Annotated in this window: 49 protein-coding genes and 5 pseudogenes (1 of these 54 only partly in view); 40 read left to right on the forward strand and 14 right to left on the reverse strand. The window is 55.8% G+C overall.

Annotation, left to right across the window (positions count from 1 at the left end; all coding sequences use genetic code 11):
- Positions 1-867: 867 nt before the first annotated feature.
- A complete protein-coding gene (locus O9X91_RS20255) occupies positions 868-1,506 on the forward strand; it encodes a Shedu anti-phage system protein SduA domain-containing protein (RefSeq protein WP_077768120.1) in 639 nt (212 codons plus the stop codon).
- Positions 1,507-1,704: 198 nt separating this feature from the next.
- On the opposite strand, the pseudogene O9X91_RS20260 reads toward O9X91_RS20255, so the two are convergent.
- Positions 1,705-2,691, reverse strand: a pseudogene (locus O9X91_RS20260) (tyrosine-type recombinase/integrase).
- A gap of 101 nt (positions 2,692-2,792) precedes the next feature.
- Positions 2,793-3,944, reverse strand: coding sequence for a site-specific integrase (locus tag O9X91_RS20265; protein WP_012476015.1), 1,152 nt, complete (start codon positions 3,942-3,944; stop codon positions 2,793-2,795).
- Between the two features lie 125 nt (positions 3,945-4,069).
- Between O9X91_RS20265 and O9X91_RS20270 the strand changes: the two genes are divergently transcribed.
- Both O9X91_RS20270 and scpB read left to right on the forward strand, forming a co-directional pair.
- A complete protein-coding gene (locus O9X91_RS20270) occupies positions 4,070-5,023 on the forward strand; it encodes a DUF1403 family protein (protein WP_012476016.1) in 954 nt (317 codons plus the stop codon).
- Positions 5,024-5,025: 2 nt separating this feature from the next.
- Positions 5,026-5,721 carry an SMC-Scp complex subunit ScpB gene (scpB, locus tag O9X91_RS20275; protein WP_077768119.1) on the forward strand — a complete coding sequence of 232 codons (696 nt, stop codon included), beginning with the start codon at positions 5,026-5,028 and terminating at the stop codon, positions 5,719-5,721.
- 118 nt (positions 5,722-5,839) lie between these two features.
- Here scpB and O9X91_RS20280 read toward each other — a convergent pair whose 3' ends face one another.
- From O9X91_RS20280 to O9X91_RS20290, 3 genes are read right to left on the reverse strand one after another with little or no spacing between them, the layout of a single operon-like run.
- The gene (locus tag O9X91_RS20280; RefSeq protein WP_077768118.1) at positions 5,840-6,097 is read right to left on the reverse strand and encodes a hypothetical protein; all 258 of its coding nucleotides are present in this window, start codon (positions 6,095-6,097) and stop codon (positions 5,840-5,842) included.
- Between the two features lie 17 nt (positions 6,098-6,114).
- Positions 6,115-6,375: a hypothetical protein gene (locus O9X91_RS20285; protein ID WP_162854303.1), complete on the reverse strand. Its 261-nt coding sequence runs from the start codon at positions 6,373-6,375 to the stop codon at positions 6,115-6,117.
- Positions 6,376-6,426: 51 nt separating this feature from the next.
- Positions 6,427-6,651: a DUF2188 domain-containing protein gene (locus tag O9X91_RS20290; protein WP_077768116.1), complete on the reverse strand. Its 225-nt coding sequence runs from the start codon at positions 6,649-6,651 to the stop codon at positions 6,427-6,429.
- A gap of 116 nt (positions 6,652-6,767) precedes the next feature.
- Between O9X91_RS20290 and O9X91_RS20295 the strand changes: the two genes are divergently transcribed.
- The 10 genes from O9X91_RS20295 (at position 6,768) to O9X91_RS20340 (ending at position 16,635) form a co-directional block, all read left to right on the forward strand.
- On the forward strand, positions 6,768-7,892 hold the full coding sequence (locus O9X91_RS20295) for an AAA family ATPase (protein WP_010900329.1): 1,125 nt from the start codon (positions 6,768-6,770) through the stop codon (positions 7,890-7,892).
- Between the two features lies 1 nt (position 7,893).
- Complete coding sequence (locus O9X91_RS20300; protein WP_202048396.1) at positions 7,894-10,152, forward strand: S8 family peptidase; 2,259 nt, start codon at positions 7,894-7,896, stop codon at positions 10,150-10,152.
- A 53-nt stretch (positions 10,153-10,205) separates the two neighbouring features.
- Positions 10,206-11,438, forward strand: a complete 1,233-nt coding sequence (locus tag O9X91_RS20305; protein WP_077768115.1) for a hypothetical protein — start codon at positions 10,206-10,208, stop codon at positions 11,436-11,438.
- A 42-nt stretch (positions 11,439-11,480) separates the two neighbouring features.
- Positions 11,481-11,855 carry a hypothetical protein gene (locus tag O9X91_RS20310; protein ID WP_142843416.1) on the forward strand — a complete coding sequence of 125 codons (375 nt, stop codon included), beginning with the start codon at positions 11,481-11,483 and terminating at the stop codon, positions 11,853-11,855.
- Between the two features lie 144 nt (positions 11,856-11,999).
- Positions 12,000-12,461 (forward strand): hypothetical protein, encoded by a 462-nt coding sequence (locus O9X91_RS20315; RefSeq protein ID WP_142843417.1) that lies wholly within the window; start codon positions 12,000-12,002, stop codon positions 12,459-12,461.
- A 136-nt stretch (positions 12,462-12,597) separates the two neighbouring features.
- Positions 12,598-12,987 carry a hypothetical protein gene (locus tag O9X91_RS20320; RefSeq protein WP_010900332.1) on the forward strand — a complete coding sequence of 130 codons (390 nt, stop codon included), beginning with the start codon at positions 12,598-12,600 and terminating at the stop codon, positions 12,985-12,987.
- Positions 12,984-13,511 (forward strand): RES family NAD+ phosphorylase, encoded by a 528-nt coding sequence (locus O9X91_RS20325; protein ID WP_077768113.1) that lies wholly within the window; start codon positions 12,984-12,986, stop codon positions 13,509-13,511. The genes O9X91_RS20320 and O9X91_RS20325 overlap by 4 nt, the downstream gene beginning before the upstream one ends.
- A 35-nt stretch (positions 13,512-13,546) precedes the next feature.
- The gene (locus O9X91_RS20330) at positions 13,547-14,815 is read left to right on the forward strand and encodes a YiiX/YebB-like N1pC/P60 family cysteine hydrolase (protein WP_012476023.1); all 1,269 of its coding nucleotides are present in this window, start codon (positions 13,547-13,549) and stop codon (positions 14,813-14,815) included.
- Positions 14,816-14,871: 56 nt separating this feature from the next.
- Entirely contained in the window at positions 14,872-15,171 is a 300-nt protein-coding gene (locus tag O9X91_RS20335) for a hypothetical protein (RefSeq protein WP_077768112.1), read from the forward strand.
- A gap of 522 nt (positions 15,172-15,693) precedes the next feature.
- A complete protein-coding gene (locus O9X91_RS20340; protein WP_077768177.1) occupies positions 15,694-16,635 on the forward strand; it encodes a hypothetical protein in 942 nt (313 codons plus the stop codon).
- 207 nt (positions 16,636-16,842) lie between these two features.
- Here the strand turns inward: O9X91_RS20340 and O9X91_RS20345 are convergent, their stop codons facing one another.
- From O9X91_RS20345 to O9X91_RS20355, 3 genes are all read right to left on the reverse strand, one after another.
- Positions 16,843-17,652 (reverse strand): hypothetical protein, encoded by an 810-nt coding sequence (locus O9X91_RS20345; RefSeq protein WP_010900336.1) that lies wholly within the window; start codon positions 17,650-17,652, stop codon positions 16,843-16,845.
- Positions 17,653-18,271: 619 nt separating this feature from the next.
- Positions 18,272-18,514 carry a hypothetical protein gene (locus tag O9X91_RS20350; RefSeq protein WP_142843418.1) on the reverse strand — a complete coding sequence of 81 codons (243 nt, stop codon included), beginning with the start codon at positions 18,512-18,514 and terminating at the stop codon, positions 18,272-18,274.
- Between the two features lie 230 nt (positions 18,515-18,744).
- Entirely contained in the window at positions 18,745-20,643 is a 1,899-nt protein-coding gene (locus tag O9X91_RS20355) for a potassium transporter Kup (RefSeq protein ID WP_012476026.1), read from the reverse strand.
- Between the two features lie 468 nt (positions 20,644-21,111).
- Between O9X91_RS20355 and O9X91_RS20360 the strand changes: the two are divergent.
- The 3 genes and pseudogenes from O9X91_RS20360 (at position 21,112) to O9X91_RS20370 (ending at position 26,353) form a co-directional block, all read left to right on the forward strand.
- Positions 21,112-22,312: pseudogene (locus O9X91_RS20360) on the forward strand (pyridoxal phosphate-dependent aminotransferase).
- A 25-nt stretch (positions 22,313-22,337) separates the two neighbouring features.
- On the forward strand, positions 22,338-23,594 hold the full coding sequence (locus tag O9X91_RS20365) for a cytochrome P450 (protein ID WP_234886495.1): 1,257 nt from the start codon (positions 22,338-22,340) through the stop codon (positions 23,592-23,594).
- A gap of 203 nt (positions 23,595-23,797) precedes the next feature.
- Positions 23,798-26,353 carry a two-component system VirA-like sensor kinase gene (locus tag O9X91_RS20370; RefSeq protein WP_010900341.1) on the forward strand — a complete coding sequence of 852 codons (2,556 nt, stop codon included), beginning with the start codon at positions 23,798-23,800 and terminating at the stop codon, positions 26,351-26,353.
- Positions 26,354-26,425: 72 nt separating this feature from the next.
- Here the strand turns inward: O9X91_RS20370 and O9X91_RS20375 are convergent, their stop codons facing one another.
- Positions 26,426-26,668 carry a hypothetical protein gene (locus O9X91_RS20375; protein WP_077768110.1) on the reverse strand — a complete coding sequence of 81 codons (243 nt, stop codon included), beginning with the start codon at positions 26,666-26,668 and terminating at the stop codon, positions 26,426-26,428.
- A gap of 456 nt (positions 26,669-27,124) precedes the next feature.
- Here O9X91_RS20375 and O9X91_RS20380 point away from each other — a divergent pair, with 456 nt between their 5' ends.
- The 12 genes from O9X91_RS20380 to virG all read left to right on the forward strand — a co-directional run bounded on the left by O9X91_RS20380 (position 27,125) and on the right by virG (position 37,472).
- Complete coding sequence (locus O9X91_RS20380; RefSeq protein WP_010900342.1) at positions 27,125-27,847, forward strand: type IV secretion system lytic transglycosylase VirB1; 723 nt, start codon at positions 27,125-27,127, stop codon at positions 27,845-27,847.
- Positions 27,847-28,212, forward strand: a complete 366-nt coding sequence (gene virB2, locus O9X91_RS20385) for a pilin major subunit VirB2 (RefSeq protein WP_010900343.1) — start codon at positions 27,847-27,849, stop codon at positions 28,210-28,212. The genes O9X91_RS20380 and virB2 overlap by 1 nt, the downstream gene beginning before the upstream one ends.
- On the forward strand, positions 28,209-28,535 hold the full coding sequence (locus tag O9X91_RS20390; protein ID WP_010900344.1) for a type IV secretion system protein VirB3: 327 nt from the start codon (positions 28,209-28,211) through the stop codon (positions 28,533-28,535). Before virB2 ends, O9X91_RS20390 begins: the two co-directional genes overlap by 4 nt.
- Positions 28,535-30,904: a type IV secretion/conjugal transfer ATPase VirB4 gene (virB4, locus tag O9X91_RS20395; protein ID WP_077768109.1), complete on the forward strand. Its 2,370-nt coding sequence runs from the start codon at positions 28,535-28,537 to the stop codon at positions 30,902-30,904. The genes O9X91_RS20390 and virB4 overlap by 1 nt, the downstream gene beginning before the upstream one ends.
- 16 nt (positions 30,905-30,920) lie before the next feature.
- Entirely contained in the window at positions 30,921-31,589 is a 669-nt protein-coding gene (gene virB5 / locus O9X91_RS20400) for a pilin minor subunit VirB5 (protein WP_012476031.1), read from the forward strand.
- 66 nt (positions 31,590-31,655) lie between these two features.
- Positions 31,656-32,543, forward strand: coding sequence for a type IV secretion system protein (locus O9X91_RS20405; protein ID WP_010900347.1), 888 nt, complete (start codon positions 31,656-31,658; stop codon positions 32,541-32,543).
- A gap of 87 nt (positions 32,544-32,630) precedes the next feature.
- On the forward strand, positions 32,631-32,738 hold the full coding sequence (locus O9X91_RS23910) for a type IV secretion system lipoprotein VirB7 (protein ID WP_371338341.1): 108 nt from the start codon (positions 32,631-32,633) through the stop codon (positions 32,736-32,738).
- Complete coding sequence (locus O9X91_RS20415; protein ID WP_012476032.1) at positions 32,725-33,438, forward strand: type IV secretion system protein VirB8; 714 nt, start codon at positions 32,725-32,727, stop codon at positions 33,436-33,438. Before O9X91_RS23910 ends, O9X91_RS20415 begins: the two co-directional genes overlap by 14 nt.
- A complete protein-coding gene (virB9, locus tag O9X91_RS20420) occupies positions 33,435-34,313 on the forward strand; it encodes a P-type conjugative transfer protein VirB9 (RefSeq protein WP_012476033.1) in 879 nt (292 codons plus the stop codon). The genes O9X91_RS20415 and virB9 overlap by 4 nt, the downstream gene beginning before the upstream one ends.
- The gene (gene virB10, locus O9X91_RS20425; protein WP_012476034.1) at positions 34,313-35,443 is read left to right on the forward strand and encodes a type IV secretion system protein VirB10; all 1,131 of its coding nucleotides are present in this window, start codon (positions 34,313-34,315) and stop codon (positions 35,441-35,443) included. The genes virB9 and virB10 overlap by 1 nt, the downstream gene beginning before the upstream one ends.
- 33 nt (positions 35,444-35,476) lie before the next feature.
- The gene (gene virB11 / locus O9X91_RS20430) at positions 35,477-36,511 is read left to right on the forward strand and encodes a P-type DNA transfer ATPase VirB11 (protein WP_012476035.1); all 1,035 of its coding nucleotides are present in this window, start codon (positions 35,477-35,479) and stop codon (positions 36,509-36,511) included.
- A 235-nt stretch (positions 36,512-36,746) separates the two neighbouring features.
- Positions 36,747-37,472: a two-component system response regulator VirG gene (virG, locus tag O9X91_RS20435; RefSeq protein ID WP_012476036.1), complete on the forward strand. Its 726-nt coding sequence runs from the start codon at positions 36,747-36,749 to the stop codon at positions 37,470-37,472.
- Between the two features lie 33 nt (positions 37,473-37,505).
- On the opposite strand, the pseudogene O9X91_RS20440 reads toward virG, so the two are convergent.
- The 3 genes and pseudogenes from O9X91_RS20440 to O9X91_RS20450 form a co-directional block, all read right to left on the reverse strand.
- A pseudogene (locus tag O9X91_RS20440) lies at positions 37,506-38,276 on the reverse strand (IS5 family transposase).
- A 163-nt stretch (positions 38,277-38,439) separates the two neighbouring features.
- Positions 38,440-39,045, reverse strand: coding sequence for a conjugal transfer protein VirC2 (locus tag O9X91_RS20445; RefSeq protein ID WP_010900354.1), 606 nt, complete (start codon positions 39,043-39,045; stop codon positions 38,440-38,442).
- A 2-nt stretch (positions 39,046-39,047) separates the two neighbouring features.
- A complete protein-coding gene (locus O9X91_RS20450) occupies positions 39,048-39,743 on the reverse strand; it encodes a conjugal transfer ATPase VirC1 (protein ID WP_012476039.1) in 696 nt (231 codons plus the stop codon).
- Between the two features lie 254 nt (positions 39,744-39,997).
- Between O9X91_RS20450 and virD1 the strand changes: the two genes are divergently transcribed.
- The 8 genes from virD1 (at position 39,998) to O9X91_RS20490 (ending at position 52,526) form a co-directional block, all read left to right on the forward strand.
- Positions 39,998-40,444 (forward strand): T-DNA border endonuclease subunit VirD1, encoded by a 447-nt coding sequence (virD1, locus tag O9X91_RS20455; RefSeq protein WP_012476040.1) that lies wholly within the window; start codon positions 39,998-40,000, stop codon positions 40,442-40,444.
- Positions 40,445-40,469: 25 nt separating this feature from the next.
- A complete protein-coding gene (locus tag O9X91_RS20460; protein ID WP_012476041.1) occupies positions 40,470-41,816 on the forward strand; it encodes a T-DNA border endonuclease VirD2 in 1,347 nt (448 codons plus the stop codon).
- Positions 41,817-42,174: 358 nt separating this feature from the next.
- Positions 42,175-44,670 carry a virA/G regulated protein gene (locus O9X91_RS20465; RefSeq protein WP_269834368.1) on the forward strand — a complete coding sequence of 832 codons (2,496 nt, stop codon included), beginning with the start codon at positions 42,175-42,177 and terminating at the stop codon, positions 44,668-44,670.
- A gap of 59 nt (positions 44,671-44,729) precedes the next feature.
- On the forward strand, positions 44,730-46,712 hold the full coding sequence (gene virD4, locus O9X91_RS20470; RefSeq protein WP_012476043.1) for a type IV secretion system ATPase VirD4: 1,983 nt from the start codon (positions 44,730-44,732) through the stop codon (positions 46,710-46,712).
- Positions 46,713-46,957: 245 nt separating this feature from the next.
- A complete protein-coding gene (locus O9X91_RS20475; protein WP_236771576.1) occupies positions 46,958-49,327 on the forward strand; it encodes a virA/G regulated protein in 2,370 nt (789 codons plus the stop codon).
- A 231-nt stretch (positions 49,328-49,558) separates the two neighbouring features.
- Positions 49,559-50,509, forward strand: a complete 951-nt coding sequence (locus O9X91_RS20480) for a hypothetical protein (protein WP_077768107.1) — start codon at positions 49,559-49,561, stop codon at positions 50,507-50,509.
- A gap of 103 nt (positions 50,510-50,612) precedes the next feature.
- Entirely contained in the window at positions 50,613-51,968 is a 1,356-nt protein-coding gene (locus tag O9X91_RS20485) for a hypothetical protein (RefSeq protein WP_012476046.1), read from the forward strand.
- A gap of 102 nt (positions 51,969-52,070) precedes the next feature.
- The gene (locus O9X91_RS20490; protein ID WP_012476047.1) at positions 52,071-52,526 is read left to right on the forward strand and encodes a cupin domain-containing protein; all 456 of its coding nucleotides are present in this window, start codon (positions 52,071-52,073) and stop codon (positions 52,524-52,526) included.
- A gap of 79 nt (positions 52,527-52,605) precedes the next feature.
- Here O9X91_RS20490 and O9X91_RS20495 read toward each other — a convergent pair.
- Positions 52,606-52,746: pseudogene (locus tag O9X91_RS20495) on the reverse strand (transposase domain-containing protein); the annotation flags it as partial.
- A gap of 124 nt (positions 52,747-52,870) precedes the next feature.
- Between O9X91_RS20495 and O9X91_RS20500 the strand changes: the two are divergent.
- The 3 genes from O9X91_RS20500 to O9X91_RS20510 are packed head-to-tail and all read left to right on the forward strand — an operon-like array spanning position 52,871 to position 56,030.
- Positions 52,871-54,112 (forward strand): site-specific integrase, encoded by a 1,242-nt coding sequence (locus O9X91_RS20500; protein ID WP_012476048.1) that lies wholly within the window; start codon positions 52,871-52,873, stop codon positions 54,110-54,112.
- Positions 54,109-55,032: a tyrosine-type recombinase/integrase gene (locus tag O9X91_RS20505; RefSeq protein ID WP_077768106.1), complete on the forward strand. Its 924-nt coding sequence runs from the start codon at positions 54,109-54,111 to the stop codon at positions 55,030-55,032. The genes O9X91_RS20500 and O9X91_RS20505 overlap by 4 nt, the downstream gene beginning before the upstream one ends.
- Positions 55,029-56,030, forward strand: coding sequence for a tyrosine-type recombinase/integrase (locus tag O9X91_RS20510; protein ID WP_077768105.1), 1,002 nt, complete (start codon positions 55,029-55,031; stop codon positions 56,028-56,030). Before O9X91_RS20505 ends, O9X91_RS20510 begins: the two co-directional genes overlap by 4 nt.
- A gap of 140 nt (positions 56,031-56,170) precedes the next feature.
- Here O9X91_RS20510 and O9X91_RS20515 read toward each other — a convergent pair.
- Positions 56,171-56,707: pseudogene (locus tag O9X91_RS20515) on the reverse strand (IS66 family transposase); the annotation flags it as partial.
- 144 nt (positions 56,708-56,851) lie between these two features.
- On the opposite strand from O9X91_RS20515, the gene O9X91_RS20520 reads away from it, so the two are divergent.
- Positions 56,852-57,671: the 5' portion of a tyrosine-type recombinase/integrase gene (locus tag O9X91_RS20520; protein WP_077768104.1), read on the forward strand. 362 nt of this gene lie beyond the right edge of the window; the window shows 820 of its 1,182 coding nt (coding positions 1-820); its start codon is at positions 56,852-56,854; its stop codon lies beyond the right edge, outside the window.

A 57,671-nucleotide genomic window follows, 5' to 3' on the forward strand; every position in this document is an offset into this window, starting at 1 on the left:
GGTGGTGGCATTTAATTTGAGATTTTCGGTGCGATTTTCGGCGTCTGGCACCTTCCGATTTGGCAATAACCGTTTGTGACGGTTTAGCATTTTCTGAGGACGATTGGCCGACGGCATTCATCTTTTCCATGGCGACGAATCTCACCTTAAGTGCCAATCGAAGCCTGAATCTCAAAATTAACTGCTCAATCTCAATTTAAGTGCCACGCTATCTTGTTGAAATTATCGCATGCGGAGTCTTGCGATTAAATGCAAAACGACACAAGACTCCCATTATGTTGTCGTCCATTCGGGCGCCTCCCCGGCCATCTTTCCTACGCTGCGACCGCTCTGTCGACACGATCGCCTTGACTTGGTCTTGGCCACTGTGCTCGTAAGCAATGACGACGTGGCGAGCCCTGGACACGACTTAGCCGTTGTAACGCTCGATGAGGTCCCCGGTGGACGGCCCGAACATTCTATCGAATGTCCTGCTGCTGTCGATAGGCCATTCACTGCAGCCAAGGTCGGAACACGTTGAAAGGTGGGGGGGATCGTACTACTATATAGTTGGAACGAAAGGCGATCAGCTTCGATGCAGATAGTGTGGACATTTACAGCGCGGTCATACCTCGACCAACTCGCATCGGAAGAGAAAGCAAAGGTGGTCAACGCTGTTGAACGTCTGTCGCGCGGCGGACGATCCTCAGCTCTGGAGCAAACAAAGCTATTGCTCGGGACGAAAGATCTCTTTTCCCTTAGGGTGGGAGCCGAGTTGCGAGTCCTCGTTCGCTTCGAGGGCGAAAATCTAAAAATTGAGGACGTCGTTAGGCGTAGCCAGCTCGATGGATTGCGGAGAGTTGAGAGGTTGGCACAGGCCCACTCTGTATGAAATCCTTTGTTTCCTTAAATCTTGATACTTCGATCTTACGACAAAACCTGGACGAACTTGACGAGCTCCTTAAATCCGAGAGCCATCTCAAGGAACGGGATCAGATAGCGCCATTTTTTAAAGAGCGCCCGCATCTCTGCGCTGCTATTGGCTACGGAAACAATGCTGTCGAACTACCCAACTGCTGGGCAAGCGAACTCGACTTGTTTGGCGATTTCGTGTGCGACGCGGCTTCTGGCGATACTGAGGCGAATGCATTCACATTGATCGAGGTCGAGGACGCGCGAGAATACAGCATCTTTACAAAGCTCGAAGCCGGAAAATCAATGAAACACTGGTCCAACCGATTTGAGCACGGCTCGTCGCAGTTGGTTGATTGGGCGTGGCGGCTGTCGGAAGAAAAAAACTCTTCCGCATTCAGACGGATTTTCGGTACGAATAGCCCGACAATTCACCTGCTTCTGATTGTAGGGCGTGATGCGGATCTCGTGCCAGATGATCTTGATCGACTTCGCTGGCGTGCTAACAATGTTGCCTTTGGTGGTTATCGGATGTCGTGCTTCACCTTTGACGGAATACTAGCCTCAATCCGTCGTCGTCTTCTTCTGGCAAGCCAGCCGTCAGAGGTAACCTGAAACGTTTGCGAGATCCGGCTGAAGGCGCCAAGCCCGCGATCTTACAACGGCCCCGGCGTAACAATGAAAACGGTCATCATCTAAATTACAGAAGTGCTCACAAGCCCGAGCTAAGTTAGGCTGCTTCTCCTGAGTAGTGCCGTTTGAGATAGACTTCCATCCCCAACTGAATTTGCGCGAACCAAGGTCCTGACAGACTCATAACAAGCGCGCCGCGCGTCCACACCGTCTGGTGGCATTGCTGGATGCCTGTTGAATCGAGCGATGACGTGACTGCTCCATCGCCTCGGGTAGGGGAATGCCTCGGTTCGCCGCCTCGGCCAGATACCTGACCGCAACCCATGGGCCGAAAACTCCCCGCTCTCCAACCCGGCCATCTCCACCCTCTGCTTGATAACGGCGTTGACCGACTGCGGATCGAGCGCCCGCCGCGAAATTGTCCCCCAGCGCCCGCCCCCCCCCCCGAAACACGCTGCCCTTGTCGATCTTCCCCCGCCGCCAGCCAGGCATTCAACGCCTCGACAGGCCGGCCGGTGAGATAGACGACTCGTCCTCCTCGCCTGACGTCGTTTTGGTACGGCCAAGATGAATGGCGAGAGAGGGGAGGGGAGTGCCGCCTTCGGTCTCGATCGGAGCTTCCACGGTCAGTTGTTCCAGGCGAAGGCCTGCGATCTCGCTGCGCCGGCGGCCGCCGGAGGCAAAGGCGACCATCAGGATCGCCCGGTCGCGGAGATCACGCGGGCTTTCGGTCGCGCACGTCACCAACAGCTTGGCCAGCACGTCGCCGGTGACCGCCTTTGCGCTTTTGCGGCGGCGTTGCCGCAGGACGGCGCGCACATCCAGACGAACGGCGGATTCGAGGGCAGGGGAGCCGAAGGCGTCGGTAAGCCCGCGCCATCTGGTCAGTGTCGACCAGTTCGCCAGCCGACGGAGCACGGTCGCCGGCGCATGTGGGCCGGCGGACTTGAGGAATCCCTGGTGCCGGAGGTTTTCGGCCACGTCTGCCGGGATGCCGTGATCTGAATCGGCAGTACGTTTCTCCGGATCCCACAGGTGATGGGTGACGAATTTCAGGAGCAGCGCTTCGGGCGCCGGCCAGGGTAGAGATTTTCCGGAGGCCGCCAGACCCCAGGCTTCGAAATAGGCGAGATCGGAGGTCAGCGCCCGGAGCGTATTGTCGCCCATGCGCTGTGTGGCTTTTAGCTAACAATTTCAATTGAAGCGGAAAGCTAAAAATCCGACACGCAATTTGCCCCAACGAGTTCATAGTGAGCAGGGGAGGGGCCTCAAAGCCCTGTGGCTTTGGTGAGATTGACGCGAAAGCGGTCACGCCGGCGCTGGTATTTCCGCGTCATTTCCGCACTGGCATGGCCGAGCTGCTTCTGGACATAGCGCTCGTCGACCTCCGCGGAGGAGGCCAGACCGGCGCGCAGCGAGTGACCGGAGAATTTTGCCGCGCGTTCGGCCTCGTTGAGGTCGCCCCTGACGCCGGCGGCCAGTGCCGCCTTTTTGACGAGACGGGCGACCTCGCGATCGTTCAGCCGGTCCGGTCCGACATCCTTGCCCTGGCCGCGGACGCGGCGGAACAGCGGACCCTTGGCAATCCGGGCGAACTTGATCCAGGTTTCGATAGCGAGAACCGGACAGGTCGCATCGGACGAGCCGCGGCCGACTTCCACCTCCCGCCATCCGGTCTTGCCGCGCAGGGTGACGAGCAGGCCCTTCTCGAGGATCTCGATCCAGCCGCGCGCGTCCTCGCTCTGGTCGCGGCCGATATCGAGCCCAACGATCTCGGAACGGCGCAGACCGCCGGCAAAGCCGATCAGCAGCATGGCGCGATCGCGCAGGCCGCGCAGGGTTCCCCTGTCGAGCGTTTCCAGCATGCCGATCAGGTCTTCGGGCAGGAGGGCTTCCTTCTGCCGCGGCGGGGCGGCGTGCGTGTTGCAAATGCCAGCCATTACGGTGGCGATATGACGGTCCTTGCGGTCGAGCGGCGTGCCGCGCTGGGCGTAGCTCCAGGTCAGCGCCGAAAGGCGGCGCTCGATCGTCGTGACGGAGCTGGGCTTGCGATCGGCCGCAGCAGTGCCGGACGCGAGCGCCGTAATGTACAGGCCGACGGTGTGCGGATCGGGCGGTAGGGGCGCGAGACCCTGGCGGCGGCACCAAGCGGAAAAGTGCTTCCAGTCGGAGGCGTAGGCCTTGCGGGTGTTGGCGGCGCTCGCCGCCTCGACATAGGTACGGGCGCGTTCGGCGAGCTGCTCGAGGTGCGCCGGCAAGGTCCGCGCCTCCGGAAGAGGGGAGGGGAGGCCAGCGCTGGCCGTCGAGATGCCGACCGCCATCTGCGGCGCGGCAATAGCGTCGCGAGCGGTCGTGCTCTCAGACGGAGAGGAGGTCTCTGTGGCGTGATTTTCGTCGTTTTGCTCGATGATATGGGCCATTCTTTATATAAAGAGCAAAACGTCCGATAATGCAAGATTATCGGACGTTATATATCCGCGACAAGCGGTGCGGTTTAGGCGGATAATGCTGGACTAAACCGCTCACCTAATCTACACTCCGTCGCATGGATTCGTTCGACCCCTCCGCTCCAACCGCCCCCGCCTGGTCGCCCCGCATGCCGGGATGGGCACTGCCGCGTGGTCGCGACATCACTGAATCCGACGCCGCCTTCGCCGCCGGTATCGCCCTGAAATCGCTCGATGATCTGATCCGCGCCGATCCGCCGTGGCTCGGCTGCTGGCGCGATCGCCTTGCTCTCAAATCAGCTGCCGTCGCCGCCAGAATGCTTGGCCGCAATGAAGAGGAAACCGCCATTCGCGACGCGATTTTGCTCACCGCGCCCGGCAACGATCCCGGGCCGGCCGGAAAGCTGTTTCTTGCCATACGAATGCTGACGCGCCAATCCGGGACGATTGCCACGCCATTCGTTAAGGAGCTCTGCGCGCTGCTGGGGATTGGCTGGGAGGATGCTCTTGTCTCCGTCCCGGATTTTGTCGATACGGCGATCCAGTCCGGGCGCGCGGCACCCCTCGCAGTTGCCGAGCTTGTATCGGCGATTACGACCATTCGCCCGGACACCGAGGTGCTGTCGCTTGGGCTCGCCGAGATCGTTCTGGCGCTAATGCTGAACTGGCCGAAACCCGTACCGCTGCTAATCCCCGAGCGGTTTGGCGAGGCGTTCCGCACCATCGGCGGCCGTGGTCGCGTCCGGTCTGGCGAAGCGGCTTATCCGAGGGCGATCTGCCTGGCTTTGATGGATGGTGTGGCGGCGGCGCTGCGATCTGCCGTGGAGATCGATCGAAGGGCAGCGCGGTTGCTGGCTGTGGCACCAAAGCTCCGTACCAGGGGCGCCGAGCCGGTGATCCGGCGTTTGCTGTCCGACGACGCTATTCTGGCGTCGGTCCCAGGAAGCGAGCTGTCGCGCTGGGCAGCGAACCGGCTGTTCGATCGGCTCGAGAGTTTTGAAGCGGTGCGCGAGCTGTCCGGCCGCTCCTCCTTCCGCATCTTTGGATTATGATGATGAGGGGAGCGAGCGCGACAAAAACCACACTGCGTCGGGCAAAAGACCGACAGCAAGATGTCCTGTATGATCGCGAGCTCGAGGACTTACCGCAAGAACTTCGTTGGCGGGAATGGATGCTGCGGATTGAGGCGGTGATCTTTGCCTCGGCTGAGCCGGTCAGCCGCGAGACGCTGGCGCGTGTGGTGGGAAAGGATTGTAGCATTGATCTGTTGATCGACGATCTCGTCGAGGAGTTGCGGGATCGGCCTTACGAGCTGGTGTCGGTCGCCGGCGGCTGGCAGCATCGCACCCGGCCGCGGTTTGCCGAGACGATTCGCGCGTCTTCGGCCCCGACAAGGGGAGGGGCGGCGGCACTCTCCGAGTTCGAGGCGATGGTGCTGATGGCGGTGGGATATTTACAGCCGATTACCCGCGGCGAGCTGTCAAAGATCTTTGGGAAGGAGGTCAGCCGTGACGTCGTTGGTAATCTGCGCGGGGCGGGTTTTATCGGCTCCGGGCCACGCAGTCCGACGCCAGGCGCGCCCTATACTTACATAACGACCTCACACTTTCTTTCGGTCTTTGGTATGGAGACGTTGCGTGACCTTCCCAATATCGAAGCGCTCGAGGACGCCGGCTTGCTGAGCAGACGTGCCGTTCAAGATGATGTCGCCTTCGATCCAACTGAAGGGGAGGCAATGTTCATTGAATGAATGAGGGCAGCGTACTTCTGCATTTGCGACCCGGACGAAGGCGCTGTGACGGGAGCAAACTGCAGAATTTCGTCTTGGACAACCGTGCTGTCTTCCAATGGTCCGTCCGAGAGACCTTCTAAGGCGAAGTCCGAATGGGAAACAGGTCCCCGCCGTAGTGGTGAAGCCTGGTGTGATGGCGACGGCATAGCCATCGGACGTTCAATGGCTCGTCGTATTGATCGTGATGAGCATCGACGTCTTCATCACCACAGACCTCACACGTGTTCTTTCTCAGCTCGCCCGCCTTCACGGCACGCTGCACCAAGAGGTGAGCCTCATATTTTGCAGGATTAGCACGCCGCCAATTCGCTTGGCGGGTATCTGTCTTTAGCATCTATCTAGTCTTCCCGATCAGTTCAGGGTGTAGCGCTTCCAGGGTATCGCCTGCATTGGCACCCGCGACAGAAAATTAACAAGATCACGTCGGCCACGATATGTCGGTACGCCCCTGCTGTTTTGTGCCATGAGAACAATCGGCACGCCCGGGAATGCTGGCTGGAAGCTATATGCAACGTCGTCGGCCTGATGGCCGCTGTTCAAAACGTGCGGCTTGACGATGACTATGGCGAAGGTGACGCCCTGCTCGCGAACTAATGCGCCTTCAAACTGCATTTCTTCTCTCCTTTGATGAAGAGGCCGCCTCACTCCAGGCGGCCTCAGGTTTTAGCCACGCGGCGGGAACGGGTCGCGACCGTAGGAATCCTTGTCCCGGATTTGTCCGTTGGGACGGTGGATGACGACTTCGCTCTGCTGGTTGATCGCAATTTTGCGAGCAGCGGCAGCCGCGTCGGCCTGCGTTCCATGGGTGGAGGTCACTCGCTGATTTCCAGCGCCCCGCACGGCCCATTCGCCGTTATGGGGAACCACATGCTGATTCTTCCTTGTCATTGCATCAGAATCTTTTTTCTTGAGTGCCGTAAGAGTTTACATTAAGGAAAATTTAATTGTCAATATGGCTATTGTGGTTTACGAATGGATGACGAATTTTTACGCATGGAGTGATCATGACCATTGAGATGAAAAATGTGCTGGAGTTGGCCGACGCGGCACTTTCCGCTGACTACACGCGCGTACGCAGAGCTGCGAATGCGCTTGCGCGAGATCTCGACAAGAATGGTGAGACTTCCATTGCCAAGGAGCTGAAGGCCCTGGTGCGCAAGAGGGGGGTGCCTTTGAAGGCGTCTGGCTACGTGGAATCGCTGCCCGTGGACTCGAAATCCCGCTTGCCGCTTGTCGAGGAGCAGACCTGGCCCGATACGCCTATTTTTCTCAACGAAGGCGGGTGGCATGTGTTCAGCGATTTCATCGCGGATGCTCGGCGCATTGATGACTTGAGCGCCAAAGGATTGGCCTCACGTCTTGGGCTTCTGCTCTCTGGCCCGCCAGGAACAGGCAAGTCTCTCCTTGCCGGCCATATCGCTGCGCAACTGTCTCGTCCGCTATATGTCGTCCGGCTCGACTCGGTCATCTCCTCTTTGCTCGGGGACACCGCCAAAAATATCCGCTCGGTGTTTGATTTCGTGCCGGCGCGAAACGCCGTTCTTTTTCTCGATGAGATGGATGCAGTCGCAAAGCTGCGTGACGATCGTCACGAGTTGGGCGAGCTCAAACGCGTTGTCAATACCGTCATTCAAGCGTTGGACGGGCTAGACCCGAGCTCGATCGTGGTTGCTGCAACCAATCATGCGCATCTTCTTGATCCTGCAATATGGAGGCGGTTTCCTTATAAAATTGAACTCGGTCTTCCGGATGAAAGCGTTCGCGCTGACCTTTGGCGCCATTTTCTCTTCGAGGACAAAGATGAGGAGAGGCGCGCCGAGCTATTCGCCGTCGTGTCCGAAGGGTTGTCGGGGGCCGATATCGAAACGATGAGTCTGTCGGCGCGGCGTCATGCCGTTCATGAGTCGCGTGATATTGATTTTGGAGCCGTCGTTGTGGCTCTGCTGGAGCCGCGGTCAGGCCGTACTGTCCCTGTACAGCGGCAGCCATTGGATGCGGAGCAGAAACGCCAGGTTGCAATAGCCCTCAAGGAGAAGTACGCCATTGGGGGCGCGGATACCGCCCGCATTCTCGGAGTGTCGCGGCAAGCCATTTACGCTTACCTGAAGCAACAGGAAGGGGAGGTGTAGTATGGTGGAGCCTAGAGACCAACCTCTTCTCTATCCCGTTCTGAGCCTTCAGATGGATCCGGCGCTGCGGAGTCCGACGGGGCGTGGCAAAGGCATCGACAGCATCGTCAAGGAGCGGCTCGGCCGGCAGCAGGACGTGCTCGCGAGCGAAACACGCGACATTTATGAACACCGTACAGAGTTGCCCACATACTCGGGTTTGACGCACCTAGTCGTTCGGATGTTCAGTGAGGATTCCCTTGCTCCAACGCACACCCCCGATGACTTGTTCTCGCAGCGTCATGGATGCAGGCTAGTTGCTCCTCTTCCTGGCGGCTATTTGATCGAGGCTGAAGTCAAAGAATTGCCTCGCCTCCTTCGCGCAATCGAACATCCAATCGGCTATGCGGTGCAAGCCGACATATCCCGTGTTTCGTCTCTCGGACAATTTGATGCGAAAAGTCGTCTGCGCGGTCGATCGTTCAATGAGCTCTGGAATTCCGCACCGGAAGATGATGACGGACGCTTGTTCGTTGTTTGGCTTGCGCCGTTCCGCGATCGAGATGCCAAGGCCGAAGTCCTCGAGCGTATCCAGCGCTTTGCCAATGAGAGGCTGGTCATGCCGACATTTACCAGCGTGCGGCTCACGCTCGGAACATCTGAGGAATCGGAAGAACCGCGTTCTCTCACGACACCACGACAATCCAGCATTGCAAGGGCAATGCGAGATTATCGAAACACCGGCGTCGGACGCGCTGCAGTTCGAATTCCGAATAAAGAAGGGTTGAGACAGCTCATTGCGTCAGGCGCTTCTTATCGCATTGATCCTGTGCGGCCGATCAGAGTGGCAGCACCTGGCGAAGGAGCGGAGCCTCCTGCACCAGTAATCGATGAGAATGCTCCAATCGTTGCCGTCGTCGATGGCGGTCTGCATGCGCGAAGCTACACCGCAGCTGAAGCTTTCAGGGCGACACCTTTCGTCACGAACGCCCAAGCCGACAAGCCTCACGGAAATAGCGTTAGCTCCCTCGTTATCCATGGGCACGCCTGGAACAAAAATCGCTCGCTGCCTCAACTAAACTGCCGTATCGGAACTGTTCAGGCCGTCCCCCATCGGAACGCCAATCGGCGCTTTGATGAGCGGGAGTTGGTCGACTATCTGGCGGAGGTTGCGCGTCTTTATCCAGAAGCGCGCGTCTGGAACATCTCTGCCAATCAGGACGGCGCCGGTTTGGATCCCACCGAGGTCAGCGTTCTCGGCCATGAAATCAGCCTTCTCGCGAGATCGGCGGGCTTCCTCCCCGTCATCTCTGTCGGAAATGTCACCCCAGATAACAATTCAAGACCTAATCCCCCAGCAGATTGCGAGGCGGCGATTGTCGTGGGGGGCCGTCAGGCGCTTGCTGACGGTACGCCGGGTGACAGTTGCCCCGCATGCCTGCCAGGTCCCGGTCCTGACGGGATGATGAAACCGGACCTGTCGTGGTTTTCGAATCTCAGGATGCTGGGTGGGGTCGTGGATACGGGAAGCAGTTACGCAACGCCGTTGGTATCGTCTTTGGCAGCCCACACCTTCGATAGCTTACGGGAACCAACGCCGGATCTGGTTAAGGCTCTCCTCATCAATTCAGCCGAGCGAAGTGAGCACGATCCCAACCTCGGTTGGGGAACCCCGTATCAAGGGCACCTCCCTTGGACCTGCGCGCCCGGCAGTGTCACGCTTGCGTGGCGGGCACAACTCGAGCCAGGAACCGCATACTACTGGAACGATATTCCCATCCCTCCCGAGCTGGTGCGTGACGGAAAATTGTTCGGACGCGCCAGCTTGACCGCTGTTTTGCGGCCTCTCGTGTCGCCGTTTGGCGGCGCTAACTACTTCGCTTCCCGCTTGGAGACATCTCTGGCGTATCAGTCGGGAGCGGATAGGTGGCCGTCGCTACTTGGCTCAATGAAAGAGTCGACGCTTCCGGAAAACGACGCTCGCGATGAACTTCGCAAATGGCAGCCTATCAGACGGCACTGCAGAGACTTTTCAAAAGGGAGCGGACTTGGCTTTTCCGGACCATACCTGCGGCTTTACGCCCGCGTGTTCATGCGTGACCTCTACCAATTTGGGTGGACGCATCACAGCCAAGCGGGCGCGCAAGAAGTTGCGTTCGTGCTCACCCTTTCAAGCGCGGACGGAGAGAAGTCGATTTATGATTCAACAGCTCGTGCGCTCGGAAACTTCGTTGAAAGCGCCGTCTTGAACCAAGACATCGAGGTCTCGAATGAGATCTAGCTGGTCGGTGTCCTCCGGATTTGCGATTGGGCCCTTGCAAGCGAGGCAGATGCGTGAGGCGTAGCCGCATTTCCATCGGTTTTTCCGAGAAGGAATTTGCCGAAGCGTTGGCACCCAGGGTCGCTACCGTGGGCACGAGGCCGGTGGATGCCGTTGAACAACTGCTCACACAAATTCTCGTCGAAAATCTTCGGCAGCAAACAGCTTTGGCGCTCCGGAAGATCCCCTCGGTGAAGCTTCACTCGATGTATTTCAAGGAGCGCTGTGCATCCTTAGCGCGGCTTGCGGACATCGGGTACGACACCTGGTATGCCGAACTGGCCTTTTCCACAACCAGAGAGAACATGGTTGACGGCGTTGAGATTGACACACAGGGTTTGCACCTAAGTCCCATAAATTGTGGCCCTGCAGGGCTGATCACACACCGACTTTGGTCGAAGCAGCTAAAAACGCAAACCAATCACATCCTGCGTTTGAACCACGTGACGATTCCGCCCAGCACGTTTCTTGAAACCAAGAAAATGATGGAGGCGATTTGCCTTGAGCAGCCGCTGGTCGCGAACCCTCGACCTGGTCCGCGTACGCAAGGCTATGAGTTTGGGATCGAGGGCTTTGAGTTTGTTGCATTCGATCATTTAGTTACCGGGAAGCGTTGTTTCTGTTCATGCGCTCGCCTAGCTCATGAAAAGATGATGTCAGAGGCTATAAGGATTGCATCTCATTCAGGCGCATGGACCCATCAGGTTGTTCGATTGTTGTCGGATGCGACCTACATCGACGAAATATGCCACCTGTGTATCGCCCGTCGCTCGGGACCGGAGGCTGCTGCCAGCTTCTACGGTGATGATATTGGGGAATTTATCACGCCGTATATCGATCAGCTGATGTTGATGTCTGGAATGGACAAGTCCACTGCGCGTTCCGAAGTCCAGTACACTCTTGGTGTTCGCCGATGGATGAGGGAGGCAGAAATGTACAGTCTGGTGAAAAAGCTATTTCCCGACCAAGTTATCCTGAGGGAGGCGTCGCCCCCATGGCTGGGGCGCCAACGATTTGACGTGTATCTGCCCGCCATCGGCCTTGCTCTGGAACACCATGGTGAGCAGCACTACAGAGCCATTACTGCATTTGGAGGAGAAGTGGCGCTAAAACGTAACATGGAACGCGACGCCTTAAAGAGAAGTCTCTGTGAACAAAATGCCGTCCAACTTGTCGAGATTCGATTTGATGAGCAAATGACACTACCGCTTCTTCGCCGAAAGCTGCGGCGTTTCATTATGGCCTAAATGTATCAATGACGGCCGCCTTCACGGCGATAATGTGAGATATTGATTTCAGTCGCAGCCTGGGGTGTAAAATGTTCTACGAACGCGGATGTAACAGAATATCTCGATTATCATCTTGCTTCGGAACTGGAGACCGATTTCGCGATTATGTTGATCGGCCCTTGGGGAGCTGTAACGATGCCAGTCACGAGAGTTGAGCGAATTGTCGGCGGCCTGGTCATCGGACGTGTCGAACGCGGCTCCGACGGCTACTACGCCTGTCATCATTTCGGATCAAACGTGGATCCCTTACCCCTTAATACCTTGGACGATGTTGCGGACTTCCTTCGAGCTCATCCTCGCGGCGGCGTGCGAATGTATCCAGGTCGGAAGAAGATTTCTCGCAACATCTATATCGATGGAATTTTCCTTCGGTGACAGGTGCGCGACCGCCGTTGTCCTGATAGTTTTGGAGGTCGCTACTCCCGATGCTGACGCATTGAATGTATCAGGCTTTCATGCATTACGGATCTCCTAGGAACGGTGGGCATTATGCGAAGAGACGAGGTTGGGGAGGACCTAGTGTCTCTCGCCTTTGACTTTCTCTATTTTTTTGCGCGTTTCGAATATGCGCTCAAGGCCAACGGTTACCTAAAGAAAACAGAGCCAGGTCAGCCCGCGGAGGCTGGGTGGAGACAATTTCGAGAGCGCTGGGAAGGAGATTATAAAAGCAGCGAAGCCGCTGTGGCGTTGATCGCGGCTAACCCGAAAAAGCAGATCATTGGCGACGATGGAATGCTGGCGTTTAGAGCTGTGGGTTTTCCCGCCAGTACTTGTGAGCTTGGGCAGGTTATCGGCTATTGCCAGACCGTCCGTAACAACCTCTTTCATGGTGGGAAGAGCAGTACCGACGGCTTCGATAGCCCGGAGCGTACGAAATGCTGCTTTCCATCGTTCTCGTCGTGCTCGAGGAACTGGCCAGCGCTTTCGATCTTGGTGCTGACTATACCGGCTACTACTAAAACGCTCATCGATGAAGAGTAGACGCAGGCGCTTGATAGGCAGAGGCGTGAACGTGGAATGTCGTTCAAGAACGCAGCAGGCGTGATTTTTTACTAGCCAACCTTGATGTGCATCAAAATGTGCATATATTGTGCATAAGATTGAGCGGAGATTAGGCATGGCGCAGGCTCAGACAGTACATTCATACACAGTTGTTTCCGGCTTTGTTGATAGCCTTCAGGAACCGCGGACGCCCTATATTTCGCCGTCTCGCTTGTCAAAGGCGCTCGGCGTCAAAGTCGCAAACCTTGCAGAATTGACCGGTGTCCATCGCAATACCCTGCGCAATCCCTCCTCCGAACGCTTGCAGGGCAGGATGCGGGAAATGATCAAGGCGATCTCTGCGGCCGCCGAGCTGACTGGTGATCTTGCGAAGGCAATCTACTGGTATCGAAATGAACCGATTGCCGATTATGGCCATCGCACGGCCGCGGAGCTTGTTGCCGATGGTGAGATAGAGGCTGTTCTTGCCTATATTCGGGACCTGGAGAATGGAGCGCGCGGGTGAAGATTACCCGCATCGGCCCGAACGCAGTCTTTCATCGGTATCTAACACCTAAATGGGCGTTTCTTCCAACCAGCGGCGCCGGGGCCGCTATTGACGGCGGTCGCTTCAATCGACCCGGCGTCGAGGCTCTCTATCTTTCCGAGGCCCCCCAAACCGCGCTCGAAGAATATCGACAGGGCGCGAGCATCACACCGCCGGCGACGCTTGCAGCGTACAAGATCACGCTCAGCGAAGTAGCCGATCTGTCGCAAGGTTTCGATCCGCTTCTTTGGGATGCAGCTTGGTCTCAATGGGATTGTGCATGGCGAAAAATCGCTCGCATCGACAAAAAGGTCCCTCCCTCCTGGAAGTTGGCAGACAAAGTCATTTCATCCGGCCTTCGGGGGCTGCTCTTTCCGTCACTAAGGCACGCTGGCGGAACTAATCTTGTAATTTTTTCTGCCAATCTCATCCCAGATGATGACGTGCATGTTCACGATCCAGACAATCGTTTGCCGCGCGATCAATTGTCCTGGCCGCACTAGCAGCAATAGATGCCGGCCGGCTTCGGGGGAGGGGAATGAAGCGCATTAGTATCAAAAGTGTTCAGCCTGGAGATATTCTCCTCACAGCTCGACCGGGAAAGATAAGCAAATCGATCCGCTTCAGCACGGGGGGCATCGTTTCACACGCGATGATCTGCGTGCAGCATGGTTCGTTTATCGATTCCACCGCGGACGGGGTACAGGCGCGCAACCTGCAGCGGGAGTTGTTCGAGGATGACGAGCAGGTTTTCCATTTCCGCCTGAAGGAAGCTCTCCCCCGCGAGGTACTTTCAAATGTAATCGATTTCGCGCGGGCCGAGATCGGTGCGCGTTATTCTGTGCCGGAGGCCATGCGGTCGGTCGCTGCTGTCCGAAAGCCGAGATCGAAGCGGCAATATTGCTCTCGTTTAGTGGCCCGCGTCTACAGAAACGCGGGCATCAATCTTGTGCCGGACGCAGACTATTGCTCGCCGGAGGATTTACGACGTAGTCGCTTGCTGGTGGAAATCCCGATAGAGACCGAAGCCGTGTCCGAGGAAGAATGGCGTTGGCTCGAAACCAATCGTAACCCGATCCGAGATACACATCAGGCCCACAAAGCCATTCTTGACGTCGCTCGTACGTTCGTTCCGGACTTGGAGAGCCTAAACGAACTCCATGCTTTACTCGTGGTTCGCCCTGAGGCTGATCCGGAGATTGCAGAGGTTCTGCGCGAGAGCGGCTACCTTGATCTGTGGCGCGGTGAAATAGCGGCTCACCCTTGGCGCTACGACCAGAGCCTAATCGCAACGATGTCCGCGCCCGAGCAGATGGCCGACATACGTGAATACTGCATAGGTACAGTGAGCGAGGCTTACAGCGGAGGCGTGCGGTTTTCCATTAACCTCATACAGTTGCAGATGCTAGAGACCCAGCACGGCGGTCAATCCCTCCGGCTGTTGGTGGACCTGTACGAAACTCTTGTGCTTAACGATCAGATCCGCAGGGAGGTCGCGTGTGCGTGGCTGTTGAAGCACTATCCTGACGACCTGAAGAAACAGTTGGAGCAGATCGAGCCGCACAGCGCCTATTGGTATTCGGTCGTTGATCGCGTCGAACCGAAGCTGGCCGCGTTGTCGCGCATGGTCGTCACGGCGGAAGGAAGTTCGGAAGTCTGCTCGTCATGCGGCGACCGGCCAGCCATGTCCTACCGTCTTGCGAATGGCGCTCAGACGATGCCGGGCGTACCCTCCCTGCGCCTGTGCAGCGACTGCATCGAGATACGGCGCGGTATGGGCAACATCCTGATGCCGTTCCTGCATTGACTTGGAAAGAGAATGGGACCGCAAACGAAGGCTGTGATAAAAGAGGATGCGCTGCTTTGGGTGAGTTAGGCCGTTCAGGAAACAGTGTTCTGGACCCAGCGCAACTGCGTCGGATCGAAGCCGTGCATCGCGGCTACTTATTCCAGCACCTCTATGCAGTTCAATGTTTGTTGTCAGCCGCAACCATCGCTGCGCGGGAGATCGCTGTCGAAAGCGACGAAGATGTAGAAATCCAACTCGATGGCATCCGTATCTATGTGCAGGTGAAACATCGGAAAGATGCCCTTGCGTGGGATGATATCGAGGGCGCGATGTCACGTTTTGCGGACCTTGCCGCTGATTCGACGTTAGCCTAAGACCTATCGACCGGCTATAGCCGAAGAAAAATAGCGGGATATATGCGCCGACTCGCCGGCTGTGTTGATGAAGGCTAGCTCGCGCGATCGTGGCCGTACATGCGGAGCCTTTTAACTAGCATCGTTGAGAAGGTGGCGCGTTTGTGATCCTTAATCCCGCCTGCCGTGTTCATGAGCAGATCCGTCAACAGCGCATTCGTTTTTCTGCAATGCACTTGAAGAAGCCGATTGCCGTGATATGGCGCCGTGTCCAGTAAGATTGCCAATCTCTGCGCCGGCGGGAGGGGCCTATTCCCTCGACCATCAGCGACATTTAGATCGCGACAAGTAGCGTCACCTCGCAAAGTTGGAGAAAAAGAGGGTGGCTGTATTTGATCCGCTGGGCTGGCAGGGGCGCTAGCGTTGGCGCTCGTTCATGCAGCCAACCTGCATTTCAAGTGTTGCAAAAGTAATAGATTAGCAGTGGAGACGCCCTTTTCATCTGAGTAAGGTTAGCGTGATTGAAGAAAAATGGAGCTTCTCATGCCGTCCAGCAGCCAACGAACACCTCCCCGAGAATCTGAGTCTGCTCGGGTGAAGAGTGATCCTGCGTCACCAAACCGAAACCTACCTTCCGATGTACTTGCAAAAGTTGCTACCTACGTTCCAACCCAGGATGTGGTCGAAACCGCACGAGATCTCGGAAATCTAGAGCGAACTGGCTCCGCAGGTCGCGAAGCTTTACGTCGAGGCCCTATCGGAATTTATCACGCTCGCGTGAAAAGGATTGGTACATCGGCAAAAGCAGTCTTCGATACAATCATCCCTGGGGAGCAATTGCCTGATTGGCAGGTGAACCGGCCATCTGAAACGGCAAGAACGCGGGCGGTAGGACCACTTCTGAAGTTTCAATCTGAGGCTGGAAAAGCACGATTCACAACCAACATCCTGAACCTCCCTCAGCCTGATCAGTGCGACGCAATTCTGAGCGTGATAAAGCATCTGGACGATCTTGGGGAAGTCAATAAGACGCGCTTAATCGAACGTTCGATCGAAATCTTGCAGCTTGATCCCCCTCTTACTTGGAACCAGGGTCAGAAATGCCCCGCCGCAGACGTATTGGTCCAGGGCGAGAAGCACTTAAACGACGACCAAAAAACTCGGGTACAACACGAGAGGAACAATCGCCCGGAGCTGCTGCGCCTGTTCCGCCGGGCTGTCGCAGACTTTGAGATTGAAAAAAACATGGCGGCGCATCCCCGCAGGTATCAAGACGCGAAAGAACCGGAGGTGAAACCTATCGACGAGGTGATTGACATAATCGAAAGATATAGTCGATCGGTCGTGACGAGAGGGCCAAATGCTATCGGCCTTCTGACGGCACACGAGAGTTTCGTCAAGAACGTCGGTGATGCCTACACCCGTACGCGCGCCGAATTCGATTCATCCTCCCGCGATCGGGACAGATCGGCATTGTCACGGTAACTCTCGGCAGCCGTTCCGTGTTGGCGTGAGTGGAGGGATTACAAGGTGACTTGTCCCCGCTGTGCTCCAGGTTTCATTCGTGTTTGGTGCAGTCAATCGGCATCGGCCTCGTTGCAAGCTGTGCTGGTCCGAGGAATGAGGATTGATTGGCACCCGGAACGGCTTTTCCAAGGGGAAAACGCCAGCCGCAATCCGCAGTAGGGGCTTTCATCGTGAGATTGACATAGGACAAGGCTCGACCGGAGATGTAGAACAGGAGCGCGTGGGCGTGCTGCCCGACGCTCGGGTCGTGCGTCCCAATAGCCAGCCTTGGATTGCTATCGGAGCCGGAAAATCCAACACTTTGTTTGTGTACTTTTCTACCACAGCACTGAATGGTGTGCCGTCCTGCAGCTTCAACACGGCACGATGTTCGAGAAGAAACGGTGGCAGGACCAGTGGTCCTCTCCGGTTCGCAGTTAATTCATTTCCCATGTCCCAGCCTTCTGGTAGAGGAGACCAAAGCAGATTGGAAGATAGGTTGGTGCGGGTGAAGTTAAGAGACTGAACGGCCCTGCCGAACGCTATATCACTGGTGCTCAACGCGTTATTCATTTCCATTGTCAGTCTCGCCGGAACATACCAGTTGTCGGCTTCTGATAGTACGCGATTTCCGCAAACCAGGCGAACGCGGCGATAAGCGATAGGCTCCTCTGATCCCACGGCAAGAAGTTCTCGGATACTGCTATCGGCGGGCGTGTCTTGTACGCGCACGCGCTGGGCAACGATCTTGGAGTCTTCCGGGGCGAGTTTGTGCGCGGCACACCAGCGATCGAGCGTCAAGGTGGCGCTAGGATTTCCCAGGAGATTTGCATTCAAGGTCTGGAGAACTGCGAGCGCCTCGATCCGAGCGGTTGGTGTGTCCGGCCATGGAGAGGCGGTGGAAGATTCTTGTGCCAAGGTATTCGCGGCCAGCACGAGCGCTATAGTCGATGCGATTGCTGTTACCTGCACAGACTTTAAGCAAAAATTCGACATACTGAATTACTCCCTGGATGTGCGTGGGCGAGTTGAATGTTGATCTTGGGGAGGACTGGAAGCATCGCTGTTCGCGGAGTGGCCAGCGGGGCAGTTTGTTCCGGCTTTCGTGTCTGCTCATGCATCTTCCGCCGGCCGCCCAATCGTTCTGATTGTCCACCGTTGAGTTCAGCTCGTTTGGTGTACTGGAACTTCTAGCGTTCCTTCGAGGTTGGTTAAATGTCAATCGTGTTACAAATGTAAAGCATTGCCTTCGGACGCGTTGCCGTTGGATGTCATACCGAAAAAACTACGTTGGCTTCTCATTACTTCAGGAAATTCGAGTGCACTTTGTTTCGGATTAAGACGTAGATGTATGTACCAAACGGCTTTCCCCCGGTCAGTCGCCCACTCCCACCGCATTGACATGGCAATTTCTGCAGTCGGTTATTGTATCACGACAAGCCATACCGCTTTGAGGCGCCAAGGCGTCGTTGGAAGTCGTCATCTCTCGACATTGGCAATGGGGTGCGGGTAGCTTTGGAACATTTGATCTGAATCCGCGTCAGGCGCGGCGCATTCGTAAACGAGAACCGATTCAAGCGTCGCCGCCTTGAACTCCTTCGGCGAGTGGCCGCCATCAGTTCTCATCATCGTCTTTTGCTTTCGAAGTGAAAGCTTCATATTGCTGTAGTGGATAAAAAAATTCACATCCGTAGGCAAAGTCCAAGAGCAACTGTTGAAAAAATGATCTTTGTAGCGCAACGGTTGGTCCCTCGATCTCTGAAGCGGTTGGCAATCTTGTCGATTGCGTGCCGTCGACACCAGCCGGCTCCAGATCCGAGCGGCTGTTTGCAGTACCTGGTTTTTCGTTCAGGCTCATGGTTCAGTCTCCTTGTACAGCTTTCACCCCCTATGCAATCTGAATGTGCTAAAATGATTTGCCGTGGGAGAAGGTCAGTTTCAGCTGTAATCCAACGGGGCTGGATGAATGCGGCTCGCTCTGCATTAGAGGCAGATATTGGTCCGAACCTGCTCGCAAAGTCGGGACAATCCCTTGTTTGCCAAACACTGTCGAGAGTGGTCCTCGCCGGTCGCCGTCAGGGGCCGCGTCTAAACGATAATCTGCGATCCCAGTTCAACAACCCGGTTGGCAGGAAGGTGAAAATAGTCTGATGGGAGTGAGGCCGCATTCGCAAGGAGGATGTAGAACCGGTCCTGCCAGTAGGGCATGCCTGAATTGGCGTCCGGCACCAGCTTGCGCCGGCCGAGATAGAATGAGGTCGACATGATGTCGAACTTCAGTCCGGCCTTGCGCAGCGTCGCGAGCGCCTGTGAGACGTTCTGCGATTCCATGAAGCCGAACAGCAGTTCGACGCGCGAGAAACGCTCGGAAATCTGCTCGACCTTGTAACGGTCCTGACTCGGCACACGCGGCTTGTTGACCGTGCGGATCGTCAGGATGACGTTGCGGTCGTGCAGCACGTGATTGTGCTTGAGATTGTGCAGCAGGGCGGCGGGTGCGGATTCCGGATCGCTGGTCAGGAAGATCGCCGTGCCGGGAACCTGGGCCGGCGAATGTTCGCTCTTGCGCTCGATCGAGCTGACGAAGGAGGCGAGCGGAATATCGGTGTGGCGGGTCTTTTCCATCAGGATCGCAGTGCCGCGGCGCCAGGTCCACATGATGACGGTAAAGGCCGTGGCGATCAGGATCGGGATATAGCCGCCGTCGTGGATCTTCAAAAGATTGGCGCCGAGGAAGATCAATTCGAGTATGACCAGCGGCGCCAGCGCGATCACCGCAACCGGCAGCGACCAGTTCCAACGGGCGCGAACGAATTCGAAGGCCATGATCGAGGTGACGACCATGGCGCCGGTGACGGAGATGCCATAGGCGGTCGCCAGCGCGTCCGAGGTTTTGAAACTCAGGACCAGGAAGATGACGCCGATGAACAGCACGGCATTGACCGAGGGCACGAAAATCTGCCCGGTATTGGTTTCCGAGGTGAAGAGGATTTCCCTGCGCGGCAGGAAGCCAAGGTTGATGCCCTGGCGCACCATCGAGAAAGCGCCTGTTATAACAGCCTGGCTGGCGATGATCGTCGCCGCGGTCGCCAGGATGACAACCGGCAGCAGCGCCCATTGCGGATACATCAGGTAGAAGGGATCCGACATCGTCTCCGGCTTGCCGAGCACGAGTGCGCCCTGCCCGAGATAGTTCAGCGTCAGCGACGGGAAGACCAGCAGGAACCAGGCCCACTGGATCGGGCGACGGCCGAAATGGCCGAGATCGGCATAAAGCGCCTCCGCACCCGTCACCGTCAGGAAGACGGCGCCGAGCACGACGACGCCGTAGAAGCCCTCATGCAGCAGGAAGCTGACGGCATAGTAAGGATTGAAGGCGGCAAGAATGCCGAAATCGTCCGAGATATGCGAAATGCCGGCGGCGGCCATGACGAGGAACCAGACGGCGGTGATCGGGCCGAAGAATTTGGCGACGGCGCCGGTGCCGCGCGATTGCACGACGAAGAGCAGCGCCAGGATCACCACCGAGATCGGCACGATATATTCCGAGAGCCTGGGCGTGACGAGCTTCAGGCCTTCGACCGCCGACAGCACCGACAGCGCCGGCGTGATCATCGCGTCGCCGAGGAAAAGCGCAGCCCCCAAGAGGCCGAGCAGCATCAGGATGGCGGTATGGCCGTTGGCGGTCTTCATCAAAAGAGCAAGCAGCGACAGCGTGCCGCCCTCGCCTTCGTTGTCGGCGCGCAGCAGGAAGAGCACATATTTGATGGTGACGATGATCGTCAGCGCCCAGATCATCAGCGAGATCAGGCTGATGACCTCGAAACGGGTGAGCCCGTCATGGGCCACCGGCTTCAACGCCTCGCGAAAGGCGTAGAGCGGGCTGGTCCCGATATCGCCGTAAACGACGCCGATGGAACCCAGCGTCAGATAGAACAGCTTTTTCGGCGTCATCTGGGATTCGGTCGGATGGCTTTCTGCGGACATGATTTCAACAGGCTCTTCGGAGCCCCAGCCTCCTTTTCCCGCATCGTTTAAAACGCAACAAAGGCTTTCGCAACGGCGTTGGAAAATTGACCGGTCGAAGAATTCTTTGATGATGCAGGCGTTTCTTTGAGGCCTTATCTCATGATCTCAACAGAGCTGAAACGTCGGATCGAGCTTCATCTGTAACGCTCACAAAGTTGCAAATCCGTTCGGCAAACTGATGCGCTGATCGAGGACCACTCGGGCTCTTAAAGCGACGAGTTTCGCAGGGGCGGCTTTCAGAATTGCCGATCGCAGACGCGGCGGCATACCAAGCCGCTTTGAACGACTTCAAATCGCGCGCTTCGCTGAGGACGTCAAATTTGATTTCATTTGTAACAGGGGACCACGCGTCGATTGAAATCCGAAGCGCGTTCAACATAAAAACATCGGGAAGACTTCCTTTTGAAACGTTTGGGTCAGCCTGTCATGTTCGTGCGTTCCGATGCTCTCTCCCGTATAAAGCCTTCTGCCACTATCGTTGTCTCGCAGAAGTTTCGCGAGCTTAAAGCTGAGGGCAGGGACGTGGTCCGCCTCAATATAGGAGAGCCGGATTTCGATACGCCCGACAATATCAAGACGGCCGCCATCGACGCGATCAACCGCGGCGAAACGAAGTACACGCCGGTGTCCGGTATCCCCGAGCTGCGCAAGGCGATCGCCTCCAAGTTCAAGCGCGAAAACGGTCTGGAATATTCCTGGGAGCAGACGATCGTTGGCACCGGCGGCAAGCAGATCCTGTTCAACGCCTTCATGGCGACGCTGAACCCGGGCGATGAAGTCGTCATCCCGGCGCCTTACTGGGTGTCTTATCCCGAGATGGTGGCGCTTTGCGGCGGCACGCCGGTTTTCGTTTCGGCCACCCAGGAGCATGACTTCAAGCTTCAGCCGGCGGATCTCGAAAAGGCGATCACGCCGAAGACCAAGTGGTTCATCTTCAACTCGCCGTCCAACCCGACGGGTGCGGCCTATACGCATGCGGAGCTGAAGGCGCTGACCAACGTGCTGATGCAGCATCCCCATGTCTGGGTGCTGACCGACGACATGTACGAGCACCTGACCTATAGCGACTTCAAGTTCGTCACGCCCGTTGAAGTCGAGCCCAGCCTCTACGACCGGACGCTGACGATGAACGGCGTCTCCAAGGCCTATGCAATGACCGGCTGGCGTCGGCTATGCCGCCGGCCCGCTCCAGCTCATCAAGGCCATGGACATGATCCAGGGGCAGCAGACCTCGGGTGCGACGTCGATCGCCCAGTGGGCGGCTGTCGAAGCGCTGAACGGCACCCAGGACTTCATCCCGGCGAACAAGAAGATCTTCGAAGGCCGCCGCGACCTCGTCGTCTCCATGCTGAACCAGGCCAAGGGCATCGTCTGCCCGGTGCCGGAAGGCGCCTTCTACGTCTATCCGTCCTGCGCCGGCCTGATCGGCAAGACGGCGCCGTCGGGCAAGGTCATCGAGACGGACGAGGATTTCGTTTCCGAGCTTCTGGAATCGGAAGGCGTTGACGTCGTTCACGGCTCGGCCTTCGGCCTCGGCGCGAACTTCCGCATCTCCTATGCGACGTCGGAAGCGCTTATCGAGGAAGCCTGCCGCCGCATTCAGCAGTTTTGCTCGAATTGCTCGTAAGAGCGTATCCTCCAGAGGTTATTTTATGAATGGTAGAGTTTCTCAAAAAGTGTCGGAAGAGTCCGGGCCAATGATATCGGCGTCGATCGACCCAGACAACGTTAGTATCGCGGACTTAGATCGGTTCGGCCACGCTATTTTTAAAGAATGGCGGCCGAAGCGGCCCTTCCTCCGCAGGCAGGACGGCGTATACCTCGTACTTAGGGCGGACGATGTATTGGGCTTAAGTAGTGACCCTCGGACCCGTCAGATAGAGACGGAACTGATGCTCAATCGGGGGGTCAACGAAGGAGCGGTCTTCGACTTCGTTCGCTACAGCATGCTTTTTTCAAACAAGGAAACCCACAGCAGGCGTCGCTCTCCTTTTACTCGGACTTTCGCATTCCGGATGATTGAAAATCTACGTCCGCAAATAAGGCAATTGACGGAGATCCTTTTTCGAGATTTGAAGGAGCTTGGTTCCTTCAATTTCGTGGGGGAATATGCTTCAAAGCTCCCAGCCGTTACGATAGCCAGCCTGTTAGGCCTCCCGCCAAGCGACATTCCCTATTTTACTCAACTCGTCTATCGCGTTGCTCGCTGCCTGAGCCCTTCATGGCGGGATGCCGACTTTCCGGACATCGAAAAATCAGCGGTCGAGTTTAAGAACTACGTGCAAGCGGTAATTGACGATCGCCGAACGGATCCGCGTGATGACTTCCTCTCATCCTACATAAACGCAACGCGAGAAGCGGAGGATCTCTCGCCCGTCGAAGGCCTAACCCAGCTGATGCTTATCATCTTGGCTGGAACTGACACGACCAAAACCGGCCTCACTGCACTGACCGGACAGCTTTTGCAACATCGACAGGCATGGGACGCACTGTTGAACGATGGTACTCTCGTGGCCGCCGCCGTCGAGGAGGGACTGCGCTTTGAGCCTCCAGTCGGATCCTATCCCCGTTCAACACTGGCAGATATTGATCTTGACGGGTTCATACTACCCAAAAATAGTCTTCTCGCACTTTGCACCATGTCCGCGCTAAGAGACGAGAAACACTATGTCCACCCTCAACTTTTCGATATTCATCGCAAGCAGATGCGCTGGCATATGGTATTTGGCACCGGTGAACATCGATGCCTTGGGGAAGCGTTGGCTCGTTTGGAATTGCAAGAAGGACTTGCTACGGTGCTTAGACATGCTCCCAATCTCTCGATTGAAGGTGAATGGCAGGCGGTACAGGGTCATGGAGGTGTGCGCCGAATTGCGGAGATGAGAGTTGGCTTCAATCGAGAAAATTGAAGCGAGTTGCTTTCTCTCGTTGGCTGATGGGAAGAAAGCGCATAGGAGTCGCCGCCAAATTCTTGTCGGACCAGCTTGGTTTGTTCGGTCGGTGTTTTTCACCGTGGATGCGGAGTAATGAGAAACTGGGTCAGACCACTGGGCTCCGTTGATTCCGCGAAATCTGCTTAGTTGGATTGGCTGTCAGAAGGAGAGGTGACCGCATGATTTGGGATCATTTATCACCTTCCCGAAGGGTTCTGCTTGATATCAAATCGTGGTCTGTATTGGTACTGGTAATTGCCTCGATATCTTTTGCGGTTCTGGCCATAGGATCTTGGCAAGACAACGAAAGCAACGAAGCGATCCTGACAGAGCTGCAATCGATCGACGTGGATTGCGCGATGCTGCAGCGGAATGTGTTGCGTGCTCACGCCGGCCTTCTTCGGAATTACCATCCTCTTATCGTCCCTCTGGGGCGACTGCGCACGAGCGTCGCAGATTTACAGCAGCTTTTTAGGCGGGCGGGCCTCGACGGGGCCGGTGAATTTTCTGAATTGCTGGCGCGGGTGAAGAGCTCAGTAGATGCGACCGACGCAGCCGTTGCAGCGTTCGGTACGCAAAATGTAATGTTCCAGGATTCGTTGGCGACCTTTAACCAGTCGATAGCTTCGCTTCCGAGGTCTTTGGATACGAGGGATTTGAACTCGCTAGAAGTCGCTGAGTTGGGCTATCTGATGCTCCAGTTTTCGTCTCAGCCAAATTTCGAGTTTGCACGGGAAATCAACCAACGTCTCGACCGGCTTCAGGTTTCGGCGAACGGGGATAAGGCAGGCGTCAAGGAGATCGTTCGCAGTGGGAGGATTATCCTGACTCTACTGCCGCGATTGAAAGACACCGTTGGAGTGATCCAAACTTCTGAAACCATCGACAACACGAAGAAGTTGCAGCGAGCATACCTTGAAGCTTATAGCTTGGCCAGCGCGGGTGAACAGCGGGTACGGGTCTTCCTCGGCGCAGTTTCGGTTTTCTTTTGCTTTTGCATAATTTCCCTAGTCCATAGGTTACATCTGCGAACCAAGGTGTTGACGAGACGACTGGACTTCGAAGAAGTGATCAAAAAGATTGGGCTTTGCTTCGAAGATGCTTCAGAAGCAAAACCGTCGTTGGAATCCTCAACGAATGCCGCGTTGGGAATTATCCAATTATTCTTTGAAGCTCATCAATGCGCGCTGGGACTGGTCAACATCAATGAGAATGACGTTGGCGTCACCTTTTTTGGAAGCACTCCTGCGCCAGAGTGGAACGAACAACGGGTGCGCGAAATTGTTTCCACGGTAGGGGCCGAGGACGGCGGGCGGATTTTCCGAGCCTATCCTCAACGAAAAGCGAGCTGCTTCGGTGAGGACTCTCCATTTCTGTGGGTGCTGCTTGCGTTCAAGGTATCCGATCGAATAGTCGCTGTCTTTGGCCTGGGATTTGATCGAGAGCATCTACAGACGCCGACCGCACGTGAAATGCAGCTGATGGAACTAGCGGCTGCATGTGTTAGCCACTATGCGGTCATTCGGCGCAAGCAGTCCCAGCGAGATATTCTGGAACGTCGTTTGAAACATGCGGAACGGCTTGAAGCAGTTGGTACGCTTGCCGGCGGCATTGCGCATGAATTTAACAACATTTTGGGTGCAGTTCTGGGTTACGCGGAAATGGCACACAACGTTCTGCGCCGTCGTACTCATGCTCGAGACTACATCGATCACATCATTTCTGAAGGCAATCGAGCGCGGTTGATTGTCAACCAGATCCTTGCCCTTAGTCGAAAGCGGGATCGAACAACAAAACCATTCGATCTTTCGGAGTTAGTGACCGTGATCGCGCCGTCGTTACGTGTTGCGTTGCCTCCGGGCGTCGAGCTCGATTTCAAATATCAGAGCGCTCCAATGGTTATCGAAGGAAACTCACTTGAGGTCGAGCAAATACTGATGAATTTGTGCAAAAACTCTGCTGAAGCATGCCGAGAGTTAGGGCGTGTGGAGGTCAGCGTTAGGAGGTCTGTCGTACGGAAACACAAGGTTCTTACAAACGGTACTATTCCCACCGGCGAGTATATCCTTCTTTCAGTTGAGGATAACGGCGCAGGCATAACAGAGGCGGTATTATCGCACATTTTCGAGCCTTTTTTTACTACCCGCGCCCGCAGCGGTGGCACGGGCCTGGGATTATCCACGGTTCACGGTCACGTTAGCGCGATGGCTGGTTACATCGACGTGGTATCAACTGTCGGCAGAGGTACGCGCTTCGACGTCTACTTGCCACCTTCGTCGAAGCAGCCGGTAAATTCAGAGAGTTTTTTTGACCCTGGAAGAATCCCGCTTGGGAACGGCGAGATTGTCGCGGTGGTCGAACCCGACTTAGCCACGCTGGAAATGTACGAGGAAAAGATCGCGGCGCTGGGCTATGAGCCAGTCGGCTTTAACACGTTGGATGGTTTAATCGACTGGGTGTTGGAAGGAAAAGAACCTGATCTTGTTCTAATTGATCAACCGTCTTTGCTGGATGGAGACGGTGCAGGGTCCTTAATCTCAAAGCTGGCAAAAGCGCCCATCATCATTATTGGCGAAAACCAGAAAAATGTTCCCCTTTCTGCGGATCGCGAGGGATCTGCCCGTTTTTTGGAAAAGCCGATTTCAGCAAAGACTCTCGCCTATGTCGTTCGTGCGAATATCAGAACTGAACGAATGGTCGGCTCGAATAGCAGCGGAATCGTGATTGCGTCATAAACCGATACGCCCTCTGAACAGAAGCCGGCCGCACAACGCGATTGCTTATTAATTTAATCCCCAGTCGCGGAATCAGCCGGTCAGTCCCGACATCCGCAACAACGCAACTCCGGTTGCGGCTGCAATCACCGCCAGTGATATACAGGCAAAAAACCGGTAAACCTGCTCTTTTGATGTTAAGAGGAGATGGATCGAAGCGATCATCAGAAGGAAAATCGTCGCAAGTGCGCCATACGCCCAATACTCGTTCGAATAAAGCCATGTTCCCAAAGCCAACAGACCGCAAACAAAAAAAACGAGTTCGAGCTTTTGCAAGACAACACCTCAAAAAGATCTCGTTGTGATCCTAGGACATCGGTCTCGCAGGTCAATACTGCGATCGCGTTTCATGCAACGGACTTGATGTATCTGCCGCGCGGCACTAGGAGACGTGAGGAACGGCCCCCTGTCTAGGGTGCAGTCGGTGCCGATCTCCGCTTCGGGGGCGCTTTGCGAAATCTCCTGCGGCTGCACCATCCTCCGCGCCAGCCTGCGAAAATTTTCGAAAACCGCCGCTATGGTGAATTCGCTCTCATGGCCTAGGGATCACCGCTTGGGCCGCCGATTCCCTCGATTCAAGAAATCAAACGGCTTCGCTTCGATGCTTCAAATGAAACCGAGAGGTAAGATAATAAAATCAGAAAGTAACAGACACCTCCCATAGTCGCGACTGTTAGCGATCGAGTCATTTCATGCTGACCAAGATCATTGCGATACAGTGGGGAATAAACAATGCGGAAGACGGCAGGATCTTTCGGGATCATTTTTCTGATGGTCCAGCCAAGCAAAGCTGCGCCGCTCTCGTTCGCTGAATTTAACCAACTCGCTCGCGAATGCGCACCTTCAGTCGCTCCATCGACGCTTGGAGCGATTGCGAAGGTTGAAAGTCAGTTTGATCCGCTCGTGCTGCATGACAATACCACCGGCGAAACTTTACATGGCAAGAATCCGGCGGATGCTACGCAAAGCGTAAACAATCGCGTCGCAGCAGGGCATTCAGTCGATGTAGGCCTAATGCAAGTGAACTCGAAAAATTTCGCGAACTTGGGCTTGACTGCCGGCAATGCAATCAACCCTTGCGTGTCCCTGTCGGCGGCGGCGGACCTGCTCGTACGGCATTATAGTGGCGGCGACACGGTAGAGTCAGAACAACTTGCCATCCGGCGAGCAATTTCGGCTTACAATACCGGCAACCCGACACGCGGCTTCGCGAACGGCTATGTGCGGAGGGTCGAAGTGGCGGCTCAGCTACTCGTCCCCCCGCTGGCTCAGTCGGGGAAAAAAGGCGACCGTGATGAGCGGAGTCCAGAAGAACCCTGGAACGTCTGGGGTTCATACGACCGCTCCCACTCAGCAGTCGGTTCGTCCGCGCCGCCAGAGGCGCAGCAGCCGAATGAGCGCAAATCCCCCGAACAAGATCAAGTTTTCGAACCGAATGATGGAGATGCACCATAATGGCATGGCTTGAAGGATACCGCGCACCGTCGAAATTCCGTGGCCTCTGGCACAGAGCTGTGCGCCTGCTGGCTCCGCACGTGCCGAGCGTCACCGGCGCGATCGGCTGGAGCTTGTTTTTCTGCGAGCCAGCTGCCGCGCAGGCCGCTGGGGGCACTGACCCCGCCACCATGGTCAACAATATCTGCACGTTTATTCTCGGTCCGTTTGGTCAATCGCTCGCCGTTCTTGGTATCGTAGCCATCGGGGTATCGTGGATGTTCGGCCGAGCTTCCCTTGGTCTGGTAGCAGGTGTTGTTGGCGGGATCGTTATCATGTTTGGAGCCAGCTTTCTCGGCCAAACACTGACAGGGGGCGGGGGATGAATGCCGATCTTGAAGAAGCCACACTCTACTTGGCGGCAACGAGACCTGCATTGTTCTTTGGGGTACCGCTGACGCTTGCTGGAGTTTTCATGATGTTGGCGGGGTTTCTCATCGTTGTTGTGCAGAACCCCCTCTATGAAATTGTTCTCTTGCCGCTGTGGCTTGGAGCGCGGCTCATCGTAGAGCGGGACTATAACGCGGCAAGCGTGGTCTTGCTGTTTCTCCAGACGGCAGGGAGAAGCGTTGACGGCCATGCGTGGGGCGGCGCGAGCGTCAGTCCCAACCCCATCAGAGTGGCGTCGCGAGGAAGAGGAATGACGTAATGTTCGGAGCAAGCGGACGGACCGAGAGATCTGGGGAAATCTACCTGCCTTACGTAGGGCACCTCAGCGACCATGTCGTTCTTCTAGAGGACGGTTCCATCTTGACCATGGCGCATATCAGTGGCCTTCCCTTCGAACTGGAGGAAGTAGAGGTCCGAAATGCGCGCTGCCGTGCCTTTAACACGCTCTTTCGCAATATTGCCGATGATAACGTCTCAGTATATGCCCATCTCGTCCGTCACAACGATGTGCCAGTACCGCCGGTACGCCATTTTCGCAGCACCTTCGCGTCAAGCCTAAGCGAAACGTTCGAGCGGCGTGTTCTGTCTGGTAAACTGTTTCGAAACGACCACTTCCTCACGCTCATTGTCTCTCCTCGCACCGCTCTCGGTAAAGTGGGAAGCAGATTCACCAGGCGCTATGGGAAGAACCCAGGCGATCTTGCGCATCAGATCCGACATCTGGAGGATCTTTGGAACGTTGTCGCTGGCGCGCTTGATGGGTATGGACTTCGTCGACTTGGCATCCGAGAAAAAAATCAGGTGCTTTTCACGGAAATTGGTGAAGCCCTTCGCCTGATAATGACTTGTCGTTTTTTACCGGTGCCGGTCGTTAGCGGATCCCTCGGCGCCTCAGTTTATACCGACCGGGTCATCTGCGGCAAGCGTGCCCTCGAGATTAGAGCGCCGAAAGATCGTTACGTTGGATCTATCTTTTCATTCCGCGAGTACCCGGCAAAGACGCGGCCCGGAATGCTTAACACACTCCTGTCATCAAGTTTTCCGCTCGTTTTGAGCCAGAGTTTCTCTTTCCTCACACGTGCACAGGCTCACGCCAAGCTCAGCCTCAAATCGAACCAGATGACTAGCTCCGGTGACAAGGCGGTCACCCAGATCGGTGAACTCGCCCAAGCAGAAGATTCATTGGCCAGTAGCGAATTCGTCATGGGTTCGCATCATCTCAGCCTTTGTGTCTATGGCGATGATCTCGATACCCTTGCCGACTATGGTGCGCGAGCCCGCACGAGCTTGTCGGACGCGGGCGCGGTTATCGTGCAGGAAAGCATTGGAATGGAGGCTGCATACTGGTCTCAGCTTCCAGGAAACCACAGATGGCGTACCCGTCCCGGAGCGATCACTTCACGCAACTTTGCCGGCTTGGTTTCATTCGAGAACTTCCCTATCGGAAGGAAGTCGGGCCATTGGGGAGGTGCGGTTGCTCGTTTCCGTACAAACGGCGGGACGCCCTTCGATTATATTCCGCACGAAAACGACGTGGGCATGACCGCGATCTTCGGGCCGATTGGCAGGGGAAAAACGACACTTATGACCTTCATCCTGGCGATGCTTGAGCAGAGCGTGGTTGACCGCAGCGGGACGATCGTTTTTTTCGATAAGGATCGTGGCGGTGAACTGCTTGTGCGCGCCACCGGGGGCACGTACCTCACGTTACGACGAGGTGTCCCAAGCGGCCTTGCACCTTTGCGCGGCCTAGAGGATACGGCAGCGGCGCGGGACTTTCTCCGCGAGTGGATCGTGGCGCTGATTGAAAGCGACGGCAGGGGGGGAATTTCGCCGGAGGAAAATCGCCGCTTAGAGCGCGGTATCCAACGGCAACTTTCGTTTGAGCCTAACATGAGATCCCTTGCGGGCTTAAGGGAGTTCTTATTGCACGGGCCCTCCGAAGGTGCGGGAGCTAGATTGCAGCGGTGGTGCCGAGGCAACGCTCTTGGCTGGGCGTTTGACGGCGAATCGGACGAAGTGAAGTTAGATCCTTCGATTACGGGCTTCGATATGACCCATCTCCTCGAATATGAGGAGGTATGCGCGCCGGCCGCAGCATACCTTTTGCATCGAATAGGAGCGATGGTAGATGGCCGACGCTTCGTCATGAGCTGCGATGAGTTTCGTTCCTACCTGCTTAATCAGAAATTCGCAGCAGTCGTCGACAAGTTCCTGCTGACCGTCCGGAAGAACAACGGAATGTTAGTTCTTGCGACGCAGCAACCCGAGCACGTACTTGATTCACCATTGGGCGCAAGCCTCGTAGCACAATGTATGACCAAAATCTTCTACCCATCACCCACTGCAGACCGCTCTGCTTACATAGACGGGTTGAAGTGCACCGAGCGAGAATTTCAGGCTATTCGCGAGGAGATGGCGATTGGCAGCCGCAAATTTCTGCTGAAGCGCGAGAGCGGAAGTGTTGTGTGCGAATTCGATCTGCGCGACATGCCGGAATACGTCGCCGTACTATCCGGGCGTGCCAATACGGTGCGTTTTGCCCAGCAGTTGCGCGAGACGCATGGAGAGGAACCCTCTGCCTGGCTGGAAAAATTCATGACGCGCTACCATGAGGCACAGGATTGATCTGGAGTTCGAAGTCATGAATATTACGAAGCTCGTAATAAACGCACTTTTCATATGCCTTGTTCTGTCGGGGACTGCCAAGGCGCAGTTTGTTGTCAGCGACCCTGCAACGGAGGCCGAAACGCTGACGACAGCGATCAATACTGCGGCGAACCTCGAGCAATTGATCACGATGGTGACAATGTTGACCTCGCCCTTTGGCGTCACCGGCATGTTATCAGCGATCGACCAGAAAAACCAATATCCCTCTGCCGGCCAACTCGACAAGGAAATGTTTTCGCCGCAGATGCCTGCTTCGACAACTGCGCGTGCAATTACCTTAGATGCCGATCGCGCAGTCGTGGGCGACGACGCTGAAGGAAATCTTTTGCGACAGCAGATTGCAGGCGCCGCAAATGCTGCCGGTGTCGCGGCTGACAATCTGGATGCAATGGACAAGCGCCTTGCGGCAAATTCTGAGACATCGGGCCAGCTCTCCCGCTCACGCAATATCATGCAGGCCACCGTCACCAACGGTTTGCTTCTCAAACAGATCCATGACGCAATTATTCAAAACATTCAGGCGACCAGCCTGTTGACGATGACCACCGCACAGGCGGGGCTGCACGAGGCGGAGGAGGCGGCGACCCAACGAAAGGAACATCAGGCAACTGCGCTTATATTTGGCGCCGCTCAACTGCACTGATCCGCTACTGTTCATTCAGGGCCCTCTTTCTCCGTAGAAAATCGAAGCTAAATCCAGGTAAGGGCAATGAATTTTAGCATTCCTGCGCCTTTTACGGCGATACATACGATATTCGACCTCGCCTTCACCGTCGGGCTGGACACGTTGCTTGGGGACATTCAACGGGCAGTCAGCGCTCCTCTCGTGGCCTGCGTGACGCTATGGATCATTGTCCAGGGCATCCTCGTAATGCGTGGGGAAATGGACGCACGGGGCGGAATCACCCGGGTAATCATGGTATCGGTAGTTGTTGCTCTTATCGTTGAGCAGGCGGAATATCATGATTACGTTGTCTCGGTTTTCGAGGATACGATTCCGAATTTCATTCAACAGTTCGGTATCAGTGGGCTTCCTTTGCAGACGATTCCTGCTCAGCTCGACACGATGTTTTCACTCACGCAAGTAGCCTTTCAGAAGATTGCTTCTGAAATTGGGCCGATGAACGATCAAGACATCCTCGCCTTTCAAGGCGCACAATGGATTTTCTATGGAACGCTTTGGACTGCGTTTGGAATCTACGATGCCGTCGGAATCCTCACCAAGGTGCTATTGGCGATCGGTCCATTGATGCTCGTTGGCTATCTCTTCGATCGCACTAGAGACATGGCCGCGAAATGGATCGGCCAGCTCGTCACTTATGGCATACTTCTGCTTCTTCTAAACATAGTGGCAACTATCGTGGTTCTGACGGAAGCGACGGCACTCGTGCTAATGCTCGGGGTTATCACTTCTGCTGGCACAACGGCGGCCAAGATAATAGGCCTCTATGAACTCGACATGTTCTTTCTGACCGGCGACGCCTTGATCGTCGCTCTTCCGGCAATCGCCGGGAATATTGGAGGGAGCTATTGGAGCGGTGCGACGCAAACGGCCGGTAGCTTAAATCGCCATTTCGCCCGGACAATCCGCCGTTAGTCCCAGCTTCACAAATGGAGGATTTCCTTGAAGTACTTTCTATTGTTTTTGATCATCGGCTTGGCGTCTTGTCAGACAAGCGATCAGTTGGCGACTTGTAAGGGGCCTATTTTTCCGCTGAACGTCGGGCGATGGCAGCCTGCTCAGTCGGACCTTCAGCCTACCAACGCAGGAGAGGCTAATGAACGGCTCTGAATACGCGCTGTTAGTAGAGCGGGAAGCATTGGCGGACCACTATAAGGAAGTAGAAGCATTTCAGTCTGCACGTGCTAGATCAGCTCGGCGAATCTCTAGAGCCTTGGCTGCTTTGGCTGTCATTGCAGTCGCAGGAAACGTGGCGCAGGCCTTCGCTATCGCCGTCATGCTTCCGCTGAACAAACTTGTTCCAGTATATCTGTGGGTGCGCCCAGACGGTACAGTTGACAGTGAGGTATCTATTTCGCGGTTGCCGGCGACGCAGGAGCAAGCGGTCGTGAATGCGTCTCTATGGGAGTATGTTCGTCTGCGGGAGAGCTACTCGGCGGATACAGCCCAATACGCCTATGATCTGGTCTCGAGCTTCAGTGCCCCAACGGTGCGTCAAGATTATCAGCAGTTCTTCAATTACCCCAGTCCTAGCTCCCCCCAAACCATCATTGGTAAGCGCGGAAAGCTGGAAGCCGAGCACATCGGCTCAAACGAACTTATGACTGGCGTCCAGCAGATCCGCTACAAACGCACTCTCATCATGGAAGGGCAAGCTCCAATAGTAACCACCTGGACCGCAACGGTACATTATGAAACGGTAACTAACTTGCCCGGCCGATTGAGGCTGACAAATCCAGGCGGCTTAATCGTTACCTCCTATCAAACTTCGGAAGATACCGTTTCGAACACGACGCGGAGCCAGCAATGATCAAGAATTTGTTTCTGGGCCTGGTTTGTATCCTCTTTGTAACCAGCGGCGCGAACGCGGAAGACACGCCAGCGGCAGGCAAACTGGATCCACGTATGCGCTATCTCGCCTACAATCCCGATGAGGTTGTGCACCTTTCAACCGCTGTTGGAGCCACATTGGTCGTAACATTTGGGTCCAATGAAGCGGTGACAGCCGTCGCCGTTTCCAACAGCAAAGATCTCGCTGCGCTCCCACGCGGCAATTATCTGTTTTTCAAGGCCAGCAAAGTGCTGCAGCCGCAGCCTGTGATCGTCCTTACCGCAAGCGACGCAGGAATGCGGCGCTATGTTTTCAGCCTCGCGACCAGAACGATGTCTCGGCTCGATAAAGAGCAGCCTGACCTCTACTACAGCGTACAGTTCACTTATCCTGCCGACGTTGCCGCTGCTCGCCGAAAAGAAGCGGAGCAGAGAGATCTTGCGGATCGGATGCGGGCGCAAGCACAATATCAGCGTCGAGCCGAGGACTTGCTCGAGCGTCCGCCAGCAGGTGGCAGCACAGATGCGAAAAATTGGAGCTATGTCGCGCAAGGAGACCGCTCGCTATTACCGCTCGAGGTTTTCGACAACGGGTATTCCACGACATTTCGCTTTCCCGGAAACGTGCGTGTACCTTCAATCTACGTGATTAACCCAGATGGCAAGGAAGCCACGGCCAACTATTCAGTTAAGGGAGATTACGTTGAAGTAGCATCAGTTTCCAGGGAATGGCGTCTGCGGGACGGCCATACAGTACTTTGCATCTGGAATAAGGCATATGACGCCGTCGGACGGAAGCCGGGCACTGGCACAGTCAGACCCGATGTAGTGCGCGTGCTGAAGGAGACGAGGTGATGGAGGACGTGAATGCCCAATCCAGAGAAGGTATCGACGCGCCCGGATCCCTCGTCACCGATCCTCATGGCCGGCGCCTCTCGGGGTCGCAAAAGCTCCTTGTTGCGGGTTTAGTCCTGGTACTGTCGTTGAGCCTCATTTGGCTCGGGGCGCGTTCAAAGAAAAGGACCGAGCCGTCTCCACCAAACACAATGATCGATGCCAACACGAAGCCCTTTCGGCCGGCCCCGATTGATATTCCCGCCAAACCGGCAATGACACCGCCAGCTGCGGAAGCAACGGTTTTGCCGTCGGATCAACATCAGCGAGAACACAACGAACTGAGGCCCGAAGAAACACCGATCTTTGCCTACAGCGGAGGTGATCAGAATGGTGTCAAATCCGCCCCACACGCTGATATTCAGAACGGTGGCCAAGACAATAGAAACGCCAACTCCCTAGCCGCGTCGGAGGATTCTGCTGAGAACGATCTCTCTGTGCGCTTGAAACCGACAGTGTTGCAGCCTAGCCTCGCTATACTTTTGCCGCACCCAGATTTCACTGTTACGCAAGGAACGATCATTCCCTGCATACTGCAAACCGCCATTGATACAAATCTGGCAGGGTATGTGAAATGTGTACTTCCTCAAGACATACGCGGAGCAACCGGAAATGTTGTGCTTCTGGATCGCGGAACGACAGTTGTCGGCGAAATCCAGCGTGGACTGCAGCAGGGAGACGCCCGCGTTTTCGTTCTCTGGAATCGCGCGGAGACGCCCTCACACGCCGTCGTCTCTCTTTCCTCCCCGGGGGCCGACGAACTCGGCCGTTCCGGACTGCCGGGTACGGTCGACAATCATTTCTGGAAACGCTTTAGCGGGGCCATGCTCCTGAGTGTCGTCCAGGGCGCAGTCCAGGCGGCAAGTAGCTACGCAGGGAATTCGACCGGCGGGACCAGCTTCAATAGTTTCCAAAACAATGGCGAACAAGCGGCCGATACGGCCCTAAGGGCGGCCATAAACATTCCCCCAACCTTGAAAAAAAATCAGGGTGACACGGTCTCGATCTTCGTCGCGCGGGATTTGGATTTCTCAGGAATCTACCAGCTTCATATGACTGGTGGATCGGTGAAACGTCGGCATCTGCGCTAATGCACAGATAGCCAAAGCTGCGAGATGCATCCAATGGAAGTAAATCCGCAATTGCGCGCCCTTCTTAACCCAGTCTTGCAATGGCTCGATGACCCGAGGACTGAAGAAGTTGCCATAAACGGACCGGGAGAAGCCTTTGTACGCCAAAGTGGCGTCTTCACGAGGTTCGCCGCACCGTTCTCTTATGATGATCTCGAAGACATCGCCATTCTAGCAGGGGCATTGCGAAAACAAGATGTCGGCCCCCGCAACCCTCTTTGCGCTACCGAGCTCCCAGGTGGCGAGCGGATGCAAATCTGCTTGCCGCCAACGGTACCCTCTGGCACCGTGAGCTTGACAATTCGACGACCGAGCAATCGTGTCTCTGAATTGGGGGAAGTCTCGGCTCGCTACGATGTTCGTCGATGGAATCAGTGGCAAATCCGGACGCAGCGACGAGATCAACTAGACGAAGCGATTCTGCGCGACTACGACAATGGCGATCTGGAATCATTTTTACGTGCATGTGTTATCGGTAAGCGGACGATGTTGCTTTGTGGGCCGACCGGAAGCGGCAAGACCACGATGAGCAAGACCTTGATCAGTGCTATTCCGCGGGAAGAAAGGCTGATAACCATTGAAGATACGCTCGAACTCGTCATTCCACATGAGAACCACGTCAGACTGCTCTACTCCAAGAGTGGGGCAGGGCTAGGTGCAGTGACTGCGGAACAGCTGCTCCAGGCAAGCCTTCGGATGCGGCCTGACCGAATATTGCTCGGTGAGATGCGCGACGACGCGGCGTGGGCGTACCTGAGTGAGGTGGTCTCAGGCCACCCCGGATCGATTTCAACCATACATGGGGCGAATCCCGTCCAAGGCTTCAAAAAGCTGTTCTCACTTGTGAAGAGCAGTGTGCAGGGGGCATGCTTGGAAGATCGCACACTGATTGACATGTTGGCAACGGCAATCGATGTCATTGTTCCCTTCCGTGCTTACGGCGATGTTTACGAAGTGGGCGAAGTATGGCTCGCCGCCGATGCCCGCCGACGCGGTGAGACGATAGGGGATCTTCTAAACCAGCAATAGAGCCGCACGGAGGTCTGCTCGCGCAGATTTTAAAGCGTTACAAGTGTAGCGCGCTGCAGCAACTCCTGTCATCAATCTGAAACCTTCCGTTAGCATTTTTGTCATGCACGGCTTGGCCGAAATTTTGCCGAACTACCCTCATAGTGAGAGAAAATGATCAGGTTGAGGCTGAGACGTACATCCTCTGCTTGCACGAATCTATCGATTCTGCAGAATCCCATACGGAGGCGAACTGGTGAAACATGTTCTTGTCATCGATGACGATGCCGCGATGCGCCATCTTATTACCGAGTATTTAACGATTCATGCCTTAAGGGTCACCGCGGTATCAGATAGCCAGCAATTCAACCGGGTACTTGCATCAGAGACGGTCGATGTCGTCGTCGTGGATCTCAATTTAGGGCGTGAAGACGGACTTGAGATCGTTCGCAGTCTCGCCACAAAATCCGATGTTCCAATTATAATCATCAGCGGTGATCGCCTTGAGGAGGCGGATAAAGTGGTGGCGCTCGAGCTGGGAGCAACGGATTTTATCGCGAAACCTTTCGGAACGCGCGAGTTCCTAGCACGCATCCGTGTCGCATTACGCGTGCGACCGAATGTCATGCGAACCAAAGACCGGCGTTCATTTTGTTTCGCCGGCTGGACACTTAGTCTCAGACAGCGGCGATTGGTATCCGCACAAAATGGCGAGGTGAAGCTTACGGCAGGGGAATTCAATCTGCTCGTCGCTTTCCTGGAAAAGCCACGCGACGTGCTTTCCCGAGAACAGCTCCTCATCGCGAGCCGAGTGCGTGAGGAGGAAGTATATGACAGAAGCATTGATGTTCTCATTTTGAGGCTCCGCCGAAAGCTTGAGCAGGATGCAGCGAGCCCAAACTTGATCAAAACTGCCAGGGGTGCCGGCTATTTCTTCGACGCTGATGTGGATGTTTCCTATGGAGGTCTGATGGCGGCCTGAAGCAGCGACGCATATGCCTTTTTCGATCTGATCCTAGGACGCGGACTCGTTAATTGAAGCGATCCAGATTCTCGTCGCGGCAAGTTTGAGCCCGGCAAGGTAGTTGTCAGCACGTCTGTCGTATCGTGTTGCCAGACCACGCATCTGTTTGATGGTTGAAGAAACGCTCGATCAGATTGCGCTGGCGATAGACCCAACGGCTGAAACTGAAGGTCTGTTTTCGGTTGGCCTTGGCGGGGATGTTTGCCCAGCATTTGCGTTGCTTGGCGAAGTTACGGATCGCGTCGGTGTCATAGGCCTTGTCGGCAAGCAGTGTCGTTCCGGGCCGAATGTCACTCAGCAGCTTTTCGGCCATAGGAGCATCGGCGGCCTGACCGGCGGTCAATGCCAGTCGAACCGGCAAACCATCAGCATCGACGAGCGCGTGGATCTTTGTCGTCAGGCCGCCACGCGAACGTCCCATGCAAGGATCGGCAGATCCCCCTTTTTTTCGTTTGCACCATGCTGGTGAACGCGGACGCAGGAAGAATCGATCATGACGATCTCTCCGGCATAATGCCTTGAAACAGCGCCGGGAAGGCGATCCCAGACGCCTGCCTTGCGCCAGCGAGAGAAGCGATTGTAGAGCGTCGTGCGCGGACCATAGCGCTCCGGTACATCACGCCAGGATGAACCTGTCCGGAAACGCCATAGGATACCATTGATCACCCGGCGGTCATCCACGCGCTCAACTCCACGGCTGTTGGTCGGCAGCAAAGGGGCGATAACCGCCCATTCCTCGTCGGTCAGTTCGTGACGGCGCATAACAATCTCCTTTCCAGGAAATTGAATCACACAACGTCATCAACATGAACCCCGTTATGGGGACACAGCCTAGAGTGAGCTGGCTGTGTTGTAGCTGGGTAGGGGCTGCCTCATTGCCTGCTGTCGAATACAATACCGCCGTCAAGTGACCGGCCTCATCATATTAGCGTTCTTTTCTTATCTTCTCTTCGGCAAAGAAAGATGCAAGTGCGGCCGTAGCCAGTTTGTGGCCAAAAGCCCTGGCGGTCTCCAATCTCAATGGATCAAAGTGATTGCGTGCGACTTCTAACAGCGATACCGGGAACATGCGAGAAGTCAGGACAACGATAGGTTTTTCGACTACTTTTGAGATCGGGTAGCTTTGAGGCCCCGTGCTAAATGATCCGTCCGCCAACATGTTCTCAAAATCGGCGAGCGCACGGCGCAAGATCATCTGCAGCGCCTTGGTAGCGCTGTACTGCAGAATCAAGTTGTCATATATCTTCGATACCTCAGGAGCGGGGGGGCGTGCCGAAAGAAAGACCTGGACTTTTTCCGGCGGCGCAGTCGAACTCAAGGCGTCCGCCGTTAGCATTGATTGCCGATCGAAGTTGTCACGACGTTTGGCGGCGATAGGAGGCGCTGGTCGTTTTTCCTTTCCGGCTCTTTCAGGTAATTGCGAAGGCGCCAAGTTTTGCGAGGAAAGAGCTGGGATTGGGTGAACGATCGGTCGCGCGGCAGCAAGCCGTCTTGCTTCACCGACAGACAAAGCAGGTTTGCGGATCCCCATCTTCAATTCCCCAAGGTATCGCCAATCAATTCTGAAATTGTTACGAGTTCCTCCATCGCAATTCTGAGGTTCCGCTCAAGGAGGCGCATCGTCGGATCATTTGTCGTGTTCAGCAATGTGAGATGCAACATGCCACGCTCTTTCATTGCAGCGAACGCGTCTCGTTCATGCATTGGAGATTGTACGACAGGCAGATTCACCAGCATGTCTGACATCGCGCGTTGTGACGTGGTTAATCGGCCAACCGGGACTCGCTGGCGTAACACGGCGGTCGGAATCACTAAGTTCTCGCTCAGCAGCAGCTCGACAACATAACGATATGTCGAAAGTGCCTCATCGATATCCAGCGGCGTTAACATTGTCGGGATCAGAAGCAGGTTTGAGCTAGCGATGATTGTGTTATTGAGCTCGCTCGAACCACCATGCGTATCGGCCAGCGCATAATCAAATTCCTGAAGCTCGGCGTCCTCATAAGCCGCTTCAAGAAGCGACATTTCTTCTGCAGCGTACACCTCGCAGGATGTATCCCAGGTGTTGCTACGCATCGCGTTTTCTTTCCATCGCGTTAACGGCCGGTTCTCGTCCGCATCGAAGAGAGCCACTCTTTTGCCGTCTCTTGCAAACGCAGCGCAAAGGCCCATGAGCGCCGTGGTTTTGCCGGCGCCTCCTTTAAATGAGCAAAATGTCAGAAGTTTCATAAGTTTATCCTGGCGACGTTGTGAACGAAAGTGCGTCTGTATCATTGTTTGTATGTGTGACTGTCTGTATAGCGAAATTATCAGGAGTATATTTCAATTGCATTGAAGGATAGTTGCAAATGTAACTATATAGATCCGAATATGAACAGTATATTCTTGAATTTATTCTGTTGGCGGCTAGGCTCCCTCAGTCTCAACTGGAGAATTTCACTCCGGAACAAATCCAGATCATTCCGTTTTCTATGGAGCAAGCCATGTCGCAAAGCGAAAAATCCACTTCAAGTGACATTGTCGACCGGCGTGAAGGCCCGAAGATTGAAGGTTTCAAGGTCGTTAGCACTCGTTTGCGATCGTCGGAATATGAGAGCTTCTCTCGCCAAGCCCGTCTGCTGGGGCTCTCCGACAGCATGGCCATAAGAGTTGCGGTTCGCCGCATTGCCGGCTTTCTCGAAATCGATGCAGAGACTCGTCAGATGATGGAAGCCATTCTTCATTCAATAGGAGCACTCTCAAACAACATTGCCGCGCTGCTGTGTGCCTATGCTGAAAATCCGACAACGGATTTGGGCGCTCTGCAAGCTGAACGAAACGCTTTCGGTAAATCGTTCGCTGATCTCGACGGTTTGCTCCGTTCCATTTTGTCCGTATCACGGCGACGGATCGACGGTTGCTCCATGCTGGCGGACGCCTTGCAGCATTAACGTAGCACTTGGGGGAATCTGTTGGATGCCCGATCGGTCTCAAGTCATCATCCGCATTGTGCCGGGAGGTGGGACGAAGACCCTCCAACAGATTATCAACCAGTTGGAGTATCTATCTCGGAAGGGCAAGTTGGAGCTGCAGCGTTCGGCCCGACATCTCGATACTTTCGTACCACCGGATGAAATCCGCGAACTCGCCCTAAGCTGGGTTCAAGAAACCGGGACTTATCACGAAAGTCGGCCAGACGAGGAAAGGCAACAGGAGTTGACGACCCACATTATTGTAAGCTTCCCTGCCGGTACAAGTCAGGTAGCAGCTTATGCAGCGAGCCGGGAGTGGGCAGCCGAGATGTTTGGGTCAGGCGCAGGGGGAGGCCGATACAACTATCTTACAGCCTTTCACATCGATCGCGATCACCCACATCTGCATGTGGTCGTTAATCGTCGCGAACTTTTGGGGCACGGCTGGCTGAAAATATCCCGGCGCCACCCCCAACTGAATTATGACGCCTTGCGCATTACAATGGCCGAGATTTCACTTCGTCATGGCGTCGTCCTCGAGGCGACGAGCCGAGCTGAGCGCGGCATCTCGGAGCGGCCGATGACTTTTGCCCAGTATCGACGCCTGGAGCGGCAGCAGGCCAATCAAATTCGTTTCGAGGATATTGATTTCGAAGAATTCTCGCCTGGGGGAAACGACGGAGAACCGGATCAATCTTTTAATTCTTCGTACGGTTCGCTGCCTCAAAACGTGTCAGAAAACTTGCGACGAAACGGCGGTCTGCAATCGGTGTCTGAAGTACGTTCCCGGGCACTGATCGGATCGAACGGCAACGGTGTCACGCCCGATCGTGTATCATCTGGAAACGATTCCCGTTCTCAATCCGGCAGCGATAAAGCCTTTGTGGACGATGGCAACTTGAGGAACGGCCCTCTCACCATCGCCGGAGACGGCCAGGATCTTGAAGGCCGTTCTGGCATGCATCGTTTGGCAACCGAACCCGTCACGCACACAACAAGCGAAGATGATGTTCGGCAACGGCCTCATCGAAAACGGCCTCGCGGTGATGAGGAAGAGCAGAGCGGCGCAAAACTGACCAGGGTAGACGGAATTCGGACGGGAGTGACAATCAGCGCCGTACCGGTTGCCCAGGACGATCCGATTACATCGCCGATCCAGCCCCCTGGATCAAATCCGTTGGATGACCCGGGGCAGACCAACATCGCTACGGACGCATTGCCTCCGACAGCCGATCGCCGGCAGCAGGGAGAGCCAAATTCTAAGCGTCCTCGTGATGATGACGCCGAGCCGAGCATTCGTAAGCGGTCAAGGGACGGGCGCAGCCAAGGGGATGAGGGAAACAGAAGGTAGAAAAGGATCGATCATGGCAGATGAAGAATTTCGTCGAGACTTCAGCCGCTCCGCTACGTTGAACTCGAATAACGAAGGCGCTACAGGCGCACCAATCCCGGATACATCGGTGTCGACTGCCTTCCGACAAAACCGCAGAGAACACTTAACGACCAGTTCCTTACGGCCATTAATTACTGGTGGGGCCGGCGACCTTCCAGGCACTTCCCCCGAAAATCAACGGCCGACAACCCATGCCCCGAATACAGCAGAAATACTCCCGGTGAGATCAGCCGAAGCTCCGGCTGGCCAATCAGCGGTCTTTCCGAGGAGCAAGGGGTATTTTCGTACGGCCATGCAATACCTGCGGGAGATTGAAATGCAGTCCACTGCCAGGGCGGACCACGAGGCGACGTCGTCGTCACGTTTTGGCAAGGGGGAAAGAAAGCAGCTGCGCGAACACGAGCAAACCGGTGATCAAAGTGAATCAATGGCGAAGCGGAGTACCAGCTCGGGAATGCAGGTGGGAACTATTGCCGCGTCTTTGGCTATGAAAGATAGCTCGACCGCGACGCCGGCTTCGCAAGGGCCGCACCGGTCTGGGATGGAGCTGGATAATATCGAAGGGACTGGAGAGAGCCGTACGCAATCTCAGCACGAAATTGCGACACAACCTATTGCCACAAGCGCTTTTGGTTCAGGTCATGATGTGATCATTCCTGGAGAGGGCCAGCCTGAAGAAACATTCGACGGCGCACCATATTGGATGGTAGAAAGCGGGGATAGCGAGACCAATAGCCTTCCGTCGATCCAACAAGGCTTATCTTGGCCAGGGTTAGATGACCTTGATTTGCTCGCCGACAGCAGTTCACCGCTCAGTACTCAGGTTGTTCCTCCTGACGTAGCCGCTACGAATTTAAGCACTGAGGCAGGGTCCGCCAGCGTCGAAAGCACCCAAATCCTCGCCGACAGTGCCTATTCCGACGACGCGACCGAAACCGGTGGCCAAACAGCTTCAGGATCGATCCATGAAGGTTCAGTTCGTTCGCTTGGCTCACCGGAGGAACGCTTCGACGCCTTTCCCGAGTTGACCGACGAGGACTTGGCGCAGATTGACGCATTCTCGCGAGCCCGCTCTCCTTCGAGGCGAGATGCTGCGCACGCTATTCATGCGGTCAGCTTGGATGATGCCTTCTCACGCAAGGATCTTGCCGCGGGCCACGACGGCCGGCTTACGAATCCTGCGTTCCGTCAGGAGGCTTCTCTGCAGGAATCGAGCCCATCAGAAACGAAGTCCGACGACTTCCCGGAATTAACCGACGAGGACCTGGCACGGATCGACGCACTCTCCGAAGCCCGCTCAACTTCGAGGCTGGATGTTGCACGCACTATTCATGCGGTCAGGTTGGAGGCCTCTCGGCAGGACCCGAGCCCATCAGAAATGAAGTCCGACGACTTCCCCGAATTGACCAAAGAGGACTTAGCCCGGATCGACGCACTCTCTGGACCCCGCCCGACTACGGGGCGGGAAGGTGCGAACACTATTCAGCCAGTCAGGTTGGACGATGCTTTCTCAGCCGAAGATTATACCGTGGGCCGCGGCGGCCGGCATACGAATCCTGCGTTCCATGAGGAAGCTTCTCGGCAGGACCCGAGCCCATCAGAGATGAAGTTCGATGGCTTGCCGGAGTTGACCGACGAGGATCTGGTAAGGATTGACGCAATCTCTGAACCGCGCTCGAAGAGATCTCGCTCCGAGCAGGTTGTCGGGGGAAAATCTCATAGGCTCAAACTGAACGAGGCTATCGAGGAGGCGGGCTCGCCCACTACCGTTTCGGGAACAAGCGCCGCCAGGGCGGCACCTATCACGCTCGAAAGCGGAGTACCTAGGTTGCCGCAGGCTACCCATACGGAACTTCCTGGCTCGGACGTTGCGGGTCCACTGCGGATCGGGAAGGCGTCGTGTGCCGATATACGGCGAGATGTTTCGGATAAAGGGAAACGAAAAGTCTCGTCAGATTATCAGATTCAGCAAGGTCCTGGCGCGTCCTATGCTTACCAGCCGCGACGCATGCCGACGGAAGCGATTTTCGATGCTGAACGGCTTGGTGACGAAGTGCTCATCGGGAATGAGCCAGTTCCGCGGTGGCCTTACCCCTGGGAGCACGTTGTTCGTTTTGAAACAGGCAAGCAGCTCTTCGAAAGATTGCAGAAGTGGCCGACTGCGGAGGAGTTGGAAAACAGTGTGATCCTCGTCAAAGCGGATAGCGCGCAACGATCCTATATGCCCCGAAATCAGCTGCTCTTGCATCTCGGATCCGAAAAGTATTACGAACGAATGAAAGCGCTCGGTCTATCCGATAATACCTTCAGCGGATTGAAGTCCGATAGCAAATATTTTTATGATACACCTGCTGGACCACGGGTAAGTGAACATGATTATGAGTTCCCGCGGCAGGCAGGCGTGCATAATCCAGAGGTGATGGTTCAGCATCATAGCGGAACCTTCTTCGCGTTTTGGCCAAAACTTCTCAGGCTGGAAAAGCTTGCGACAGTAACGAATACGTATGGCGCGGAAAATGTTTGCCTCAAATCGCCAGCCAATGCTTACATGACGCCGGAAACCTATAATTCCAAGGTTGCGAACGGCGCCGAAAACCTTTTCATCGAGTTCCTACGTCCCGCTCCTGTCCACGACCACCTGCGGGAACCTGGAACTTCAAACGCAAAAACTGTTGACGGACGAAACGAAGATCGCGCGCAACAGGCCGACCGGTTAGCAGATCAGTCGATGGGCCGGAACGGGGACGGCCGTGACGCGCAGGGTGGTAAGAGAACCTTGGAACCGCGCGTGCGCGAAAGGTATGGGCTGTAGATCCAGCTGCCCGTAAAGCAAACAGCCGTCCAATAGGATAAACGGAGCGTGGTCACGTGATGAATTCAGGCAAGTACACGCCAATAGGCCTGGCTGCGAGCATAGCATGTTCATTGGCCGTGGGGTTTTGTGCGGCCAGTCTCTATGTCACATTTCGCCATGGCTTTACGGGCGAAACGATGATGACTTTCAACGTTTTTGCGTTCCTGTACGAGACACCGCCTTATTTGGGATACGCAAGTCCTACGTTCTATCGCGGACTAGCCATCATCGTTGCGACGTCAACGCTCGTGTTGCTATGCCAACTACTGTTATCGATGCGCGAGCGCGAACATCACGGCACTGCTCGCTGGGCCGGCTCCGGCGAGATGCGGCACGCCAGGTACCTCCGGCGCTACAGTCACGTCACGGGTCCCATCTTCGGCAAGACATGTGGACCACGTTGGTTTGGCAGCTACCTAAGTAACGGAGAACAACCTCACAGCCTTGTTGTCGCGCCAACTCGCGCTGGTAAGGGTGTCGGCGTCGTTATCCCGACGTTGCTAACCTTCAAGGGCTCAGTAATTGCCTTGGATGTGAAAGGCGAGCTATTTGAACTCACATCGAGGGCGCGTAAATCAAGTGGCGACGCGGTTTTCAAGTTCTCGCCCTTAGATCCAGAGCGGCGAACGCATTGTTACAATCCCGTGCTGGATATTGCCGCGTTGCCGCCCGAACGGCGCTTTACAGAAACGCGCCGCCTCGCTGCGAATCTCATCACAGCCAAAGGCAAGGGAGCCGAAGGTTTCATCGACGGGGCACGGGATCTTTTCGTAGCAGGCATATTGAGTTGCATTGAGCGCGGCACACCAACGATCGGTGCCGTTTACGATCTGTTTGCTCAGCCGGGTGAAAAGTACAAACTATTTGCGCAACTCGCGGAGGAAACACAAAACAAAGAGGCTCAGCGTATCTTCGACAATATGGCGGGGAATGACACCAAAATCCTGACATCCTACACATCGGTGCTCGGCGACGGCGGACTCAATCTTTGGGCCGATCCACTCGTTAAAGCGGCTACAAGCACCTCGGATTTTTCCGTCTACGATCTGCGGCGGAAGAGGACTTGTATTTATCTTTGTGTCAGCCCGAACGATCTCGAAGTCATAGCGCCCTTGATGCGTCTTCTCTTCCAGCAGGTTGTATCAATCCTGCAGCGATCGCTGCCACTTGGAGATGAACGGCACGAAGTTCTGTTTCTCCTCGATGAGTTCAAGCACTTGGGCAAGCTGGAAGCTGTGGAGACGGCAATTACGACGATCGCCGGCTACAAGGGCCGCTTCATGTTTATTATTCAGAGTCTTTCGGCTTTGACAGGAACTTATGATGAAGCTGGTAAGCAAAATTTTCTCAGCAATACGGGTGTGCAGGTATTCATGGCGACTGCTGATGACGAGACGCCCAACTACATTTCCAAAGCTATCGGCGACTACACATTCCAGGCTCGCTCAACGTCGTACAGCCAAGCGCGCATGTTTGATCATAACATCCAAATCTCCGACCAAGGAGCACCGCTTTTGCGCGCCGAACAAGTCCGCCTACTCGACGACGATTATGAAATAGTCCTTATCAAAGGCCAACCTCCCCTCAAACTGAGAAAAGTGCGATATTATTCGGATTTCATATTGAAGCGAATTTTCGAAAGCCAACACGGTTCCCTTCCCGAGCCCGCATCTTTGATGTTGCCGGGAGACACAAACCTCGTTGAAGGCAAGCTCGACCAGGGAACAGCCGATACAACTTCGCAAAAACCGGTGCAGATTGAAGAGAACGACCATGGGGAAGTCGTTTCCCCCCAAAACAGAACTGTGGCTGATGGAGTAATGCCAATAGAAGTTCGCCCCCGTTCAAACGAAGTTGATGACGAGCGGGAATACCAAGGCGCGGACGCCGCAACCTCTGAGAAGCTTCCGGAAATTGCTCCGGCTCTTTTGGCGCAGCGCGAACTCCTCGACCAGATCATTTCGCTCCAGCTACGAGGTAGAACAGCCTCCGGCACTTGAAGCTCGATGTGATACCGCTTCGGATCGAGTCTTGTTAGCGCCGTCAGATGTCCCGTTTCGGGAATGCATTACCAACGTTGAAGGTTGCCAATTGATGAGACATCGCCATGAAACCGTCGGGAAGCTCAAAAACTGGATACGCCGGGTCGGCTAGATCCTCGCCCCAGGTTCGCGCAGGGGTTACGCCTGTCCTTCATCCCAAAGAGCCTTGGAACCGTTTTGCTTGCTCCCCATCTGACGGCCAAATGGATCACCGGGAAAATTTATCTGCGCAATTCGCTTACGATGGAATGAGACTGGGCGCAGCCGAGCGGTCCGCGTACGAGACATGGGATAGAGCGGACCGGCCGAGTTGGAAAGACCTGATACTGAGCGCTCGCCTGAACGCGATTGACAGTTTCGCTTGGAATGTCGATGTCGGAGAAAGTACCTCTTCAACTTTTGTTTATGATGGTGTTCCTCTGGCGGAAGGGGAACGGCATGCCTACGAGGAATGGGTGGAGCCGGGACAGCCCAGTTGGCAACAACTCGTTGTGAACGCGCGTATTGAAGAGCTAAACACCTCTGCTGCAATTCCGAATGAGTGTAGTCCCCTTCAAGAGGAATTCCGATCGGAGGCGCCTAAGCGTAAGCGGACAAGCTCCATTGGTCAAAAGAACGGTTTCCCTGAACCATTCGAATTTGATGGGATGAGACTCGGCTCGCCTGAGCGCGAAGCATATGAGAATTGGAGTAAACCGCAACCGCCATCCTGGAAAGACCTGATAGTTGACGCCCGTCTTGACGCAATCGACACCTCCACCTGGCTCAACGAATCAAATGACACCTCGGTCTTCGAGTACGAAGGCGTCCCGCTTGGGGAGGGGGAACGCCTAGCATATGAAAAATGGCTCGAGCCCGCGCAACCAGGATGGGAAGACCTGGTTGTGGACGCACGCGTTGCGGAATTGCACCAGTCTGCTCCGACGTGGTGCGAACACCAACCAGGCAACGACGTTTCTTCCAACGAGTCCGGGCGCATCTCGGGCGTCCCAATTAACGCCGAGCAGGTGTCGCGTGCGTTCTTCGTGTACGATGGAGTGGCGCTCGGAGCAGCCGAGCGCGCTGCGCATGATCGTTGGAGCAGGCCGGACCGGCCCACCTGGGAAGATCTTATCATAGTCGCGCGCCAAGCTGCTATCGAAGGCGGTGCCGTTTCGAATGGGATGATCGGGAAGACATCTTCCTCAGTCTTTTTATACGAGGGAATGTTGCTTGGGGATGCGGAGCGTCAGGCGTACGGACGGTGGAGGCAGCTAGCCCAGCCGCGGTGGCAAAATCTGGTGGTGAACGCGCGCCTGGCAGAGCTCGACCCGGCGGCCTGGATTCCCGATGAACATGATCCGTCTGAGGATGGCGGGGCGACTGGTCTTCTGTCGCAAGCAAGCACGACCAATAAGTCCCGCCTCAGTTTAGGTGATCAACCGGAAGCGCGCTCGCCTAGTCTCGCACGTGAGCCAGCACAACAGCCGACTCACGTGCAAAACCTGACGTGCGCACAATTGGAAGCAAGACGTGCTCTATATTTCGGGCCCTCTGGGAGGGATGCAGACCAAACCGCCAGCATCGCCGACAGTAATCGCCTCGACGAGGTAAGCAAAGTTAAACGGCTGGGTGCCAAGAGCCGTCGAGGCGCTAAAGCAACGGCCTATGACGTAATTTCAAGTGCGGAAAGACTGTCGTCTCACGAGGGTTGTTTGACGGTTCAGTCCACTCAGCCAGAAAAAGCCGCTTGCTCGAGAAGCGACAATATCGGCACTTATGGAAGTCGAAAAAACGAACGAGCTCGGCTTGCGACCGAGACCGGGAAATACGAGTCGGAGCATATTTTCGGGTTCAAGGTTGTCCACGATACCCTGCGCTCGACCAAAGAGGGCCGGCGGCTGGAAAGGCCTATGCCCGCCTATCTCGAATGCAAGGAACTTCATCGACAACATGTTGGTACGGGAAGGGGGCGGACCCGACTGGTGGGGCGCGGCTGGCCAGATGACGCAAGTTACCGCTCGGATCAAAGGGCAACTCTATCGGACCCTGTTGCGTCCACGGAAGGTGCAACGGCGTCAAACGGGTATCAATTAAACCAGCTAGGCTACGCACACCAGCTCGCTAACGACGGGCTGCAGAGCGAAACGCCAGATGGGGTTATCATGCCGCTTCAGGTCGCGACTACTAGCTACAACTATACGGTAAGCCGCGATCCGGTACTTTCTCCGCCCAGTAAAGAGCAAGCTCCGGAATTGTTGCACCTTGGGCCACGTGGCCAGACAGAAGCTGTACTCGCTCGCGAAACAGCATTGACAGGAAGATGGCCAACACGCGAGCGTGAGCAGCAAGTCTATCGAGAGTTTTTAGCCCTTTATGACGTCAAGAAGGACCTGGAGGCCAAGACACTTGGGTTGCGGAAGAAAAAAGCTGCGCTTGTTTCCGCGTTGAACCGGACTGCCGCCTCAATAGGCACTTCACCCTTGAAAGCCCAATCGTCGAGCGCAGAAGTTGAAAAAGCAACTCACGAGTTTGATGAACGACGGGTTTATGATCCGCGCGATCGCGGTCGGGACAAAGCATTACAACGGTGACAAAGCTGGAGATGACCATCGTTAGCGGACTTTGTATCGATGCTTAAAAATGATGGTTCAGCATTTGAACCGCAGGCTGTACTGCTACTCTTTGAAATCCCCCGCAAAAAACGCGCCGTAGTGCAATCGATCGCCAGGGCCTGAATTTCAGTTGAAACACGATGTCCATTCAACGCCTTAAGCGCAGGTGTTAGACTTCGCATATCCTTGATCCGCGTTGGAGTGTGAGTTATGCTCGAAGACGGCCAGAAAATGCAGGAACGCGAGCTTTCGGTCCTCGGTGGTGATAAGACCGAAAGTGCAGCCACCTTACCGAATGACATTTTGGTGGAAGTTGCCAAACATCTGCCGACCGACGATCCAGTCGAAACGGCAGCCAACCTCACAAGCTTTAAACTTGCGAGCCCGTCGGTTCGGGCATCGGTCGATCAGAGCGATGTCGGAACGTTCCACCGAAGCGTAAATCGACTGGGTGCCTCAAGCAAGGCATTGTATGACCTGGCTGTACCCCGGAACGGCTTTGCCGAGTATCCGAACTATCCGGAACCGGACCCTGCTGGCGAGTTTGCGCTGGCGAGCCAGCGCATCAGGACAATTGGTCCAACTTTGAAGTTCCAATCGCCCGCCAGGAAAACAGCGATCGTCAATCACATTCTCAATATGTCGGAAGGCGGTGAGCAGGCGGAGGCGATTATGTCGATGACGTCCCATTTGAGTGACCTCGAGAGGGCCGACAAGAGACGCCTTATCGACAGAGCAATTGAATACTTCAAGGTAGACGGGCCTATCAACTACGACAGTCGCCATTATGCAGCCTACGCGATTGCAGCGGCGCACAACCAGTTGGAACTCGAACACAAGTCACAAATCTTCGATGCAATGGCGAAGAGACCCCAGCTTGCGAGACTCTACGCCGACGAACGCATCCATGCGCAGGAGCATTTGGGGCTTGCGTCGACATCCGAAGGTCCGCACGAGCGGAGCAATAAACAACTGGCCACGGACATTCTTCAGATCGAACAAAAAATCCGCACTGAGCTCCTTCCCGAAACTCTCAGTGCTCACGACCAGATGGTAAAAGCGGAAGGAATCGCTGGATCGATTGAGAAGGCTTACCGCGATGCTCGCGCGAACTTAACCCGGGCACCGCGAGGGAGGTCAAATTCTGATCTCAGCCGGTAGAACTTGGTCTGAATATTCGATTATTTCTCCGACGAAAGCACTTGGTTGACGAGCGAATTTTTAAACGAGCATCGATAAAGCGTGCACAGGGAAGGCCCACCTAATGGTCAGTATAAATAAAAAAGCCCCGCAGAAATCTTCTACAGCGACCACGCGCAATTCTGATGAACGCCTGGTTGATCAGTTAGGGCAGGCGTACCTTGTGGAACGCGAGGCGCAGGAAAGGCGCGCGCGACTTGAAGCGCCGCCGGCGTTGAAAAAATATGCCTCGAAACTGCAACTCCTCAATAAGCTCGATGCAGATTTCCGTGGTGTGATCGCCCACAAGCCGTTTCGCAGCGAGCAACTGCGGGTCGATAGCAATGGAGAATTGACCCATAGTCGGGGTCTCATAAAAAAGAAGAAGAAGGTTTTCATTCGAGATCAAACAACTGGCTCCCTTCGGCTTATTCACTACGAGAGGTCTGACTGGAATAGTGTCCGTCGCTATGACTACGACCAGAACGGCGTGTTGAGCGAGAAACATATCAAAAGCAAAGCCGGTGCCTTCGAAGAAAAATGGGAGCGGGACGAAAACGGTGAACTGATGCGCACCCGATACATCGATCGGCGCAGACTTACTGGACGGGCGTTGCATCCCATTTCCGAGGAAATCGGACGTCCTTATGAGAGTGGCCTGGAGAAGAGGCTTTATCGCGTTTTAACGCGTCGGGAGGGCTCCCAACAAAAGACTTTCGAACGCGATGACAAGGGTAATCTGGAGCTCATTGCAAGCAAACGGATGGGCTATTCGATGTCTTCACAAAAGGCACCGGATCGACAAACATCTAGAACAAGTATCCGCAAGCTTGGCGGAGCTTTCAGTGAATCATATAGATCCCGGCTGGATAAGGACGGCCACGAGTTAGGTCGGGATGTCTCCGCACATCGAAGCCTCCTCAACAAGCGTTCAGCCGTCTACGATGACGCTACAGGGGAGCTAAAGAGCAGCAAGCACACGTTTGGGAAGATATACAAAGCGGAAGCGACATACCTGAACGCCGAAATCAAAGAGGTCTCCAAAAAAATCCTCGGAGTTACGGTCGGTAAAGAATTGAAGACATTAAGTGGACGCGAACTCGAGGCTCAAGTATTACGTGCCGCGGAACGTGCCCTCCATAAACAGGCCTGGCAGCACCCTTCAGCTAACCCCTCGCGGTCGCAGCGGGAAAATACCAACAGTCATCTTGGAAACGAACTTGATGGGCCGCTCGAATCGGATATGACCGTCGTCCATCAAGCCGGATCCGGGTTCGTCGGCGACGATCGCCACGTTCATGATGGCGGTGGATCCAGGTTGAATGAATTGCACGAATCGCGATCGTCGAATGATAGGGAAAAGCTTAGTTCGCCGAGAGCCGAAATTTGCGACCGCTCGATGAATCGGGATCGCACCGGCTCAGGTACTTTGTCGCGATGATAGCTAAACTAGGGGGGCACACACCGAGTTGTCAAGTCGCCCCCCGGCAAATGAGCTCATCCCTGCTGCCATATTCCCAAACTACCAACGTTTCGCGTCAAAATGATCACTGAGAAATCCGTGCCATCCCCGAAAATAACTGCCACGAGTGTCTCATCGAAGCCCACCTGCCGTGTCGTGCGGCCCGGCAGCACCTATGCCGGAAAACAGGGTCTCAATTATTTCGAAGGGATTGCGGCCGAGACAGTGGGCTCGACGGGGATCTGCATGCATCTTTTAACCATACCGCCGGGCGCCCGCGCCAAGGCGCATTTGCACGCCTCGCATGAGACAGCGATCTATGCGATTTCCGGAGAGACGCATTGCTGGTTCGGCGACCAGCTGGAAGAACACGTCATCGTTCGCGAAGATGAGATGTTCTATATTCCGGCTGGCGTTCCGCATCTTCCCGCCAATCTCAGCGACCGGCCGGCGACAGCGGTCATCGCCCGCACCGACCCGAAGGAGCAGGAAAGCGTCGTCCTGTTGCCGGATTTGGAGGGGTATGTGCCGCGTTGAACGCCACCCGGCGGACCCAACCTGGTGCAATGCTACGAGTCAGTTTACTGTAGGGTAAGCATCCGGTGAAGGCCGCAGGTTAGGCTGCTTTAGCTTTCAATCCGTGCGGCTGCCAATTCCACGGAAGCAATTGCTCGAGCTTACTGATTGGCGTGTCGGCGATGCGGGCCAGGAGGTCAGCAAGCCAAGCCTGCGGATCGACGTCGTTGAGCTTGGCACTTTATGCCGACCGGCGAACTATGCCTATTAATCAAGTTTTTTCCAACGTTTCCGGCAGCATAGCGGTCGCCCAGTCGGCATAGCTTAGGGTCTCTCCGTCGCAATTGACGCGAAGGAGAGGACACATGAACACAACTGACTATTTGAATCGCAGCGCCCTATATCGGAAGCTGCTCCACGGTCCGTATCGGGAGTTTGCGCGTGTTTACGCCGCCAGCATGTCGAAAGAAGGCTTGGGTCGGCAATGCACGTGGCGCTCGCTGAGCCTGTTTCGAGACCTGATGGACTGGCATGTTGGCAATGGATATGCCCCGCAGGATTTGAGCGAAGCTTATGTCGATCGTTTTCTTGAGCATCGCTTCAAACACTGGAGTCCCGATACGGGCGACCGATCGGCACTCCGACGCGTGCTTTCAGCGTTACGGGAAGAGGGCTTAATACCAGGTGCGCTTCCGGTTGAGCGCACTGAGCACGAGCAGATCGTCGATGTATTCGGGGCATATCTCTCGAATGAGAGAGGGCTCGCCGCCTCGACGGTGGGGAGCTACAAGCTTCTGTCACTTCGATTTCTGCGGGAGGTCTGTCCTGCCGGCGCGAATGGGTTTGCAGCGCTCACCCCGGAGATTGTCATCGGGTATGTCGAACGACATGCGCTCGATGGCTCCGCCGACAGCGGCAAGGCAATGTGCGGAGTCGTGCGTGCCTTACTGCGCTACTTGCATTTGAAGGGCTTCATTTCGACGGCGTTGGCCGATTGCGTGCCATCCATCCGCCGCTGGCGACTTGCCGGCCTTCCAACCTTCCTGCCGCCAGAGAAGGTCCAGAAGGTTCTCGATGCCTGTGACCGGACGACGGCAATGGGACATCGGGACTATGCGGTTCTGATGATCTTGGCCAAGCTCGGTTTGCGCGCTAGCGAAGTTGCTACCCTCAATCTCGATGATATCGACTGGCAGTCGGGCACGATTCTCGTACACGGAAAGGGACGGCGGCAAGCGACTATGCCGCTGCGTCACGACGTCGGAACAGCTATCGTGGCTTATATCCGGCATGGGCGTCCCGCTTCGGCGTGTCGGCGAGTTTTCTTGCGAACACTTGCGCCGCACGTGGGCTTTGCCTCCGGCTGCGCCATCACGATGATCGCGAAGCAGGCACTCGAGCGGGCAGGCATTGATGGCTATGCCCATCACGGCGCCCATCTTTTCCGCCACAGCCTCGCGACCGACCTTTTACGGTCGGGTGCCAGCTTTGCCGAGATCGGCCAACTGCTCCGTCATCGAAGCATCGACAGCACAAGGATCTATGCCAAGCTCGATGTTGACAAGCTGCGTGGACTGAGCCTGCCCTGGCCGGGAGGTGTCCAATGAGCCGGCTTCGCACTGCCCTCAACCGCTATGTCGGCATGCGCCAAGGGCTGGGATACAAATATGATGGGCCGGCACGACGGTTGTCGGCATTCGTCACCTTCATGGAAGCCCGCGGCGCCGAGACCATCACGTCGGACCTGGCAATGCAGTGGGTGACGTCGATGGGCCGACAGCCGAGTTGGTCCATCCGCCTGGCTGATGTGCGCTGCTTTGCCCAGCACCTCAGTCATTTCGATCTTCTGACGGAAGTGCCACCGAGCGACGCAGTGCCGCCGGCACGGCGGACAAAGCCCTACATCTATAGCGACATTGAGATTCAGGCGCTGCTGGCGGCAGCACTGTCGCTGCCGCCAGCCAACGCCCTTCGACGCTGGACGTATCACTGCCTGTTCGGACTGATAGCGGTCGCCGGACTGCGCCATTCTGAAGCGCTCGGCCTGCTCCGGGCCGACGTCGATCTCGAGCAGGGCGTCCTCACTATCCGAGAGACAAAGTTCGGCAAGTCACGGCTGGTGCCGCTGCATGCCACGACAATCGCTGTCCTTACAAACTATGCTGCCCGACGCGATGCACACCTTGGCACGCCGCGCAGTCCCTATTTCTTCGTCGCCGAACAGGGCGGCAGATTGCTGCATCAATACGTGCACCGGGTGTTCTGGCGACTATCCCGGCAAATTGGTTTACGGCAGGAGGGGGATCGCGGTGGCCCGCGGGTTCACGATCTTCGTCACCGTTTCGCCGTCCAAACCCTGATCAACTGGCATCGCGCTGGCGAAGATGTGGAACGCGAGCTGCCGGTACTCTCGACCTTCCTCGGCCATGCCAATGTTCGCGACACCTACTGGTATCTGTCCGCCGCGCCGGAGCTGATGAATCATGCCGTTCGGCGATTGGATAAGCGGTGGGAGGTTCGGTCATGAGACGAACGAACGACTTAGCCGTGCTGATCGAGCGGTGGTTCACAGATCGGCTCATGAAGCATCGAGGTGTAAGTTCCAACACCATTGCCTCCTATCGAGACACGTTCAGGCTCCTGTTTGCGTTCGCGCAGGCGCGCCTTGGGAGGTCCCCATCTCAATTGACACTGCGGGATTTGGACGCTCCGTTCATCGGCGCATTCCTGGAAGTCCTCGAGACGCAGAGAGCCGCCTCGGTGAGGACCCGGAATCTCCGCCTCACAGCCATTCGATCTTTCTTCCGATATGCGGCGTTCGAGGAGCCGGCACATAGCGCCCACATCCAGCGCGTGCTCGCGATCCCCAGCAAGCGATGCGACAAGCGGCAGCTTCAGTTCCTAACCAGGCCCGAGATTGAATCGATCCTGGACTGCACGGATCGAAGCACGTGGCTGGGACGCCGCGATTACACTCTGCTATTGCTGGCCGCGCAAACGGGGCTGCGGGTTTCGGAAGTCATCGACCTCGACCGAGACTCGGTAATGCTCGGCCGCGGTGCGCATGTGCAATGCGTCGGTAAGGGCCGCAAAGAGCGAAGTACGCCGCTCACAAAGGTTGCACAGGAAGCCCTCCGGCGTTGGCTCAAGGAACCAGGGAAGCGAGGCGCAACGGCTCTCTTTCCGAATATGCACGGTGGCAGGCTCAGCGCCGACGGCGTGCAGGCACTGCTGAACAAATATGTCGCCAAAGCGCGCGAGCACTGCGTCTCCCTCCGCTCGAAGCGGGTGTCGCCCCACGTCTTGCGGCACAGCGCTGCCATGGAGCTACTACAGGCGGGCGTCGACTGCTCGGTCATTGCCCTGTGGCTGGGCCATGAGGCGATGGAAACGACGCTGACCTATCTTCATGCACATCTTGAACTGAAGGAATCGACACTCGCAAAGCTGAAGCCGTACGAACGCGCCAAGGCCGAGCGATTTCGACCAAACGACCGGCTTCTGGAATTCCTGAACGCCCTCTGAGCATGAGAACTATGCCGAGTGCCAACGACGGGTCTTCGACCAAAACGGCAAGAGAAGCGCGTTTCAACTGGTAAGTTGGAAGAGGTGCTCGGCATAGTTCGCCGGTCGGCATAAACCGCCTTATGCCGCGCGCGGCATAATGCTGTCATGATCAGTGTCGCCATGAAGGCGGCGCGATCGGCACCTCGATCCGATCCGGCGAAGAGCCATGACTTCCTCCCGAGAGCAAAGCCTCTCAGCGCTCGTTCGGCCGCGTTGTTCGTGAGACAAATCCTGCCCTCGTCGAGGAAAGACGTGAAGCCGTTCCAGCGCTTCAGCATGTAGTCGATCGGCTCGGCGACTGGAGAACTGCGCGACAGTTTTGCCCGTTCGGTTTGAAGCCAGCAGTGCAGTTCGCCGACAAGCGGCAGGCTGTCCTTGCGACGGCGCTCCAGGCGTTCCGCTGCGGCAAGCCCGTTGATCTGCCGCTCGATGTCGAACAGGGCATCGATCCGTTTGACGGCCTCCAACGCCATAGGCGAGATCGGTGCGGCGCGGCTGCCGCGTTTGGCATTCGTGGCGATGTCGGCCAGCACGAAGAACTTGCGCCTCGCGTGCGACCAGCAGAGCGCCTGCGTCAGCGGCCCCGGATCGCGGTCTACCTTGAACAGCGGATTGTAGCCGCCAATATGTTCTGCCGAACATATCGGGGGCTATGTTGCGGCCGTCCATATGTGGCCCTGCTGACCTATACCCTTTGTCAACTGAGTATTTGGGCCCGATTTGACGCAACATAAATCGCAAGTTTGGCAGCCGGACCTTTTCTCGTTTGGAGGTTCGACATGGATCACCCTTCCTTTTCCGACCAAGCCGCTGATGCCCTATTTACCGAAGTGCCATTTGCTGACGAGCGGAACCGCTATTTGCATCACTGCGCCACACTCGGAGCGAGACCCGAAGTTCTCAGGGTCAAACGCAACGAACTCCTGTGGATCGCGCGACATCTCGGTCCAGAGGCTGCGGCCGGCGTCGGCATGGCGGAGTTGTTGCCGATCGCGCAGGCTCGGCAGAATGTTCACGGTGCGGCTACCGCTGCACGTCGGGTCGTCGATATCGGGCGCCCCTGGCTGAAGTTCCTTGGCTGGTGGCGTGAGCCCACTGTCATATTGTCGTACCAGGCGCAACTCGACCGGTATGTTGGCTGGATGCGCGACGAACGCGGATTGACACCGTCGACGGTGGAACAATGGGGGCGCATAGCCGGCAGATTCTTGCTGTGGTGCGAACAGTCGAGCCACCGGCTCAAGGATTTGAAGGCAGAAGACATCGACAACTATATAGCGACCCAAGGGGCCGGACGCTGGGGTCGTGTCTCGATTGCATACATCGTCTCAGCCTTGCGCGGATTTCTTCGATATGCGGCAAAAGAGGCTTGGTGCTCAGACCGCCTGGTGTCGTCAATATCGCGGCCTCGGCTCTATCGACAAGAATCTCTGCCATATGCCCCAGACTGGTCGGACGTCCAAAAGATGTTGGCTGATGTCGATACCGACCGGCCCCGCGATATCCGAGACCGCGCGATCCTAATGTTGCTGGCGGTATATGGTATGCGGCGCGGCGAAGTAGCCGCGCTGCGGCTCGACCAAATCGACTGGGCGGGGC

This window comes from Agrobacterium salinitolerans, from assembly GCF_027498475.1.
Taxonomy (GTDB): Bacteria; Pseudomonadota; Alphaproteobacteria; order Rhizobiales; family Rhizobiaceae; genus Agrobacterium; species Agrobacterium salinitolerans.

Coding starts and splice junctions, on each gene's coding strand:
- O9X91_RS20485 (WP_012476046.1), top strand. CDS start 50,613: ATGGTCAGTATAAATAAAAAAGCCCCGCAGAAATCTTCTACAGCGACC.
- O9X91_RS20320 (WP_010900332.1), top strand. CDS start 12,598: ATGGCGCAGGCTCAGACAGTACATTCATACACAGTTGTTTCCGGCTTT.
- virD1 (WP_012476040.1), top strand. CDS start 39,998: ATGTCGCAAAGCGAAAAATCCACTTCAAGTGACATTGTCGACCGGCGT.
- O9X91_RS20415 (WP_012476032.1), top strand. CDS start 32,725: ATGAACGGCTCTGAATACGCGCTGTTAGTAGAGCGGGAAGCATTGGCG.
- O9X91_RS20340 (WP_077768177.1), top strand. CDS start 15,694: ATGCCGTCCAGCAGCCAACGAACACCTCCCCGAGAATCTGAGTCTGCT.
- O9X91_RS20255 (WP_077768120.1), top strand. CDS start 868: ATGAAATCCTTTGTTTCCTTAAATCTTGATACTTCGATCTTACGACAA.
- O9X91_RS20380 (WP_010900342.1), top strand. CDS start 27,125: ATGCGGAAGACGGCAGGATCTTTCGGGATCATTTTTCTGATGGTCCAG.
- O9X91_RS20355 (WP_012476026.1), bottom strand. CDS start 20,643: ATGTCCGCAGAAAGCCATCCGACCGAATCCCAGATGACGCCGAAAAAG.
- virB4 (WP_077768109.1), top strand. CDS start 28,535: ATGTTCGGAGCAAGCGGACGGACCGAGAGATCTGGGGAAATCTACCTG.
- O9X91_RS20480 (WP_077768107.1), top strand. CDS start 49,559: ATGCTCGAAGACGGCCAGAAAATGCAGGAACGCGAGCTTTCGGTCCTC.
- O9X91_RS20280 (WP_077768118.1), bottom strand. CDS start 6,097: ATGCTAAAGACAGATACCCGCCAAGCGAATTGGCGGCGTGCTAATCCT.
- O9X91_RS20450 (WP_012476039.1), bottom strand. CDS start 39,743: ATGAAACTTCTGACATTTTGCTCATTTAAAGGAGGCGCCGGCAAAACC.
- O9X91_RS20405 (WP_010900347.1), top strand. CDS start 31,656: ATGAATTTTAGCATTCCTGCGCCTTTTACGGCGATACATACGATATTC.
- O9X91_RS20390 (WP_010900344.1), top strand. CDS start 28,209: ATGAATGCCGATCTTGAAGAAGCCACACTCTACTTGGCGGCAACGAGA.
- virB2 (WP_010900343.1), top strand. CDS start 27,847: ATGGCATGGCTTGAAGGATACCGCGCACCGTCGAAATTCCGTGGCCTC.
- virB11 (WP_012476035.1), top strand. CDS start 35,477: ATGGAAGTAAATCCGCAATTGCGCGCCCTTCTTAACCCAGTCTTGCAA.
- O9X91_RS20330 (WP_012476023.1), top strand. CDS start 13,547: ATGAAGCGCATTAGTATCAAAAGTGTTCAGCCTGGAGATATTCTCCTC.
- O9X91_RS20465 (WP_269834368.1), top strand. CDS start 42,175: ATGCAGTCCACTGCCAGGGCGGACCACGAGGCGACGTCGTCGTCACGT.
- O9X91_RS20510 (WP_077768105.1), top strand. CDS start 55,029: ATGAGACGAACGAACGACTTAGCCGTGCTGATCGAGCGGTGGTTCACA.
- O9X91_RS20285 (WP_162854303.1), bottom strand. CDS start 6,375: ATGCAGTTTGAAGGCGCATTAGTTCGCGAGCAGGGCGTCACCTTCGCC.
- virB9 (WP_012476033.1), top strand. CDS start 33,435: ATGATCAAGAATTTGTTTCTGGGCCTGGTTTGTATCCTCTTTGTAACC.
- O9X91_RS20290 (WP_077768116.1), bottom strand. CDS start 6,651: ATGACAAGGAAGAATCAGCATGTGGTTCCCCATAACGGCGAATGGGCC.
- virB10 (WP_012476034.1), top strand. CDS start 34,313: ATGGAGGACGTGAATGCCCAATCCAGAGAAGGTATCGACGCGCCCGGA.
- O9X91_RS20345 (WP_010900336.1), bottom strand. CDS start 17,652: ATGTCGAATTTTTGCTTAAAGTCTGTGCAGGTAACAGCAATCGCATCG.
- O9X91_RS20350 (WP_142843418.1), bottom strand. CDS start 18,514: ATGAGCCTGAACGAAAAACCAGGTACTGCAAACAGCCGCTCGGATCTG.
- O9X91_RS20370 (WP_010900341.1), top strand. CDS start 23,798: ATGATTTGGGATCATTTATCACCTTCCCGAAGGGTTCTGCTTGATATC.
- O9X91_RS20475 (WP_236771576.1), top strand. CDS start 46,958: ATGGATCACCGGGAAAATTTATCTGCGCAATTCGCTTACGATGGAATG.
- virD4 (WP_012476043.1), top strand. CDS start 44,730: ATGAATTCAGGCAAGTACACGCCAATAGGCCTGGCTGCGAGCATAGCA.
- O9X91_RS20270 (WP_012476016.1), top strand. CDS start 4,070: ATGGATTCGTTCGACCCCTCCGCTCCAACCGCCCCCGCCTGGTCGCCC.
- O9X91_RS20365 (WP_234886495.1), top strand. CDS start 22,338: ATGAATGGTAGAGTTTCTCAAAAAGTGTCGGAAGAGTCCGGGCCAATG.
- O9X91_RS20490 (WP_012476047.1), top strand. CDS start 52,071: ATGATCACTGAGAAATCCGTGCCATCCCCGAAAATAACTGCCACGAGT.
- O9X91_RS20460 (WP_012476041.1), top strand. CDS start 40,470: ATGCCCGATCGGTCTCAAGTCATCATCCGCATTGTGCCGGGAGGTGGG.
- O9X91_RS20500 (WP_012476048.1), top strand. CDS start 52,871: ATGAACACAACTGACTATTTGAATCGCAGCGCCCTATATCGGAAGCTG.
- O9X91_RS20295 (WP_010900329.1), top strand. CDS start 6,768: ATGACCATTGAGATGAAAAATGTGCTGGAGTTGGCCGACGCGGCACTT.
- O9X91_RS20505 (WP_077768106.1), top strand. CDS start 54,109: ATGAGCCGGCTTCGCACTGCCCTCAACCGCTATGTCGGCATGCGCCAA.
- O9X91_RS20300 (WP_202048396.1), top strand. CDS start 7,894: ATGGTGGAGCCTAGAGACCAACCTCTTCTCTATCCCGTTCTGAGCCTT.
- O9X91_RS20265 (WP_012476015.1), bottom strand. CDS start 3,944: ATGGCCCATATCATCGAGCAAAACGACGAAAATCACGCCACAGAGACC.
- O9X91_RS20445 (WP_010900354.1), bottom strand. CDS start 39,045: ATGGGGATCCGCAAACCTGCTTTGTCTGTCGGTGAAGCAAGACGGCTT.
- virB5 (WP_012476031.1), top strand. CDS start 30,921: ATGAATATTACGAAGCTCGTAATAAACGCACTTTTCATATGCCTTGTT.
- scpB (WP_077768119.1), top strand. CDS start 5,026: ATGAGGGGAGCGAGCGCGACAAAAACCACACTGCGTCGGGCAAAAGAC.